Annotated in this window: 52 protein-coding genes and 1 pseudogene (1 of these 53 running past the window's edge); 31 read left to right on the forward strand and 22 right to left on the reverse strand. The window is 59.7% G+C overall.

From position 1 onward, the window contains the following. The first annotated feature begins 254 nt into the window (after positions 1-254). The 6 genes from QD409_RS06060 to QD409_RS06085 all read left to right on the forward strand — a co-directional run bounded on the left by QD409_RS06060 (position 255) and on the right by QD409_RS06085 (position 6,456). Positions 255-881, forward strand: coding sequence for a flavodoxin family protein (locus QD409_RS06060; RefSeq protein WP_092855295.1), 627 nt, complete (start codon positions 255-257; stop codon positions 879-881). Next, complete coding sequence (locus tag QD409_RS06065) at positions 878-1,750, forward strand: sigma-70 family RNA polymerase sigma factor (RefSeq protein WP_092855293.1); 873 nt, start codon at positions 878-880, stop codon at positions 1,748-1,750. The genes QD409_RS06060 and QD409_RS06065 overlap by 4 nt, the downstream gene beginning before the upstream one ends. 393 nt (positions 1,751-2,143) lie before the next feature. Then, positions 2,144-3,310 carry a septal ring lytic transglycosylase RlpA family protein gene (locus tag QD409_RS06070; protein WP_430762087.1) on the forward strand — a complete coding sequence of 389 codons (1,167 nt, stop codon included), beginning with the start codon at positions 2,144-2,146 and terminating at the stop codon, positions 3,308-3,310. 70 nt (positions 3,311-3,380) lie between these two features. Next, on the forward strand, positions 3,381-4,592 hold the full coding sequence (locus tag QD409_RS06075; protein WP_092855289.1) for a D-alanyl-D-alanine carboxypeptidase family protein: 1,212 nt from the start codon (positions 3,381-3,383) through the stop codon (positions 4,590-4,592). A 152-nt stretch (positions 4,593-4,744) separates the two neighbouring features. Further along, the gene (tmk, locus tag QD409_RS06080; protein WP_092855287.1) at positions 4,745-5,428 is read left to right on the forward strand and encodes a dTMP kinase; all 684 of its coding nucleotides are present in this window, start codon (positions 4,745-4,747) and stop codon (positions 5,426-5,428) included. Further along, on the forward strand, positions 5,425-6,456 hold the full coding sequence (locus tag QD409_RS06085; protein WP_092855285.1) for a DNA polymerase III subunit delta': 1,032 nt from the start codon (positions 5,425-5,427) through the stop codon (positions 6,454-6,456). The genes tmk and QD409_RS06085 overlap by 4 nt, the downstream gene beginning before the upstream one ends. A gap of 53 nt (positions 6,457-6,509) precedes the next feature. Here QD409_RS06085 and QD409_RS06090 read toward each other — a convergent pair whose 3' ends face one another. After that, positions 6,510-7,310, reverse strand: a complete 801-nt coding sequence (locus QD409_RS06090; protein ID WP_092855283.1) for a sulfite exporter TauE/SafE family protein — start codon at positions 7,308-7,310, stop codon at positions 6,510-6,512. 250 nt (positions 7,311-7,560) lie between these two features. Between QD409_RS06090 and metG the strand changes: the two genes are divergently transcribed. The 5 genes from metG (at position 7,561) to QD409_RS06115 (ending at position 11,768) form a co-directional block, all read left to right on the forward strand. Beyond that, positions 7,561-9,114, forward strand: coding sequence for a methionine--tRNA ligase (gene metG / locus QD409_RS06095; protein WP_092855281.1), 1,554 nt, complete (start codon positions 7,561-7,563; stop codon positions 9,112-9,114). Positions 9,115-9,122: 8 nt separating this feature from the next. After that, on the forward strand, positions 9,123-9,905 hold the full coding sequence (locus tag QD409_RS06100; protein ID WP_092855280.1) for a TatD family hydrolase: 783 nt from the start codon (positions 9,123-9,125) through the stop codon (positions 9,903-9,905). 4 nt (positions 9,906-9,909) lie between these two features. Further along, a complete protein-coding gene (locus QD409_RS06105) occupies positions 9,910-10,737 on the forward strand; it encodes an MBL fold metallo-hydrolase (RefSeq protein WP_430762088.1) in 828 nt (275 codons plus the stop codon). Beyond that, complete coding sequence (locus tag QD409_RS06110; protein WP_092855277.1) at positions 10,734-11,225, forward strand: YbaK/EbsC family protein; 492 nt, start codon at positions 10,734-10,736, stop codon at positions 11,223-11,225. Before QD409_RS06105 ends, QD409_RS06110 begins: the two co-directional genes overlap by 4 nt. A gap of 63 nt (positions 11,226-11,288) precedes the next feature. After that, the gene (locus QD409_RS06115; RefSeq protein ID WP_430762089.1) at positions 11,289-11,768 is read left to right on the forward strand and encodes an SRPBCC family protein; all 480 of its coding nucleotides are present in this window, start codon (positions 11,289-11,291) and stop codon (positions 11,766-11,768) included. Positions 11,769-11,942: 174 nt separating this feature from the next. Here the strand turns inward: QD409_RS06115 and QD409_RS06120 are convergent, their stop codons facing one another. After that, complete coding sequence (locus tag QD409_RS06120; RefSeq protein WP_430762090.1) at positions 11,943-12,797, reverse strand: D-alanyl-D-alanine carboxypeptidase family protein; 855 nt, start codon at positions 12,795-12,797, stop codon at positions 11,943-11,945. Between the two features lie 271 nt (positions 12,798-13,068). Beyond that, a complete protein-coding gene (locus QD409_RS06125) occupies positions 13,069-13,293 on the reverse strand; it encodes a DUF1127 domain-containing protein (RefSeq protein WP_430762091.1) in 225 nt (74 codons plus the stop codon). Between the two features lie 206 nt (positions 13,294-13,499). Here QD409_RS06125 and QD409_RS06130 point away from each other — a divergent pair, with 206 nt between their 5' ends. Then, positions 13,500-14,393: a LysR family transcriptional regulator gene (locus QD409_RS06130; RefSeq protein WP_430762092.1), complete on the forward strand. Its 894-nt coding sequence runs from the start codon at positions 13,500-13,502 to the stop codon at positions 14,391-14,393. Between the two features lie 38 nt (positions 14,394-14,431). On the opposite strand, the gene QD409_RS06135 is transcribed toward QD409_RS06130, so the two are convergent. Further along, positions 14,432-15,088 (reverse strand): dihydrofolate reductase family protein, encoded by a 657-nt coding sequence (locus QD409_RS06135; RefSeq protein ID WP_430762093.1) that lies wholly within the window; start codon positions 15,086-15,088, stop codon positions 14,432-14,434. A gap of 227 nt (positions 15,089-15,315) precedes the next feature. Between QD409_RS06135 and QD409_RS06140 the strand changes: the two genes are divergently transcribed. From QD409_RS06140 to QD409_RS06160, 5 genes are all read left to right on the forward strand, one after another. Next, positions 15,316-17,205 (forward strand): ABC transporter ATP-binding protein, encoded by a 1,890-nt coding sequence (locus tag QD409_RS06140; RefSeq protein WP_430762094.1) that lies wholly within the window; start codon positions 15,316-15,318, stop codon positions 17,203-17,205. A gap of 2 nt (positions 17,206-17,207) precedes the next feature. Next, on the forward strand, positions 17,208-19,109 hold the full coding sequence (locus QD409_RS06145; RefSeq protein WP_430762095.1) for an ABC transporter ATP-binding protein: 1,902 nt from the start codon (positions 17,208-17,210) through the stop codon (positions 19,107-19,109). Between the two features lie 143 nt (positions 19,110-19,252). Further along, a complete protein-coding gene (locus QD409_RS06150; RefSeq protein WP_430762314.1) occupies positions 19,253-19,759 on the forward strand; it encodes a winged helix-turn-helix transcriptional regulator in 507 nt (168 codons plus the stop codon). A 17-nt stretch (positions 19,760-19,776) separates the two neighbouring features. Beyond that, entirely contained in the window at positions 19,777-21,042 is a 1,266-nt protein-coding gene (fabF, locus tag QD409_RS06155; protein WP_430762096.1) for a beta-ketoacyl-ACP synthase II, read from the forward strand. Between the two features lie 59 nt (positions 21,043-21,101). After that, positions 21,102-21,521, forward strand: a complete 420-nt coding sequence (locus tag QD409_RS06160) for a DUF4864 domain-containing protein (protein ID WP_430762097.1) — start codon at positions 21,102-21,104, stop codon at positions 21,519-21,521. A gap of 179 nt (positions 21,522-21,700) precedes the next feature. Here QD409_RS06160 and QD409_RS06165 read toward each other — a convergent pair whose 3' ends face one another. The 7 genes from QD409_RS06165 to coaD form a co-directional block, all read right to left on the reverse strand. Then, positions 21,701-22,606, reverse strand: a complete 906-nt coding sequence (locus QD409_RS06165; protein ID WP_092855260.1) for a cell wall hydrolase — start codon at positions 22,604-22,606, stop codon at positions 21,701-21,703. A 297-nt stretch (positions 22,607-22,903) separates the two neighbouring features. Then, on the reverse strand, positions 22,904-23,287 hold the full coding sequence (locus tag QD409_RS06170; protein WP_092855259.1) for a VOC family protein: 384 nt from the start codon (positions 23,285-23,287) through the stop codon (positions 22,904-22,906). Between the two features lie 244 nt (positions 23,288-23,531). Then, the gene (tgt, locus tag QD409_RS06175) at positions 23,532-24,662 is read right to left on the reverse strand and encodes a tRNA guanosine(34) transglycosylase Tgt (RefSeq protein ID WP_430762098.1); all 1,131 of its coding nucleotides are present in this window, start codon (positions 24,660-24,662) and stop codon (positions 23,532-23,534) included. A gap of 6 nt (positions 24,663-24,668) precedes the next feature. Next, the gene (gene queA, locus QD409_RS06180; RefSeq protein ID WP_430762099.1) at positions 24,669-25,754 is read right to left on the reverse strand and encodes a tRNA preQ1(34) S-adenosylmethionine ribosyltransferase-isomerase QueA; all 1,086 of its coding nucleotides are present in this window, start codon (positions 25,752-25,754) and stop codon (positions 24,669-24,671) included. Between the two features lie 74 nt (positions 25,755-25,828). Further along, on the reverse strand, positions 25,829-26,329 hold the full coding sequence (locus QD409_RS06185; protein WP_092855253.1) for a peptidylprolyl isomerase: 501 nt from the start codon (positions 26,327-26,329) through the stop codon (positions 25,829-25,831). A gap of 132 nt (positions 26,330-26,461) precedes the next feature. Continuing rightward, positions 26,462-27,034: a peptidylprolyl isomerase gene (locus tag QD409_RS06190; protein ID WP_092855252.1), complete on the reverse strand. Its 573-nt coding sequence runs from the start codon at positions 27,032-27,034 to the stop codon at positions 26,462-26,464. 29 nt (positions 27,035-27,063) lie between these two features. Next, positions 27,064-27,576, reverse strand: coding sequence for a pantetheine-phosphate adenylyltransferase (coaD, locus tag QD409_RS06195; protein ID WP_092855250.1), 513 nt, complete (start codon positions 27,574-27,576; stop codon positions 27,064-27,066). A 201-nt stretch (positions 27,577-27,777) separates the two neighbouring features. Here coaD and QD409_RS06200 point away from each other — a divergent pair, with 201 nt between their 5' ends. The 4 genes from QD409_RS06200 (at position 27,778) to QD409_RS06215 (ending at position 28,826) form a co-directional block, all read left to right on the forward strand. Next, a complete protein-coding gene (locus tag QD409_RS06200) occupies positions 27,778-28,002 on the forward strand; it encodes a hypothetical protein (RefSeq protein WP_430762100.1) in 225 nt (74 codons plus the stop codon). A gap of 91 nt (positions 28,003-28,093) precedes the next feature. After that, positions 28,094-28,252, forward strand: a complete 159-nt coding sequence (locus QD409_RS06205; RefSeq protein ID WP_430762101.1) for a hypothetical protein — start codon at positions 28,094-28,096, stop codon at positions 28,250-28,252. A gap of 39 nt (positions 28,253-28,291) precedes the next feature. Then, positions 28,292-28,426: a hypothetical protein gene (locus tag QD409_RS06210; RefSeq protein ID WP_276307824.1), complete on the forward strand. Its 135-nt coding sequence runs from the start codon at positions 28,292-28,294 to the stop codon at positions 28,424-28,426. A 133-nt stretch (positions 28,427-28,559) separates the two neighbouring features. Beyond that, on the forward strand, positions 28,560-28,826 hold the full coding sequence (locus QD409_RS06215; protein WP_430762102.1) for a hypothetical protein: 267 nt from the start codon (positions 28,560-28,562) through the stop codon (positions 28,824-28,826). A 224-nt stretch (positions 28,827-29,050) separates the two neighbouring features. Here QD409_RS06215 and gyrA read toward each other — a convergent pair whose 3' ends face one another. After that, positions 29,051-31,837, reverse strand: coding sequence for a DNA gyrase subunit A (gene gyrA / locus QD409_RS06220; RefSeq protein ID WP_092855247.1), 2,787 nt, complete (start codon positions 31,835-31,837; stop codon positions 29,051-29,053). Positions 31,838-32,062: 225 nt separating this feature from the next. Between gyrA and QD409_RS06225 the strand changes: the two genes are divergently transcribed. Continuing rightward, positions 32,063-32,695, forward strand: a complete 633-nt coding sequence (locus QD409_RS06225) for a MarC family protein (protein ID WP_092855245.1) — start codon at positions 32,063-32,065, stop codon at positions 32,693-32,695. Between the two features lie 73 nt (positions 32,696-32,768). On the opposite strand, the gene QD409_RS06230 is transcribed toward QD409_RS06225, so the two are convergent. After that, positions 32,769-33,338, reverse strand: coding sequence for a single-stranded DNA-binding protein (locus QD409_RS06230; protein WP_430762103.1), 570 nt, complete (start codon positions 33,336-33,338; stop codon positions 32,769-32,771). 272 nt (positions 33,339-33,610) lie between these two features. On the opposite strand from QD409_RS06230, the gene uvrA reads away from it, so the two are divergent. Continuing rightward, positions 33,611-36,532, forward strand: a complete 2,922-nt coding sequence (uvrA, locus tag QD409_RS06235) for an excinuclease ABC subunit UvrA (protein ID WP_430762104.1) — start codon at positions 33,611-33,613, stop codon at positions 36,530-36,532. Between the two features lie 33 nt (positions 36,533-36,565). Beyond that, positions 36,566-37,372 (forward strand): DUF72 domain-containing protein, encoded by an 807-nt coding sequence (locus QD409_RS06240; RefSeq protein WP_430762105.1) that lies wholly within the window; start codon positions 36,566-36,568, stop codon positions 37,370-37,372. Between the two features lie 4 nt (positions 37,373-37,376). On the opposite strand, the gene QD409_RS06245 is transcribed toward QD409_RS06240, so the two are convergent. Beyond that, complete coding sequence (locus QD409_RS06245) at positions 37,377-38,852, reverse strand: NAD(P)H-hydrate dehydratase (RefSeq protein WP_430762106.1); 1,476 nt, start codon at positions 38,850-38,852, stop codon at positions 37,377-37,379. 348 nt (positions 38,853-39,200) lie between these two features. On the opposite strand from QD409_RS06245, the gene QD409_RS06250 reads away from it, so the two are divergent. The 3 genes from QD409_RS06250 (at position 39,201) to hspQ (ending at position 41,554) form a co-directional block, all read left to right on the forward strand. After that, positions 39,201-39,539 carry a P-II family nitrogen regulator gene (locus QD409_RS06250; RefSeq protein WP_003539626.1) on the forward strand — a complete coding sequence of 113 codons (339 nt, stop codon included), beginning with the start codon at positions 39,201-39,203 and terminating at the stop codon, positions 39,537-39,539. 60 nt (positions 39,540-39,599) lie between these two features. Then, complete coding sequence (gene glnA / locus QD409_RS06255; protein ID WP_430762107.1) at positions 39,600-41,009, forward strand: type I glutamate--ammonia ligase; 1,410 nt, start codon at positions 39,600-39,602, stop codon at positions 41,007-41,009. 215 nt (positions 41,010-41,224) lie between these two features. Next, complete coding sequence (gene hspQ, locus QD409_RS06260) at positions 41,225-41,554, forward strand: heat shock protein HspQ (RefSeq protein WP_092855739.1); 330 nt, start codon at positions 41,225-41,227, stop codon at positions 41,552-41,554. Between the two features lie 156 nt (positions 41,555-41,710). Here the strand turns inward: hspQ and QD409_RS06265 are convergent, their stop codons facing one another. Further along, complete coding sequence (locus QD409_RS06265; RefSeq protein WP_430762108.1) at positions 41,711-42,373, reverse strand: invasion associated locus B family protein; 663 nt, start codon at positions 42,371-42,373, stop codon at positions 41,711-41,713. A gap of 265 nt (positions 42,374-42,638) precedes the next feature. On the opposite strand from QD409_RS06265, the gene QD409_RS06270 reads away from it, so the two are divergent. Both QD409_RS06270 and QD409_RS06275 read left to right on the forward strand, forming a co-directional pair. After that, positions 42,639-44,450 (forward strand): extracellular solute-binding protein, encoded by a 1,812-nt coding sequence (locus QD409_RS06270; protein ID WP_430762109.1) that lies wholly within the window; start codon positions 42,639-42,641, stop codon positions 44,448-44,450. Positions 44,451-44,552: 102 nt separating this feature from the next. Continuing rightward, positions 44,553-45,224 (forward strand): DsbA family oxidoreductase, encoded by a 672-nt coding sequence (locus QD409_RS06275; protein ID WP_430762110.1) that lies wholly within the window; start codon positions 44,553-44,555, stop codon positions 45,222-45,224. A gap of 227 nt (positions 45,225-45,451) precedes the next feature. Here QD409_RS06275 and QD409_RS06280 read toward each other — a convergent pair whose 3' ends face one another. Continuing rightward, positions 45,452-45,733: a GYD domain-containing protein gene (locus QD409_RS06280; RefSeq protein ID WP_430762111.1), complete on the reverse strand. Its 282-nt coding sequence runs from the start codon at positions 45,731-45,733 to the stop codon at positions 45,452-45,454. A 160-nt stretch (positions 45,734-45,893) separates the two neighbouring features. On the opposite strand from QD409_RS06280, the pseudogene QD409_RS06285 reads away from it, so the two are divergent. Then, positions 45,894-46,246 (forward strand): annotated as a pseudogene (locus QD409_RS06285) (chromate transporter); the annotation flags it as partial. Positions 46,247-46,300: 54 nt separating this feature from the next. On the opposite strand, the gene mfd reads toward QD409_RS06285, so the two are convergent. Beyond that, positions 46,301-49,801 carry a transcription-repair coupling factor gene (gene mfd / locus QD409_RS06290; protein ID WP_430762112.1) on the reverse strand — a complete coding sequence of 1,167 codons (3,501 nt, stop codon included), beginning with the start codon at positions 49,799-49,801 and terminating at the stop codon, positions 46,301-46,303. Next, positions 49,798-50,112, reverse strand: a complete 315-nt coding sequence (locus tag QD409_RS06295; RefSeq protein WP_430762113.1) for a succinate dehydrogenase assembly factor 2 — start codon at positions 50,110-50,112, stop codon at positions 49,798-49,800. Before QD409_RS06295 ends, mfd begins: the two co-directional genes overlap by 4 nt. Positions 50,113-50,285: 173 nt before the next feature. Here QD409_RS06295 and recG point away from each other — a divergent pair, with 173 nt between their 5' ends. Beyond that, on the forward strand, positions 50,286-52,391 hold the full coding sequence (gene recG / locus QD409_RS06300; RefSeq protein WP_430762114.1) for an ATP-dependent DNA helicase RecG: 2,106 nt from the start codon (positions 50,286-50,288) through the stop codon (positions 52,389-52,391). 42 nt (positions 52,392-52,433) lie between these two features. Here the strand turns inward: recG and QD409_RS06305 are convergent, their stop codons facing one another. From QD409_RS06305 to glmU, 4 genes are all read right to left on the reverse strand, one after another. Further along, positions 52,434-53,921, reverse strand: a complete 1,488-nt coding sequence (locus tag QD409_RS06305) for an esterase-like activity of phytase family protein (RefSeq protein WP_430762315.1) — start codon at positions 53,919-53,921, stop codon at positions 52,434-52,436. A 241-nt stretch (positions 53,922-54,162) separates the two neighbouring features. Then, complete coding sequence (locus QD409_RS06310; RefSeq protein ID WP_092855749.1) at positions 54,163-54,864, reverse strand: DUF502 domain-containing protein; 702 nt, start codon at positions 54,862-54,864, stop codon at positions 54,163-54,165. 175 nt (positions 54,865-55,039) lie between these two features. Then, entirely contained in the window at positions 55,040-56,866 is a 1,827-nt protein-coding gene (glmS, locus tag QD409_RS06315; protein ID WP_430762115.1) for a glutamine--fructose-6-phosphate transaminase (isomerizing), read from the reverse strand. 116 nt (positions 56,867-56,982) lie between these two features. Beyond that, on the reverse strand, positions 56,983-57,671 hold the 3' portion of the coding sequence (gene glmU / locus QD409_RS06320) for a bifunctional UDP-N-acetylglucosamine diphosphorylase/glucosamine-1-phosphate N-acetyltransferase GlmU (protein WP_430762116.1). 679 nt of this gene lie beyond the right edge of the window; the window shows 689 of its 1,368 coding nt (coding positions 680-1,368); its start codon lies beyond the right edge, outside the window; its stop codon occupies positions 56,983-56,985.

The raw sequence follows: 57,671 nt of genomic DNA on the forward strand, positions 1-57,671 counted from the left end.
GCCCGGCAGGACTGGGCTGCGCTCATCAAGGAGAATGGGAAGCCGGGAGCCGAACGTCACTCTGTGACCGAAGCTAACGCATTAGGTCACGTATTGGAGATTGGTTCGAGAACCGCAGGACGGCAACACGCTGTCCAGCGGAAGGAAGAGAGTTAGCCGATCGGCGCCAATGCCGATCAAACCATAACCGAACCCAAGGAAAAGCCGCCACTTGAAGGTGTTTTACCCCTTGTGTTCTTTCATTGGAGACAACAATGATCCGCCAACGCATCGCAATCGTCTATCATACGGGTTATGGACACACCGGTCGCCAGGCCGAAGCCGTCAGGGCAGGGGTCGAGCAGGTCGAGAGCGTCGAGGCCATGCTGCTATCCATCGATAAAGTCGAGCGGCATTGGGACGATCTTCATGCAGCCGAGGCGATCATCTTTGGCTCGCCGACCTATATGGGCGCGGTCTCAGCGTCCTTCAAAGCATTCCAGGAGATGACGTCGAGCGCCGTCCTCGCCAAGGGCTTTCTCTGGAAGGACAAGATCGCCGCCGGCTTCACCACGTCGGGGTCTCGATCCGGTGACAAGCTTTCTACCCTTATCCAACTGGCGATCTTCGCTGCACAGCACGGAATGCACTGGGTCGGCCTCGATCTGCCGCCGGCGAACTGCTCGTCAACGGGCTCGGAAGAAGATATGAACCGGCTTGGCTTCTGGCTTGGCGCCGGCGCCCAGGCGAATACCGATGAAGGCCCGGAGACCGCGCCGCCCGAATCCGATCTTGCCACGGCGCGTTATCTGGGGCGACGCGTCGCGCTGACGACGCTACAATTCGTTCGCGGCCGCGAAGCCATCGCCGCTCCTTCTCAATTTGCTCTTGCAACCCCATGACCGAAGAAACTGCCGATCCGATCTTCTCAGACATGCGCCCGCGTCTTGTCCGGCTTGCCTACCGGATGCTCGGATCGGTGGCGGATGCGGAAGATATCGTGCAGGAGGCATGGCTGCGTTGGCTTGCGACCGATTATACGTCGGTTCGCGAACCAGCCGCGTTCCTGCGAACCATCGTCACGAGGCTTTGCCTGAACGAGCTGAAATCGGCACGACGCCGGCGCGAAACCTATGTAGGCCCCTGGCTGCCCGAGCCGATTTTCGATCCGCAAGACGATGACGCTGTCGACGACGTAACGCTGCCGCTGATGATGGCGCTGGAGCGCCTGTCGCCGCTGGAGCGCGCGGCTTTCCTGCTGCACGACGTCTTCGGCATGGATTTCGAGGACGTAGCGCTGGCGATCGATCGCGAGGCAGCTGCCTGCCGCAAGCTGGCGAGCCGGGCGAGAGCGCATATCGCCGATGCCCGCCCTCGCTTTGCGATCGGACGGGAGCAGGGGCTCAAATTCGCCGCCGCCTTCTTCACCGCCTCAAGGACCGGCGATATGGCCGCGCTGCGCGCCATGCTCTCGGAAGAGGTCGTCGCCTATGCCGATGGCGGCGGCAAGGTACCGGCTTCGCGGAGGCCGCTTATCGGGCTTGAAGCCGTCATGCGACGTCATGAGCAGATGGCGCGCGATTTCCAGGTGCAGCCCTCGCAACTGATCCGCTATGCCCTCATCGATGGTTTGCCGGGTTTTCTCACGATGGAGGGCGGCAATGTCGTGCAGACCACCGCGCTGCATATCGAGCAGGAAAAGGTGGTTGCCATCTATTGCACGCGCAACCCGGACAAACTCCGGCACGTAGCAAGTGCCCTGGCTCACTGATCGTCGACCAGGCAAAGCGCTGGGATGTCTATCAGATGAAATACTGATGCGCCTTGATACAAGGGGCTGACCGCTTGTTCGATTCCCGTTCGTCCGCATACCGGCAACGACAAGAGTTCGTTCTTATCTGTCCCGACATGAGACCCGTGATGACGATCGAAAGATGGCAGCTAGTGCTATTCTAGGCAACGCGGGAGATGGTTGGCACATTACTATTCATTAACCACGATCTTCAGAATTTCTGCTGTGCGCTCAATTTGCATCGCAAAATCGCCAAACTACAATCATGATTAAAGTACCGTTAGGTGGTTGAGGCGTAGCAGGATACCGGAAAGAGGGATGTACCGGTTACAGCAGACCTCCGTCAGAGTAGTGAGTAGCGGCGTGGGACAGATGAAATTCGAAAATCGTGCGATGACATACGCAACGGGTATGCGTTGGTTTGCTCTCTCGCTGATGTGCGCAACCATCACGGCCTGCGGAACAACTCAGAAAGCGCCCACCAAGCGTCAGCACGGCAAGGAATATTTCTCCGAAAAAGAATATGGCGTGAAGGCCAGCCCGCGCGTCGTTGCCAACGGCCCGGTGCCGAAGGGCGGCGGTCGCTTCATGGTGGGCAATCCCTACCAGGTGAAGGGCAAGTGGTATTATCCCAAGGAAGATTTCGGCTATAGCAAGGTCGGTATCGCTTCCTGGTACGGATCCGCCTTTCACGGCCGTTTGACCGCCAATGGTGAAGTGTACGATCAGCAGTCGCTGACTGCCGCGCATCCGACGTTCCCGCTCCCGAGCTATGCTCGCGTCACGAATGTCGAAACCGGCTCCTCCATCATCGTGCGCGTCAACGATCGCGGCCCATACCATCCCGGCCGCATCATCGACCTTTCCAACAAGACGGCGCAGATGCTCGATCTGCAGCACAGCGGCACGGGTGACGTGCGCGTGCAATATGTCGGCCGCGCCCGCATGGACGGCCATGACGATCCTTATCTGATGGCCTCCTACATTCCGAAGGGCTCGCGCCTGCCCAGCATCAATCCGGGCGGCCAGATCGCTAGCGGCGTGATGGTTGCTTCGGCTGGCCGCATCACTGCGGATCAATTGCCCGACTCCAGCACGCCCTTACGGGCAAGCCGTCAGCAGCGCAGCTTCGAAGCCACGCCCGCGATTGCGCCCATTCCGCGCCAGTCTCCCTATTCTGCCACGGCTTTCTCCGGTTCGACGCCGGATGCCGGCTATAGCCGCGGCAAAAGCAACAACCCGCCTCCGATGATGTGGAATGGCGGCGCTATGCCGGCTGTCGAGTCGGCTGCGCCTGGAATGATTGTTCTGCCGCAGATCGGACCGATCCCCTATGAGCGGCCGGATTTCACGCATCGCCTGGCAAGCCATGGCGATCAATCGCTAGGCTCTGCCGCCGCCTATCAGAATACTCCGGTCAAGACCGTCTATGTCGATCTGGCTTTCGATGCCGTCATGGTTCGTAACGATGGCCTGACGCAGGAGTCGATCCTCTCGGCATATCGTCGCCAACACCAGGGCATGACGCAGACTGACTGATCAGCGTCATTGCCTGAATCTTAACCCGTCACTAAAATAATCGTGCCGGTGTTCGGATTGAGAGGACGATATGCCAAAGCGCTTGATTCTTTTGCTCCTCTTTCTCCTCGGGATCGGCAACGTGGCCGCCGAAGCGCAGCCGGCCACGCCGGGCACTTTCGAGACGAAAGCCGCGCAGGCATTCATGATCGAGGCCTCCACAGGAACCATCCTCCTGGCGAAAAGCGAGGATCAACCGATCTCGCCCGCTTCGCTTGCCAAGCTCATGACGCTGGACGTCGTCTTCAATGCCGTTGGGCGAGGGGAGATTTCGCTCGATACGGAATATCCCGTCTCTGAAAACGCATGGCGCACCGGCGGCGCACCATCGCGCGCGTCGACGATGTTTGCCGCGCTGAAGTCGCGCGTGCGAGTCGGCGATCTGATCCAAGGGGTCGCCGTGCAGCAGGCCAATGACGGCTGCATTGTGCTGGCTGAGGGCATGTCGGTCAGCGAGCGTGAATTTGCCCGACGCATGACGGCGCGAGCGCGCGAGATCGGTATGGCGCGGGCTACTTTTACCAATTCCACGGGCCTGCCTGATGCCGAGAATCCCACCGGCGGCGGGAAGGTTTCGATGCGGGAGCTGGTGACCCTGGCGCAAGACCTGCAGCAGAAGCATCAGGATCTTTACAAATATTTCGGCCAGGCGGATTTCACCTGGAACAAGATTTATCAGCGCAACAAGAATCCCTTGCTCCTCCTCAATATCGGCATTGATGGCCTTGGGCTGGGCTTTGCCGACGGCGAGGGGTTTTCGATCGTCGCTTCCGTGGAGCGCGACGGACGCCGGCTGTTTCTGGCACTCGGCGGCCTGAAGAGCGACAAGGACCGGACCGAGGAAACGCGGCGCGTGCTTGAATGGGGTCTCAGCAACTTCAAGAGCCAGCGAATTTTCGCTGCAGGCGAGGTGATCGGCGATGCCAGCGTCTATGGCGGCGCGCGATCCACGGTGGGATTGCTGGCCAAGACCCCGGTCGATGTCTATGTTCCCGCCGATACTCCCGACCGACTGTCGGCACGAATCGTCTATCGCTGGCCGCTGACGGCGCCCGTGGCCGAAGGTTATGCGGCCGGCACGCTTCGCGTATTCCTGGGTGCTCGTCTGGTTCGCGAGCTGCCACTTTATACAAAGGAATCGGTCGCTCAAGGCACGCTCGGCCGTCGCGCCCTCGACGCCTTCATGGAATTGACCGAATCCCTCTTGTTCTCCTGGCTCTGGGACAAACCCTTGCCGAGCTGAGAGAACGCGCGGCTCGCGAAATCCCTGTTTACACCCCATATAGAATATGATGCGCCGATATATGCACGGTTCCACGCCGGCATATCTTGGGTTAAACAGGATAGGTATCGCTTGCCAAACCGCAGGCAGGCGACAAGTGCAGGACATGATCATTGGCTGATGCAAACGGATTATTCGTAAGCTTCGAAGGCGGGGAAGGGGCCGGCAAATCCACGCAGATCCGCCGGCTGGCTGAACGCTTGCGGGCCCGCGGCCATGACGTGCTGGTGACACGCGAGCCGGGCGGATCCCCTGGTGCCGAAGCTGTCCGCCACGTACTGCTTTCTGGAGCTGCGGAGGTATTCGGCACGCGGATGGAGGCCATTCTATTCGCCGCTGCGCGCAATGACCATGTCGAGGAAGTCATTCGTCCGGCGCTGGCGCGCGGCATCATCGTCCTTTGCGATCGTTTCATGGATTCGTCGCGTGTCTACCAGGGCGTGACCGGCAACCTCGAGCCCGACTACATCGAGGCTCTGCAAAGGGTTGCCGTCAACGGCGTCATCCCCGATTGCACACTCATTCTAGACATTCCCGCCGAGGTCGGGCTTGAACGGGCGCGCAAGCGCGCCTCTGCCGTCGCCGTACCGGATCGTTTCGAGAAAGAAGAGATGCAGACCCACGAGAAGCGCCGGGAGGCCTTTCTCGATATCGCCGCGCGCGAACCGGGACGCTGTCACGTCATCGACGCGCAACGCTCGGAAGATGAGATTGCCGGCGAAATCGCTGGGATCGTCGACCAGCGGCTCGGGCCTTCAGCAAATATTGCTACCGAGACACCGGAAGCGGCGCAATGAGCGAGGAACGACCCGGCGTTCTCGACGGCGCAATTCCGCCGCAGGATAATCCCAGGCTCTTCGGCCATGAGGAGGCGGAAGCCTTCCTCGCCCAGTCCTATCGCTCCGGCAAGGGCCATCATGCTGTTCTGATCGAAGGGCCGGAAGGAATCGGCAAGGCGACGCTCGCCTTTCGTTTCGCCAATTACGTCCTTTCGCACCCGGATCCATCGTCTGCGCCCAAGATCATGCCGGATCCAGACCTGGCATCCGCCACCAGTCGGCAGATTTCCAGCGGGGCATCCCACAATCTGCTGCATCTGTCCCGTCCCGTCGACGACAAGACCGGCAAGGTGAAGTCTGCGATTACCGTCGACGAAGTGCGTCGTGCCGGAAAGTTCTTTTCGCAGACCTCGGGGACCGGCAATTGGCGCATCGTCATCATCGATCCGGCTGACGATCTCAACCGCAACGCCGCCAATGCCATCCTGAAAATTCTCGAGGAACCGCCGAAACGTGCTCTGTTCCTCGTCCTGTCGCATGCACCGGGCCGACTGTTGCCGACGATCCGCTCGCGGTGCCTGCCTTTGAAGCTCGCGCCGCTCGGAGACGAGGCCTTGCACATGGCGCTCGAAAATCTAGGCGTGCCTGCCGGGCAGGGGAGCGAACTGCTTCCGGCAGCAAAGGGCAGCGTCAGCGAGGCGCTCAAACTTCTGAACTATGGCGGCGGTGAAATCATCGACGCCTATCGGCAGGTGCTTTCGGCGGATGGGCCTGCCGCACGCAAGGCGATGCACCGCCTAGCCGACGCGCTTTCCAGCAAGGACAGCGATACCATCTTCGGTTTCTTTCTGTCGCATATCGGCGACGATATCATCGAGCGTGCAAGGGCGGCAGCGCTTGGCGGATCCATTGCCACGGCCGAAAGGCTGGCCCGTCTCCACTCGGAGACCACCGAGCGCCTCAATATATCGCAAGCCTACAATCTCGATCGCAAGCAGACGCTCATCACCATTCTCGGCGAACTCAAGCAACAGCTTTCAGCATAGATCGACTACGCAGGTCCGAGCAGTAGCCACAATGCCAATTTCCTAGGGTTGGATCAGGGAAGAATCAGCTTCCAGGCGACGACAGTGAGCGTAACGGCAAGGATGAGGCGCACGGACCGCTCATGCAGGCGCGGCGCCAGCAGGCTGCCGGCGACGATGCCGGGAATGGATCCCACAAGCAGAGCAAACAACATCGACCATTTGATCTCGCCGATGAACCAGTAGCCCATGCCGCCGATCAGGGTCAGCGGCACAGCGTGGACTATATCCGAGCCGACGATCTCGCGGACATCCGTTTGCGGATAAAGAACGAGCAGCACCGTGACGCCGAGCGCACCGGCTCCGACCGAGGTCATGGTCACGAGAGTGCCGAGCACAAGTCCAAGAATAACAGTCATCACGGCGATAGTGCGCGGTGCCAGCTTGCCGCGTTCACCCCGCCATTTCCGTATGGCCTCGAGGATCTGCCCGCGGAAGATCAGCATGAGCGCCGTCAGCAGCAGAAGACAGCCAAGGGAGAAGGTGATGGTATGGGCGACCGCCGGGCTTTCGCGATTGACGCCCGCCATGATCCAGAGCATCACCAATGCCGCCGGCACGCTGCCGGAGGCCAGCAGCCCGACCACTCTCCAGTTGACGCGTCCGTGCATGCCATGGACGGCAGTTCCCGCTGTCTTGGTGATCGCGGCATAGAGCAGGTCGGTGCCGACCGCGGTCGCCGGATGCACGCCGAACAGCAGCACCAGCAAAGGCGTCATCAGCGAGCCGCCGCCAACGCCGGTAATGCCGACCAGCATGCCGACAAAGAAGCCGGAAAAGGAATAAAGCGGCTGATAGGAACCGAACAAACTCAAAGTAACGGCCCCTCGAAGCCGTCGGACAGGCTTATAAAAAATTCTTTCAAATTCACGGCCATCCCTGTCCCGCATTCCGATCTTTCGAAGGGGTAAAGGTGAGGCGAGAGTGAGTCAAGCAACGCCCGCTTCCCGACATCGGAATGTTGCACCCGCCAAACTTGGTGTTTCGCTCCCGGCAAACATGCGCTAAAGCGAGCGGAGCACGCATCACAAAGACGCAACCGTAAAAAACGGACCCTTGCCCGATATGACCGAAAAGACCCCGTTCTACATCACCACCGCAATCGCCTATCCCAACGGCAAGCCGCATATCGGCCATGCCTACGAGCTGATTGCCACCGATGCCATGGCGCGTTTCCAGCGTCTGGATGGGCTCGATGTCTTCTTCCTGACGGGTACGGACGAACATGGCCAGAAGATGCAGCAGACAGCGCGCGCCGAGGGAATGACCCCACAAGAGCTCGCCAACCGCAACTCCGACGAATTTCAAGCTATGGGCAAGCTGCTGAACGCGTCCAACGACGACTTCATCCGCACGACCCAGCCGCGTCATCACGAAACCTCGCAGAACATATGGAACCTGATGGCCGATGCCGGCGACATCTACAAGGATTCCTATGCCGGCTGGTATTCCGTGCGCGACGAAGCCTATTACCAGGAAAACGAAACCGAGCTGCGCGCCGACGGCGTGCGCTATGGACCTCAGGGCACGCCGGTCGAATGGGTGCAGGAGGAAAGCTATTTCTTCAAGCTCTCGGAATACCAGGACCGCTTGCTGAAGCACTACGAGGAGAACCCGGATTTCATCGGCCCGGCCGAACGCCGCAACGAAGTGATCTCCTTCGTCAAGTCGGGTCTGAAGGATCTGTCGATCTCGCGTACGACGTTCGACTGGGGCATCAAGGTGCCGAACGATCCGGCTCACGTCATGTATGTCTGGGTCGACGCGTTGACGAACTACATCACGGCGACCGGCTATATCGAGGACCGCAACAATCCGCTTGCGAAATACTGGCCGGCTGACGTGCACATCATCGGTAAGGACATCATCCGCTTCCACGCCGTCTATTGGCCGGCCTTCCTGATGTCGGCGAAGCTGCCGCTGCCGAAGCGCGTCTATGCCCACGGCTTCCTGCTCAACAAGGGCGAGAAGATGTCGAAGTCGCTCGGCAACGTCGTCGATCCGGTCAATCTCGTGAACCACTTTGGTCTCGACCAGGTGCGCTACTTCTTCCTGCGCGAAGTCTCTTTCGGCCAGGACGGAAGCTACAGCGAAGAAGCGATCGGCACGCGCATCAACTCCGACCTCGCCAACGGCATCGGCAATCTCGCCAGCCGCTCGCTGTCGATGATCGTCAAGAATTGCGACGGCCAGATCCCCGAATGCGGTCCGCTGACCGACGAGGACAAGGCGCTTCTGGCGCAAGCCGATGCGCTGCTAGCCTCGACCCGTGAAGATATGGGCAAGCAGCTCATTCATCGCGCCTTGGCCTCGATCATCGCCGTCGTTTCCGAGACCGACCGCTATTTCGCAAGCCAGGAGCCCTGGGCGCTGAAGAAGACCGACCCGGCTCGCATGGCGACCGTGCTCTATGTGACGGCCGATGTCGTGCGCCAGATTGGCATTCTGCTGCAGCCTTTCATGCCGGAATCCTCGGCGAAGCTACTGGATCTCATCGCCATCCCCGCCGACAAGCGCGATTTCGCGGCGCTCGGCGAAGCAGGTCGCCTCGTTGCCGGAACGCCGCTGGAAGCACCGAAGCCGGTCTTCCCACGCTATGTCGCACCGACTGCCGAATAAGGTTTTCCATGCTGATCGACACGCATTGCCATCTGGATTTTGCCGATTTTGAAGAGGAGCGCGACGCGATCGTCGCGCGCGCCCACGAAGTTGGCGTCAAGCAGATGGTCACCATCTCGACCAAGGTCAGGAATCTCGATGGATTGCTTGCGCTTACCGAGCGCTATCCGTCGGTTTTCTGCTCGGTCGGCACGCATCCGAACAGCGCTGATCAGGAGCTGGACATCCAGACCGAGGATCTCGTGCGGCTGGCAAATCAGCACGAGAAAATCGTCGCGATCGGCGAGGCGGGTCTCGATTACTTCTACGATACAGTCAATCCCGTGGACCAGAAGACCGGCTTCCTGCGCCATATCGCAGCCGCGCGCGAAACGAGGCTGCCGCTGGTCATCCATAGCCGCAGCGCCGACGAGGACATGGCCGCGATCCTCACGGAAGAAACAGGGAAGGGGGCTTTCCCCTTCATCCTCCATTGCTTTTCCGCCGGCCCTGCCCTTGCCCGTACGGGCGTGGAACTGGGCGGCTATATCTCCTTTTCCGGCATCCTGACCTTCCCGAAGTCGGAGGAACTGCGCGACATCGCCAAAACGATCCCGCATGATCGGCTGCTGGTCGAGACGGATGCGCCATATCTGGCGCCGAAGCGCTGGCGCGGCAAGCGCAATGAACCGTCCTACGTCGTCAATACCGCGGAGGTGCTGGCCGATACGATCGGTGTCACCATGGCGGAGATCGCGGAGATCACCACAGCCAATGCCTTCCGCTGCTTCTCCAAGATGACAAGGGTCTGACGGCGTGACACATCGGCGGCGCTTCACCATATTGGGCTGTTCCTCGTCGCCAGGCGTGCCGCGCATCACCGGCGATTGGGGTGCCTGCGATCCCAGGAATGCGAAGAACCGCCGCACGCGCGCGGCTTTCCTAATCGAGCAGATCGCGCCGAACGGCGGCATCACCACCGTCGTGGTCGATACGGGGCCGGATTTTCGCGAACAAATGATCCATGCCGGCGTCAGCTCGATCGACGCCGTACTCTATACCCATGCGCATGCCGACCATATTCACGGCATCGACGACCTGCGCGGTTATTTCCACATATCGAATGAGCGCATCCCGATCTATGCCGACCCGCAGACCATGGAGCGCATCCGCGAAGGCTTCCGCTACTGCCTGGAAACGCCGCCGGGAAGCAGCTATCCGCCGATCGTCCGGCCGGTGCTGATAGAAAGCATGCAAGAAAGTTTCACCGTCGACGGGGCAGGCGGGCCGATCCGCTTCTGGCCGCACAAGCAGGTCCATGGCGATATCCATTCGCTCGGCTTCCGCATCGGCAAACTCGCTTATTGCAGCGATATCAGCGACTTCCCGCCGGAATCGATTGAAAGAGTTGAAAATCTTGACGTCCTGATCATCGACGCTTTGCAATATCGGCCGCATCCCAGCCACCTGTCTCTGGAGCAATCGCTCGGCTGGATCGAACGGTTGAAGCCGAAGCATGCCATCTTGACCCATATGCACACGCCGCTCGATTATGAAACCGTGCTGGCGGAGACGCCCGATCATGTCGAGCCGGCCTATGATCAGATGCAGATCGAGCTCGACGTGGAGGATGACGATCTATGAGCGAAGACAGCAGGAAGCTTTCGAGCCTGGAACGCGTCGAACTTGCGGCGCGCAATATGGGTCTCGACATCTCGATCAAGCGCATGGAGCAATCGACGCGGACGGCGGAAGAGGCCGCCAAAGCGGCCGGATGCGTCGTCGGCCAGATCGTCAAGTCGCTGGTCTTCGTCAATGCCGATACTTACCAACTAACGCTGCTTCTCGTCTCCGGCGCGCACAATGCCGATACGGCCTATATTGCGGCGACCTATGGAATCCGCCTGAAACGCGCAGATATCGACCGCGTGCGCGATGAAACCGGCTTTGCGATTGGCGGCGTCGGCCCGATCGGCCATCTCGTCGAGCTGCCGGTCTTTATCGATGAAAGCCTTCTGGCTTACGATAAGGTCTGGTGCGCCGCCGGACGGCCGGACAGCATTTTTGCCTGCAATCCGACGCTGCTGGCGGAAAAGATCGCGGCAAAGGTGATCCGCATCAAGGCAAGCTGAAGACGGCAATCGGCGCCGGCTGCATCCTTTGGATTGTCGTGGGACGCTACAAAGGAGGATGCGATGAGCAGAACTTCTGGGTCGAGACGGACCGATACGGCGTCCAGAGTGATCCGCGCAAAGCCGCAGGCAATCTTCGTAGCCTTCGTCGATCCGGAGGCATTGATTTCCTGGCTTCCGCCCAAGGGCATGACGGGCCGTATCCTTGCCTTTGAGCCACGCCAAGGCGGCAGCTATCGACTGGCGCTGACCTACAACGCACCGGACCATTCAACACCCGGAAAATCGTCCGAGCATACGGATATCGTTTCCGGCCGGTTCCTGGAAATCGTTCCCGACGAACGTATCGTTCAAGCGGTGGATTTCGAATCCGACGACGCAGCTTTCGGCGGAACGATGGTCATGACATGGTCGCTGACGGAAGTGCCATCAGGCACAAAGGTCACCATAATTTGCGAGGACGTGCCGTACGGCATCAGCAAGGAAGATCATGACGAGGGTCTGACGTCGACGCTGGACAACCTCGCCAACTATCTGGAATGACAGCGGAAAGTCATGGGGGTTGCGGGATGGTGGCGCTTGGGATAGTTCCATAATCTATCTTATCTGATATTTATTTGTAGAATGGTACATTCTATTTCCAAGGATGAAGTGCCCTCTTATGGTCGAAGCCAAACGTCGGAAATGAGCCTCGTGCTTCCGCTGCAGACCTAACGATCAGTTCGCCAAGGTTTGCTTGGGAGCGCCGGTCGATACCGTGGCGGTCTTTGCTGCCGGAGCCAGATAGGTATCCAGGAGGCTCGCCATCTTGTCGTCGCGAATCTGGGCGGTCTTTTCGCCCATGACAACGCCGACGACGCGGCGGCCGTTCTTCGAGGCCGATGTGACGAGATTGTAGCCGGAAGCATCGGTATAGCCGGTCTTGATGCCATCGGCGCCAGCATAGCGATACATCAGATTATTATGTCCGCGCAGTTTCATGCCGCGGAACTTCATGCCGCGCAGCGAGAAGAGCTTGAACTCCTCCGGAAAGTCCCGCATCAGCGCGACGCCGAGCGTCGCCATGTCATGGGCAGTCGTCACTTGCTCCGGATCCGGCAGGCCGGAGGCATTCTTGAAAACCGTCCTGCTCATGCCGAGCTGATGCGCCTTTGCGGTCATCGTCTTGCCGAAGTTCTCCTCGGAGCCGCCGAGCTGCTCACTGACGGCAACAGCCGCATCATTGGCCGACAGGACGACGATGCCTTCGACGGCTTCGCGCACCGTCACCTTGCGGCCGGCACCGATCGCGAATTTGAAGGGTTCCTTGCTCTCGGCATTCTCCGACATAGTCAGTTTCTGATCCCATTTCAGGCGTCCCTCGTGCAAAGCTTCGAAGGCGAGATAGAGCGTCATCATCTTCGTGAGCGACGCCGGATAGTTCAGCTCGTCCTGGTTCGATGCCTCAAGCACCTGGCCGCTATGCGCATCCACCAGATAGCTAGCCTGCCCTGCTGATGCCGTCGAAACGATGCCAAAAAAGGATATGGTCGAAATGGCTGAGGCAAGGAGCAAGGATGTTGTCTTGAGCATGAATTTTCGCGGTCTCTTTGATTGAAATTCTGGAGGGAGCGGTGGCCGGACGATGCCAAGCGGCAGCGGGTTTTCGATGGAGATGGATTAGTCAAATCTATGGCGGAAAGAAGAACGATGCCATTAAAAAGAGGTGGGGTGGAAAGAACCCACTGCTCTTTTTGACATCGGCTCGCCAGGGCCAGGCGGCCTCGCCGAAATTTACCGGGAGTCCCTACCCCGCCACGCTGCTATCCAAGGCACCCGGCCATTAGCTCAGCACCTTAAGCTTTCAGCTCCAGAACCATGACTTGCTGACTTCCGCGTGCGCTTCCCGGCGTGTCACGCCAATGTCCCGAAGCTGGTCGTCGGTCAGATCGAGCAGATCGCGCCGAGTATTCCGTTTTTCGTAGTAAGACCAGAGGATCGCGAATGCGAGACGTAGAAATCCCGATCTGTGCCTGCCCCGACCAGCACCAGGCACCGCCACCGTCAATCTTTCCGTATCAATTGCCATTTGCGTACTCCTGGAGCGGTTTAGTTCTTCACGGAATCTGAGAACCGCTATAACTTATTGTTTTTACTCAATTCCGGACGGAAAACCGCTGCGCACGTTCCTGGAATTGCTCTAAGCCCGCCACATCGGACATGGCTCAAGGATGCGCTAGCGCTCACTGCGAAGGAAGCTTATGATCTTAATACGTCCTATAAGGAATTCTTCTGATGCTCAGTCTGGATCAGCTGGCCGCTTTCGTCAGCGTCGTCGATCTCGGTAGTTTCACCGCGGCAGCCGACAAGATCGGCCTGACGCAACCTGCCATCAGCCTGCAGGTAAAGCTTCTGGAGCGGCGCCTCGGCGTGCGGCTGATCGAGCGCGTGGGGCGGCGGGCGCAACCGTCCCCTGCCGGGATCGAGTTGCTTCCACATGCTCGCCGGATACTCGATGACTGCGCGATGGCGGAAGAGGTGATGACGCCCTATCGCGAAGGATCGGCCGGACGCGTGCGGATCGGCACTGGCGGTACCGCGTCGATCCATCTGCTGCCTCGTGCGATTGCCGCGGCAAAGAAACGAATGCCGGAACTCGAGATCATCGTGCGCATCGGAAATACCGACGACATGCTGCGCGATATCGAAGCGAACAGGTTGGATCTGGCGGTCGTCACCCTGCCCGCCTCCGGCCGCTCGCTGGAGATCGAACCGTTCCATGACGACGAGATTCTCGCCGTGGCGCCAAAGGACAGCTCGATACCATCAGGCGGTCCGGATGCGGAGTTCATGAGAGACAAGACGCTGATGCTTTACGAGGGCGGCAATACGCGACGCATGACCAATGAATGGTTCATCAATGCAGGGATCCGGCCGGAACCATCCATGGAATTTGGCAGCGTCGAAGCCATCAAGGAACTCGTCGCCGCCGGCCTTGGCTGGTCGCTGTTGCCGGCCATGGCCTTGAAGAGCGGAAATCTGGATGATTTGGCGACATCGCCTGTCAGGCCGCGACTTGCGCGTCAGCTCGGCATGGTGCTACGCCGCGACAAGCATCTGACGAAGGGGCTCCGCGAAGTTATAAAATGCCTCCGCGAATTCCGCGGCAATCGGGAGCAGGAAGCCTAGTCTCGAGCGGAGACGCCTCTTCGAGCTCTCCCCCGCGGCTATTGCAGCCGATTGCGCCGCTCGATCTCCTCGTCAGATGGGTCAGGCAAAGCGAAGGACCCCGTCTTGACTGGGCCATCCGGCTGATAGGTCGCCATGATCACACCGGTTGGAGAGGTCTGAACGCGCAGGAGCCTCATCGCGGCAGGCACCGCTCCATCGCCGAAGAGCTTCTTGCCGGTGCCCAACACGAGCGGAAAGGTCAGCAGGTTGAATTCGTCGATCAGCCCGTTGCGAAGCAGGGTTTGGATAAGATTGCTGCTGCCCTGGATGAGGAGATCCGGCCCCTCGCCCGCCTTCAGCTCCTTGATCGCGGCAACGACATCGCTTCCGAGCGAACGGCTGTTGTTCCAGTCGAACTTGCCGTTTCCGCGCGTGGCGACGTACTTGGTGATGCTGTTGAACTGCTTGGCGATCGGATCGTCGTCACCGGCATAGGGCCAATGCGCCGCGAATATGTCGTATGTCTTCCGCCCCAGCAGCAAGTCGAACGGCTTTTCGAAGACCTCGAAGAGCGCTTTGCCCGTCGCTTCATCAAAATAGTGGAATGTCCACCCGCCATGCTCGAAACCGCCTGTCGGATCCTCCTGCGGGCCGCCTGGTGCTTGCATGACGCCGTCGAGGCTGACGAATGTGGCTGCTATGACCTTGCGCATGATGTCCTCCTTGTTTTCGCTGGTGCCCGAAGGACGTCGAACCGGTTTCGATGCCGACACCTCCTCGATAATTTTTCGAACACGCAATCTAACATTCGCGTGGGACTTGTGACCGATTGACTCTTGAACGTCGCCACGGAATCGGCAAAATTCATAGTATCAATACTTCTCCTGAGATACGAACCCGACACCGGGCCCGCCTCGTTTGAAATTACCTGGATAAGAGCGTGAGCAGCGATTCATCAAGAAGCGCGGCGAAGTCTTTGGCTTCGCGCGCGCATGTCAATGCGGCCGGTTGGGGGCAAGGTCTCTCAACGATCGTACGGATCACCCATATGACGCTGCGCCATCCCTGGCAGACCAGCTTCGCCATTGGGGCAACTTTTGTGGCTGCAACGTTGCAGTTGATGATCCCGCGCATGCTTGGGCGCGCGGTCGACCAGACGCAGACGGCGGTCGCCGGCGGCGCGGCGGGCCAGATCGCCGAGAGTGCTTTGTTGACGACGGCCCTGCTGCTGCTTGTCATCAGCATCCTGCGCGGCCTGTTCACGATGGTGCAGAACTATTACAGCGAGTCCGTCGGCCATCACATGGGCTACGAACTCAGGCTCGCCTGCTACGAAAAGATCCAGCAGCTCTCTTTCAGCTTTCACGACAAGGTGCATTCCGGCGATCTCATCACCGTCGGCCTGCTCGATCTGGAAGGCGTGCGCATGTATTTCTCCACTGCGCTGGTACGCATGTTGCTGTTGACCATGCTGATCGGCGTCGGTGCATACATGCTGCTGTCGACGGATGTGGTGCTTGGCCTCCTCGCCCTGAGCTTCGTGCCGTTCGTGGCATGGCGTTCTTCCGTGACGCAGTTGCGGCTCCGCGCGACCTGGCTCGACCTGCAGGAGCGCCTTTCGGTGCTGACGCGCGTGATGGAGGAAAATCTCGGCGGCATCCGTGTCGTTCGCGCCTTCGCCGCGCAGGTGCACGAGATCATGAAATTCGATCGCGCCTCGCAAAGCGCGCTGGCGCTGGCTCATCGGCGCGTGGGTATCCGCGTCATCAATACCAGCGCGATGAACCTTTCCTTTTTCATCGCCATGGGCCTCGTGCTCTGGATGGGCGGCCTCAAGGTGATCGCGGGTGAGATCAGCGTCGGTATCCTCGCCTCCTTCCTCACCTTCATGACCATCCTGCAGATGCCGGTCCGTCAGCTCGGGCTGATGGTCAATGCCTTCGCACGCGCCTCGACCTGCGGCTCGCGCCTGTTTGCCCTGCTCGATCTCGATATTCCGATCAAGGACGCTCCGGACGCCAAGCCGCTTGTCGTGACCGAAGGTACGCTGCGCTTCGAGAATGTCGGCTTCAGCTATCCCGGACCGGAAAAGCGGCCGGTGCTGACCAATATCTCTTTCGAGGCAAGACGCGGCGAAACGATCGGCATCGTCGGACCACCCGGCAGCGGCAAGTCCACCATCGCTCATCTCATCCCGCGCTTCTATGACGTCACGGGTGGCCGCGTGACCATCGACGGCCAGGATATCCGCAAGGCGACGCTGCAATCGCTGCGGCAGAACGTTGCCGTCGTGCAGCAGGACTCCTTCCTGTTCACGACGAGCATCGAGAACAACATCGCCTATGGTGACCCCTGGGCGAAAGAAACCCGCATCGAACGCGCCGCCGAGTCGGCGCAGCTGCACAATTACATTCTTGGCCTGCCGGCTGGCTACACAACGGTCGTCGGTGAGCGCGGCGTGTCGCTGTCCGGCGGCCAGCGTCAGCGCATGACGATCGCGCGGACGCTGATGCTGAAGCCGGCCGTCATGGTCTTCGACGATTCCACCGCCGCGATCGACGCGGCGACGGAGCAGCGCATCCGCAGCGCCATGAAGCGCTTTGCCCGAGACCGGGTGACGCTGATCGTCGCCCACCGGCTGAGTTCGCTGATGCATGCCGACCAGATCCTGTTCATCGAGGATGGCGAGATCGTCGAGCGTGGAACCCATGAGCAGCTTTTGGCCGCTGGAGGGCGGTACAAGACGCTTTACGATCTGCAGGTTCGCCCGGAGGACGATGTCGGCAAGACATCCGGCGGCAGGCTCGAAAGAGCGAAAAGGGAGGTCTGACGATGTCGGAAATTACTGAAACCGAGCGCAACGATGTGCGCGAGGATGGGCGTCGCCCTCCCCGTGCTGTAGTCGGTTCGCATCGCGTCGAAGAGGAAATCTTCGGCAAGGTCTTCGACAGCAAGATCATTCGCCGCATCTGGGCCTTCGTCAGCCCCTATCGCAGCCAGGTCTATATTTCCGTGGTTGCGGTACTGCTGTTCACGGCGTCGCAGATCGTCATTCCGCTAGTCATCCGTCACGCGATCGACAATGCCATGGCGCCTGGCGCCATCGATTATTCGGCACTCTGGGTTTCATTGGCGATCTTCTCGGCGGCGATCCTCGTCAATTACGGCGCAAGCTACGTGCAGGAGACCTATGTTGGCCAGGTCGCCGAAGAAGTGTTGTTCGACATACGCCGGGCGATGTTCGCGCATCTGCAGCGCGTCTCGCTCTCCTTCATGGACAAGACGGAAGTCGGCCGGTTGATGTCTCGCCTGCAAGGCGACGTCAACTCCATGCAGGAATTCCTTGAAACGTCTGTGCTTTCTGTCGGCGACATTGCCCTGCTCTTCGGCATCGTCGTCGTCATGCTGTCGCTCGATTTCCGGCTCGGCCTGCTGACGCTTTCCGTCATGCCGATCCTCTTCATCGTCCGGCTGTTCTGGCTGCCGAAGGCGCGTGTCGCCTTTATGAACGCGCATGAGACGAATTCCGTCACCAATGGCGCGCTGGCGGAAGCGATCCACGGCGTGCGCGCAGTCCAGGGCATGCATCGGCAAGACGTCAATTTTGCTCTTTTCGACGACAAGGCGCATGCCAATCTGCAATCGCATCTGACCGCGGCACGCTATGCCCAGGTCATGGTCCCAATCGTCGATACCCTGACCGGCATGGCGATGGCGATCGTCATCATCGTCGGCGGCTCGATGGTTCTGAACCACAAGCTCGATGTCGGCATCATGGTCGCCTTCCTGTTTTACATTCAGCGCTTCTTCGATCCGATCCGTTCCCTGACCATGCAGTATTCGGTCATGCAGCGCGCCATGGCTTCGGGCCAGCGCTTGACGGAGGTGCTGGATGTTCCGATCGACATCAAGGATGCGCCCGACGCCAAGGAGCTTTCGCGCGATATGGATGGCTCCGTCGAGTTCCGCGATGTCGTCTTCGGCTACAATCCCAAGCATCCGGTGCTGAAGAATGTCAGCTTCAAGGTCAATCCCGGGGAGACCGTGGCGCTGATCGGCCCGACCGGTTCGGGCAAGTCCAGCTCCATGGCGCTCATCCATCGCTTCTACGACGTGCAGCAGGGCCAGGTGCTGGTCGGCGGCCATGATGTGCGGTCCCTCACCCAGGATTCGCTCGGCCGACAGATCGCCATGGTGCTGCAGGAACCATTCCTCTTCACTGGCTCGGTGCTGGAAAACATTCGCTACAACAAGGAAGAGGCGACGCGCGAGGAAGTCATCGAGGCCGCCAAGGCGGTCGGCGCGCATGAGTTCATCATGAAGCTGCCTGATGGCTACGACACCGTTCTCGGCGAACGCGGCGGCGGCCTTTCACTCGGGCAGCGCCAGCTCGTCAGCTTCGCCCGCGCACTTGTCGCCGATGCCAAGATCCTCGTGCTCGACGAAGCGACCGCGAATATCGACAGCTACACCGAAATGCTGATCCAGAAGGCGCTGGTGAAGCTGCTGGAAGGCCGCACGGGCCTTGTCATTGCACACCGTCTGGCCACCATCCGCGAAGCCGATCGCATCATCGTGTTGCAAAACGGCCAGCTTCTCGAAAGCGGCAACCACAACCAGCTGATGGCCAACGGCAAGCTCTATTCGAAGCTTTACAACCTCAATTACGCATCCTTCGACGATATTCCGGAGGAAGAGGTGACGACCTCCGTACCGGCGGAATCGCAGACCTAGGCTGCTCTCAGCCACAAACCAATCCACGGCGGGGCTCGCCTTTCCAGGGGAAGGCGAGCTTTTTTGTCATCGTGGGTTACTTGATCTAAGCTTCCATATAGTAACTTGCATCATGATAGTTACTCATGCTATCTGCCCTACCCATGCAAAGAACGAGCTTCAGCACCTTCAAATGCCCCGCTGCCCGTGCGCTCGAAAGCGTCGGTGACTGGTGGAGCATTCTGATCCTGCGCGATGCGCTTCAGGGATTGAGCCGGTTCGATGAATTCCAGAAAAGTCTCGGCGTCGCGCCGAACATATTGACGCGTCGGCTCAAGCATCTGACGGACGAAGGCCTGTTCGAACGGCGTCTCTATCATGAGCGGCCGCCGCGCTACGAATATGTGCTGACCGACAAGGGCCGCGACTTCTTCCCCGTTCTGATGGCGCTTTTCACCTGGGGTAATCGGCATCTGCCGCCCGAAGAGATCGCCGTGCGGCTCGCCGACGCCAATACCGGCGAAGACCGCGAGCCGCTTCTCATAGACCGAGTCACCGGCCGCCCCTTTCAGCCCGAGGACACGATCCTCGTGCCGGGGCCGGCGGCCGATGACGCCGTTCATAAGCGCATCGCCGAGATGAAAGCATGGTTTATGGGCTTCGACGCCTGACCAAATAGGAGCAAAATATGGATCGTATCGTCGTCACCGGCATGGGACTGGTTTCGCCCTTGGGCGTGAGTGTCAACGCAAGCTGGAAACGGCTGATCGAGGGGCGCTCCGGCCTCAAGCTTCTACCTGAGAAGATGGTGGGCGATCTCGCCGCCAAGGTTGGCGGCGTTGTCCCCGATATAGCAGAGGACGCCGAAGCCGGCTTCGATGTCGATCGTTACGTGCCGGTCAAGGACCAGAAGAAGATGGATCGCTTCATCCTCTTCGCCATGGCGGCTGCCGAGGAAGCCATCCTCCAGGCCGGGTGGCAGCCGACTGATGTTGGCGAACTGGAGCGGACCGCAACGGTGATCGCATCGGGTGTCGGCGGCTTTCCGGCCATCGCCGATGCGGTGCGCACGGCTGAAACACGCGGTGTCAGACGGCTGTCGCCCTTCACCGTTCCCTCCTTCCTCGTCAATCTCGCCGCCGGCCAGGTCAGCATCCGCTATGGATATAAGGGGCCGCTTGGGGCGCCGGTTACGGCCTGTGCTGCCAGTGTCCAGGCCATCGGTGACGCTGCGCGGCTGATCCGCGCCGGCGAGGCCGATGTTGCCATTTGCGGAGGAGCGGAAGCCTGCATCGACAAGGTGAGCCTCGGAGGCTTTGCCGCCGCGCGTGCACTTTCCACCGGCTTCAGTAATCGGCCGGAGGAAGCTTCTCGCCCGTTCGACAGCGCTCGCGATGGCTTCGTCATGGGCGAAGGCGCCGGCATGCTCGTCATCGAGACACTGGAACATGCGTTGGCCCGTGGCGCGACGCCGCTTGCCGAACTTGTGGGGTACGGCACAGCGGCGGACGCCTATCACATGACAGCCGGTCCCGAAGATGGCGACGGCGCTCGGCGGGCCATGCTTGCGGCCCTGTCTCAGGCCCGGATTTCCCCCGCCGAGGTCAAGCATCTGAACGCGCATGCTACGTCGACACCGGTCGGTGACCGCGGCGAGATGGAGGCCATAAAGACCGTCTTCGGCCGAAATGGCGCGATCGCCGTCAGCGGCACGAAGGCGGCGACCGGCCACCTCCTAGGTGCTGCCGGCGGCATGGAAGCGATCTTCACCATCATGGCGCTGCGCGATCAGATTGTCCCGCCAACCCGCAATTTGCAGGACCCGGATGCAGCGGCTGAGGGCATCGATATCGTCGGCGCAACAGCCCGGCCGATGACCATGGACTATGCGATCTCCAACGGCTTCGGTTTTGGCGGCGTCAATGCCAGCGCCCTCTTCCGCCGCTGGCAGTAACCACTGTCGCGGTGACGGGAAGCGCGCTATTCTGACCTCCACATAGCTGGAGGTCACCCATGCGTGCATTTCCCTTAGCTGCCATTCTATGTCTCGCCCTTGCTTCGACAACGCATGCCGAGGATCCTGTGCAAACAGCCCAGACCTTGATTCAGGCGCAGATAGGCGCCTTCCTGCATGATGATGCCGCTACCGCCTATTCCTTCGCGGCACCCGGCATCAAGGCGCTCTTCCCCGACAAGGACAGCTTCTTTGCCATGGTGAAGAAGGCCTATCAGCCGGTCTATCATCCCGGTAACTACGCCTTCGGCAAGAGCCGCGCGATCGACAACGGCGCCGTCGTCTATCAGGAGGTGATGATCACCGGCACAGACGGGAAAGATTGGACGGCAATTTATCAGATAACCCGCCAACCGGATGGCGGCTACAAGATCAACGGCGTGCAGATTCTTCGCAACACGGCGAGCCAAGGCATCTGAACAGCTTGAAGTGCCGGGACGCCGCGCGTTCGTCGCTGAAGACGATACGCGCTGGCTACTCGTTTGCGACCGCTTTGCTAGAGCGGTTCAGTTTTTCACGGAATCTGAGAGCCGCTCTAACTTCTTGTTTTTACGCAATTCCGGACGGAAAACCGCTGCGCACTTTTCCTCGAATTGCCCTAGCCGCGAATTCTAGGCGAAGTAGTCGAAAAATTGGCGCCAGTGCCCTGGAATTCCGGGCGCGGCTGCGGAATGACGACTGTCGAGACCGGCATCGGTGTCGCAGTCGGAGCCACGAAGGCATTCGCATCCGTGATCGGTCCTGAAATCGACATCGACGTGGGCGCCGGCGTCGGGATAGGAACCGCTGCCGGAATAGTCGCCGGCGCGGCCGATATGCTCACGGTCGGGTTCGAGACCGGCGTAAAGGTCGCAACGGACGGGGCCTGCTGCTGCAGCGGCTGCATTTCCGGCAGAACGAACGGAGACTGTGAGCCGCCTTGATTGGATACGTAATTCATCGCGACTTCGTAAGCAGGAAGCGGTGCCGGCGTCTGCAATTCGCCATCTCGACCGCGCTTCTCATAGAAGGCGTTTCCGCCGGCTATCGCGACATAGTGCATGTTATCGTAGGGGAACCGCAGGCCCTGGGTATGAAAAAACATCGCGTCCTTCACCTGGGGGTGCCGCTCACCGCGCAGGATCGCCGAAGCGGCGACGTCCAGATCCGGCTTTGCCTGATCCTTGACTTCCTTGGTCATCAAGCCTGGGGCAAACTGCCTTTCCTGAGAAACGACACCGCAGATCGTGGGCGGATAGGCACCGGAAGTCAGTCGGTTCATCACGACCGTTCCGACGGCCATGTAACCGCCCGGGTCGGAATGTTGCGATTCGAAATACATCACGCGTTCAAGACAATCCTTGTCTTTAGCGGTGTAGTTATACGTTACTTTCGCTGCACGAATGGGCTTCGTGGTATTGCGAGGGGTGGGTGTTGTCTTCTGTGTCGTCGTGCAGCTGGTGGCGGCCAGACCGACAACCAATAGCCCCGAAAGACATGTCCCGAATTTGCGTTGCGCCCTCAACGGCAAGTGCCTCCTATTTTCGGTAGTACAGCCCTTATCGATCAAGAAAATGCGTTTTAGCTGGATTTTTTTGAAATTCCAAGCGGCAACGCAATCAAATCAGCCAATGATATTTCTCAAAGGCGGATGGACCGTTTATTCCGATTCGCTATTTTTCCCAATGCTTTATTGTAACCAATGCCATTTCGAGACATGGCTGAAGACAGAGAATGCCTGGGGCAAGCCTGTTCCAGCTGGCTCAAAAGGATGTGCGTTAAAGATAGCGATCAATCGATAATAAAGGATTTACCAAACGCCTTAAGAGGTTTGACGCCATCCGATTTCGATGAGGATTCGTCCGGGCGCGAAGCAGTAGAACAGCCATCCGCCACGCACGGCGGCAGGCGGCTGCCAGACCTCGCCACCCGCCAGCCTGACCCTCTCATATTGCGCATCCACCGCCTCGCGGGACGGCAAGATGAAGCCGATGTGATAGGTATTGCGCCCGACCGCCACCGTATCGGCGCCGCCGAATTTCTCGATGGGATGGCTGATGACCAGTTCAAGCCCGGCATCGTCGCGCAGGATGGCGAGACCATTTGCACCGCGCGTCTCGACCTCGGTCAGGCCGAAGGCAGCAACAAGAAAATCCCGGGTCGCGGCAACATCGGGAACATGCAAATCCAAGTGGTTCAATCTCATGACAGCTCCAAGGGTTTTCCCGCGGAGACATGTCGGTCAAAAGCCCACGTCAACGCGGGACACTCGGCCAGAATGGCCAAGTTCCGCGTCGTGGGTTCTCACGCCAATGGCGTGGAGCAGAGCTTCCGAATGGAAGGGGTCGGGCTTACCGAAACCGACCCTGCCTTTTCCGACGGTTCGTCGATAGCGCGAAATCGCCTGACAGACAAGCGAACGCAAACTGTCAACTCGCCAGTGTCGGCGATTAGACTGGCTCGAGATCGCCTCTCGCCCAGTTCTCCTGCGTTTCGGCCATGAAATCAGCGAAGCGGCCTTCGGCGATCGCCTGGCGGATGCCCTGCACCAGTTCCTGGTAATAGGCGAGATTGTGCCAGGAGAGCAGCATGCCGCCGAGCGCTTCGTTCGCACGGACGAGATGATGCAGATAAGCGCGCGAATAATCACGCGAAGCCGGGCAGTTCGACTGTTCGTCCAGCGGGCGCATGTCTTCGGCATGGCGAGCATTGCGGATATTCACCTTGCCGCGCCGGGTGAAGGCCAATCCATGACGGCCCGAGCGGGTCGGCATCACGCAATCGAACATGTCGATGCCGCGTGCGACGGACTTCAGGATGTCGTCCGGCGTGCCGACGCCCATCAGGTAACGCGGCTTCTCCGTCGGCAGCTCAGGAAGAGTGATCTCGAGCATGCGCAGCATGACTTCCTGCGGCTCGCCAACGGCAAGGCCGCCGACCGCATAGCCCTTCAAGTCCATGCTGCTCAGCGCCTGCGCGGACCGGACACGAAGCTCCGGAACATCGCCGCCCTGCACGATGCCGAACATCGCCTTGCCGGGCTGGTTGCCGAAAGCCACCTTGCAGCGCTCCGCCCAACGAAGCGACATTTCCATGGCGCGCTCGATGTCCTTCGGCGTCGCCGGCAAGGCGACGCACTCATCGAGCTGCATCTGGATGTCGGAATCGAGCAGTCCTTGGATCTCGATCGATCGCTCCGGCGACATGTGATGCAGGCTGCCATCGACATGCGATTTGAAGGTGACGCCCTGCTCGTCCAGTTTGCGCAGACCTGAGAGCGACATCACCTGAAAACCGCCGGAATCGGTGAGGATCGGATGCGGCCAGCGGATCAGCTGATGCAGGCCACCCAAGCGGGCGACACGCTCGGCGGTCGGGCGCAGCATCAGGTGATAGGTATTACCGAGGATGATATCGGCACCCGTCTCGCGCACCTGATCGAGGTACATGGCCTTGACGGTGCCGACCGTGCCGACAGGCATGAAGGCCGGCGTGCGGATCGTCCCGCGCGGCATTGAGACTTCGCCGAGGCGCGCGCCGCCATCGGTTTTCTTCAATTGAAACTGAAAGCTCTCGCTCATTTCGTCCTAGTCTTTCCGGTAGAGCAGGCTGCCATCGCCATAGGAATAGAAGCGATAGCCCGTCTCGATAGCGTGGGTATAGGCCGCGCGCATCGTATCGAGGCCGGCAAAGGCCGATACGAGCATGAACAGGGTCGAGCGCGGCAGGTGGAAATTGGTCATCAGTATGTCGACGGCCTTGAAGCGGTAGCCGGGCGTGATGAAAATGCCCGTGGCAGCCTGCCAGGGCTTGATCGTGCCATCATCGGCGGCGGCACTTTCGATCAATCTCAGCGACGTGGTTCCGACGCAGACGATGCGCCCGCCCCTCGCCTTGACGGCATTCAGCTTTGCAGCGGTGGCGGCATCGACATAACCGATCTCGAAATGCATCTTGTGATCGTCGGTATCGTCGGCCTTGACGGGCAGGAAGGTACCGGCGCCGACATGTAGCGTCACAAAATGTCGCTCGATACCCATGGCATCGAGCGCGGCAAATAGCGACGGCGTGAAATGCAGGCCTGCTGTGGGTGCCGCAACGGCGCCCTCTTCACGCGCATAGATCGTCTGATAATCGGCGCGATCACGCTCGTCTTCCGGGCGCTTCGCCGCGATATAGGGCGGCAGCGGAATATGCCCTACGGTGGCGATCGCCTCATCGAGAGCAGGACCGGATAGATCGAACCGCAGAGTGATCTCGCCGCCCTCGCCCTTATCCTCGACCGTTGCGTCGAGCGTGCCGAGTGCGCAGACATTCTCGCCGTGGCCAAACTGGATGCGATCGCCGATCTTGATGCGCTTGCCGGGCTTGGCGAAAGCCTTCCAGCGATCAGGTGCAACACGCATATGCAAGGTTGCCGAAACCTGCTGGCCGGGAGCACCCTCGCGATGGCGAATGCCTTCCAGTTGCGCCGGGATGACCCTGGTATCGTTGAAGACCATGGCATCGCCAGGACGCAGGAAGGACGGCAGATCCCGCACCTGATGGTCGCTCAGCGTGTTTGCTTCGTTGTTCGGATCGACGACGAGCAGGCGCGCGCTGTCGCGCGGCTCGGCAGGCCTGAGCGCAATACGCTCGTCCGGCAAATCGAAATCGAAAAGGTCAACACGCATTCAACTCATCCAGGCAAAGCGAAACCCGCCCCTCACGCCGAGGCGCAAGAGGCGGGTTTCAGGAATAATCACGATCAGACGTCGGCGGCAACCCGCGCGGATACGATCGAATCCGGGTCCTTCACCGGCTCGCCGCGCTTGATCTTGTCGACATTGTCCATACCGGAGATCACCTGGCCCCAAACGGAGTACTGCTTATTCAGCCAAGGTGCGTCGGCAAAGCAGATGAAGAACTGCGAGTTTGCCGAGTTCGGGTTCTGCGAACGCGCCATCGAGCAGGTGCCACGAATATGCGAGGTCGCGGAGAATTCCGCCTTCAGGTCCGGCTTGGACGAGCCGCCCGTGCCGGCGCGAGCGGTGTTGCCGCCGACCTTGCCATGTTCGACATCGCCGGTCTGGGCCATGAAGCCATCGATGACGCGATGGAACACGACATTGTCGTAAGCCTTTTCGCGTGCCAGTTCCTTGATGCGGGCAACATGCTCGGGAGCGACCTGCGGCAGAAGCTGAATGACAACCTGGCCCTTGGTGGTTTCCAGGATGAGGGTGTTTTCTGGATCCTTGATCTCAGCCATGTTCGTTTCCTCTTTTCTCTTCTTGATTGCGCATGCCCCGAGCGCCGCGCGGCACTTTTGGGGTCATGTCGCCTGATTCAGCATGACCTTGCCCAAAGCCACAGAGGCATTCTGGGGATCATGCCTGTGAAATTACTTCTTGGTGACAGTGACCTTGATCATCTTGTCCGGGTTGCTCACTTCGCCGTTCTGGCCCTCGCCGCGCTTGATCTTGTCGACGAGTTCCATGCCGGAGACGACCTTGCCGACGACCGTATACTGGCCGTTCAGGAAATCGCCATTGGCAAACATGATGAAGAACTGCGAGTTGGCAGAATTCGGATCCTGAGCGCGCGCCATGCCGACAGTGCCGCGCGTGAAGGGTGTCTTGGAGAATTCGGCCGGAAGGTTCGGCAAATCGGAACCGCCGGTGCCGGCCTTGCCCGCATTATAACCCTTCGTCGTATTGCCGTACTGGACATCGCCGGTCTGGGCCATAAAGCCATCGATAACGCGGTGGAATACGACGTTATCATACGCCCCCTTCTTGGCCAGCGCCTCGATCTGCGCGACATGCTTCGGAGCAACCTCTGGCATCAGCTGGATGACGACCGGGCCGTCCTTGAGCTGGATCGTCAGAAGGTCCGCAGCAGCAGCCGAGATTGTGCTACCTGCGAAGGCGGCAAGGCTCAAAGCGCCTGCCATTGCGATATGAAAGAGTTTCATGGGTGCTCCGTTCGGAAATGGATTTCGGCTCAGCTTTTGGCGCTGGTCTTGTCTTTGAGTTTGGCGGTCAGGGCTTCCAGAACCGCCGGCGGCACGAAGGTGCTGACGTCACCGCCCATGGATGCGATCTGCCGCACCAATGTGGCGGTTATGGGCCGCGAAGCCGTACCAGCCGGCAGAAACAACGTCTGGATATCGGGCGCCATCTGCCTGTTCATGCCGGCCATCTGCATCTCATAGTCGAGATCGGTACCATCGCGTAGGCCGCGAACCAGCAAGGTGGCGCCATGGGCCCGGGCGGCGTCGACCACCAGATTTTCGAAGGCGACGACGGAAATGTCACCCGCCTTATGCGGCAAAGCGTCCGTAAGCGATCTGCGGATCAGTTCCGCTCTCTCCTCGAAAGAGAAAAGCGGCTTCTTGCCGGGATGAACGCCAATCGCCACAATGACTCTGGAGGCGACATTCAACGCCTGCACGAGGACATCCAGATGTCCGTTGGTCATCGGGTCGAAGGATCCGGGATAAAAGGCTGTCGTCATACCAGGCCGGCTCGTTGTTTCGACGCCTTTTGTCACGGATGGGGCAACATCGCAAGTTATTTGCAACCCGCAGGCTGCCTCTGAACCGCAGATGAATGCGGCATTCAAGCCTGTTTCAGATCGACAATGCATTACTGCCGCCAACATCAAGGCGGGCTGGTTTCAACGGCTCGCCGACCTCGGCTCTGGGAATGTCACGCCATGTTGGTCTTCATTATTACGGTCGCCATCGTCTGTTCATTTTTCGTCGAATACGTCGTTCATCTTTTCTGCGAAAAATACGAGATCGAATGGGCTGCTACGCCAGAAGCCGCGGAAAACGTGGATTCTGCCCAAGAAATCGTCATTGCCATGCGCAAAACGCATCGCGAATCTGAACGCCAGATGAACAAGGCATTCAAAGTCGCTTCAGGCACGCATTGCTAGATACCTCTCAACATCGGCGGAACCATTTGCAAACCGCTGCGTTTAAACTTCGAAACTCAGACTGCACATTGCGGCAAGAAGGAAGATGAGTATGTCCCACAAGATCACCCTTATTAACGCTGTTTGGATGACCATGATTACGGGAATGCTCGCGGCCACCATCGCACTTTACGATCAAAAACCCGACCAGTCGAAGATCTATGGTCCCTTTGCTTCGGCTCGTAACTTCATTGCCGTAAGCCAGTACTAAGGGATCTGAACGCTAGTCCCACCAAAGGAGGGAGCGATCATGTTCACGATTTTGACGATGCTTACACTGTTCATCAGCATCATGTTTGTCGTCTCCGTTGCATCCACTATTTCGGCGCTCCATCGCGAGAGCGAAGAGAGCAAGAGGCTGCATAAGCGTCACAAGACGCTCTGATCTCCTTATATCATTCACATCTCCCAAGTGCTTGACTGACCAAAAACCGGACGCCTCCAGCGTCCGGTTTTTTCATTCCAGCGACCGCTGCCAGCGCGAACCCATAAGCATCTACCATCGCACGAAGCTCGAGTTGGAGCGGATCCTGCAAGCGATGGCTTGTTCGGATTTGGAGGTGCGCGTTTTGCGCATGGCTCGCAGCTTTCCTGAGCCCAGCAATGTGATGGCTGCCTATCGCTTGCGTCGCGGGGCCGACGTCCGTGACGTCGCCGATGCCCATGCGGCGGCTTTGACGAATAGCGGCGATCAATTTCAACGGCACATTATTTCGGCCACCACGCCCTCCGAGCCGGAGGTTGGCGCTTTCGTTTCGGCTATGAGCAGGTATTGGCGCAATTAGACCGGGCTAGCCTCGACCTATTGCCGGCTTTTTCCGCCGACAAAAGGCGACTCGAATAAAGGGCACCGGACATCTTTGAAATTTCAGGCGCCTGATATTCGGCACTGATCCAAAAGAAATCGCCTAAGACTGCTTTTCACGGCAGACTTAGGCGATTGTAACGACTTTATTCTTTCATCACGGCGAACCGATTGTCCGCCGGTCGCCATTCGACGCTGCGATCCCTATTCCCCGCTTGCGCCCTCGACATCACCGCCGGCCTCACCGTTGGTCGCTTCATCGTCGGCGCCCGCATCGTCTTCGCCTTCCGGCTCGCTGATGCGCTCGACGGATACCACCTTCTCATCCTTGGCGGTCGAGAAGATGGTAACGCCCTTGGTGGCACGGCTGGCGACGCGGATGCCGCCAACGGGAACGCGGATCAACTGACCGCCATCCGAGACCAGCATGATCTGATCGCCGTCTTCAACCGGGAAGGCGGCAACGAGTTCGCCGATCTCGCCAGTCTTCGACGTGTCGGTGGCGCGAATACCTTTGCCGCCGCGACCGGAGATACGGAAGTCGTAGGAGGAGGAGCGCTTGCCGAAGCCCTTTTCCGAAACCGTCAGAACGAATTGCTCCAGCGCCTTCAGCTCTTCGTAGCGCTCATCGTTCAGCTGTCCCTCTTCGGTGACTTCTTCGCCGACCAGCGCGATTTCCTCGTCCTCGCCCGTTGCGGAGCGGCGCTCGCCGACGGAGCGCTTGAGATAGGCGGCGCGCTCCCAAGGTTCTGCATCCACATGGCGGACGATCGTCATGGAGATAATGCGGTCGCCAGCTGCCAGGTTGATGCCGCGAACGCCGATCGAATTGCGGCCGGCAAAGACACGCACGTCCGAAACCGAGAAGCGGATGCACTGGCCAAGCGCCGTCGTCATCAGCACGTCGTCTTGCTCGGTGCAGGTCTCGACGGAGAGGATTTCGTCGCCCTCTTCCTCGAGCTTCATGGCGATCTTGCCGTTGCGGTTCACCTGCACGAAGTCCGACAGCTTATTACGGCGCACCGTTCCGCGCGTCGTGGTGAACATGACGTCGAGATTATCCCAGCTATCCTCATCCTCGGGCAGCGGCATGATTGTCGTGATACGTTCGCCGGGCTCCAGCGGCAGCATGTTGATCAGCGCCTTGCCGCGCGAGGTCGGCGTGCCGATCGGCAGGCGCCAGACTTTCTCCTTGTAGACGATACCATGGGACGAGAAGAACAGGACCGGCGTATGCGTATTGAGAACAAATAGCCGGGTAACGAAATCTTCGTCACGGGTCGTCATGCCCGAGCGGCCCTTGCCGCCGCGGCGCTGCGCACGATAGGTCGTCAGCGGCACGCGCTTGATGTAACCAAGGTGCGAAACGGTGACGACCATGTCTTCGCGAGCGATCAGATCCTCGTCGTCCATTTCGAGACCGCCATCGACGATCTCGGTGCGGCGCGGCGTTCCAAACTCGTCTCGAACGGCCGCAAGCTCTTCTTTTACAATGGTTTGGATACGCAGGCGCGAAGACAGAATATCAAGGTAATCCTTGATCTCGGCGCCGATCTGATTGAGTTCCTCGTCGATTTCGTCACGGCCGAGGGCGGTCAGGCGAGCCAGTCGCAGTTCGAGAATGGCGCGTGCCTGCTCTTCCGAGAGGTTGTAGGTGCCATCCTCGTTGATGCGGTGACGCGGATCGTCGATTAGCCGGATAAGCGATTCGACATCAGCAGCGTTCCAGCGGCGCGTCATCAGCTCTTCGCGGGCCGATTGCGGATCCGGCGCTTGACGAATGACGCGGATGACCTCGTCGATATTGGCAACCGCAATCGCGAGACCCACCAAGACGTGGGCACGATCGCGCGCCTTGCGCAGCAGATACTTGGTGCGGCGGCTGATGACTTCCTCACGGAAAGCCACAAAAGCGCGCAGCATGTCCATCAGGTTCATTAGTTCGGGCTTGCCACCGTTCAGCGCCACCATGTTGCAGCCGAACGAGGTCTGCAGCGGCGTATAACGATAGAGCTGGTTCAGAATGACATCGGCGTTGGCATCTCGCTTCAACTCGACGACGACGCGATAGCCCTGACGGTCGGATTCGTCGCGAAGGTCCGAGATACCCTCGATGCGCTTTTCGCGCACGAGCTCGGCCATCTTCTCGATCATCGACGCCTTGTTCACCTGGAAAGGGACTTCTGTGATGATGATCTGCTCGCGATCGCCGCGCATCGGCTCGATCGTCGCAACGCCACGCATGACGACGGAGCCGCGGCCCGTCTCATAGGCGGAACGGATACCGGCACGGCCGAGAATCTTCGCGCCGGTCGGGAAATCCGGACCGGGGATGATCTGCATCATCTCGGGCAGCTCGATTGCCGGATTGTCGATCAGCGCAATACAGCCGTCGACCACTTCCGACAGATTGTGCGGCGGAATATTCGTCGCCATGCCGACGGCGATGCCGCCGGAGCCGTTGACGAGCAGATTGGGGAAGCGCGCAGGCAGAACCTTCGGCTCTTCCGAAGTCGCATCGTAGTTTTCCTGGAAATCGACCGTTTCCTTGTCGATATCCTCGATCAGCTCATGGGCGACCTTGGTCAGGCGCGATTCCGTGTAACGCATCGCCGCCGGCGGGTCGCCGTCGATCGAGCCGAAATTGCCCTGCCCGTCGATGAGCGGCACACGCATCGACCAGTTCTGCGCCATGCGGACCAAGGCATCGTAGATCGAAGCGTCGCCGTGGGGATGGTATTTACCCATGACGTCGGCGACGGGACGAGCTGACTTCACATATTTGCGGTTCCAGTGATAGCCGCTTTCATGGGCGGCATAGAGGATGCGCCGATGAACTGGCTTGAGACCATCGCGGACATCGGGAAGCGCACGGCTGACGATTACGCTCATGGCGTAATCGAGATACGACCGCTGCATTTCCTCCATGATGGAAATCGGCTCGATGCCTGGCGGGAGCTTCCCGCCGCCGGGTGGTGTTTGCTCAGTCAAAACAGATCACGATCTCTTTTAGAATCACTGCGAAATTTATAGCCGAAAGGCCCGGCGAGCGCCAATTTGGGCCGACGTTTGTGAACAGGCTTTTGCCTCTTTAAGCCATGAAATCGAACATTTCCGTGGCGCAACCCGCCTATAGCGATGCATTACGCTTTGCGAAAGCACATTCCTCGCATAACAATGGCTGATAACAACGATAGAACAGTCTCCGGGGAACATATGGCAAGTGCGGATACGCTGATCAATGCCTTCACGACTCTCCTTGTCACAGTCGATCCGCCGGGGCTAGCGCCGCTGTTCATCGGTCTCACGGCTGGCATGAACCGCTCCGAGCGCAAGCAGGTGGCCTTGCGCGGCTCGCTGATCGCCTTCTTCATTCTGGCGGCTTTTGCCCTGTTCGGCGCGAGCGTCCTCGGCGTTCTCGGCATCTCCATCGGTGCCTTCCGTATCGCCGGCGGCCTGCTGCTTTTCTGGATCGCTTTCGAGATGGTGTTCGAGCGGCGGCAGGACCGGAAGGAAAAGACGACCGAGGTGGCGATCACGCAGGATCATATCCGCAATATCGCAGTCTTTCCGCTCGCCCTGCCCCTGATCGCCGGTCCGGGCGCAATCTCGGCCACGATCCTGCTGGCGGGCTCGCTGCAGACGACGCTCGACCGCGCGCAACTGATCGGCGTCATCGCCGTCAATCTTGCCCTCGTCTTTGCCGCACTTGCCATTTCCGACAGGCTCGACCGCATGCTCGGAGCGACCGGCCGCGCCATCCTGACCCGCCTGCTAGGGGTCATTCTCGCCGCGCTTGCCGCGCAATTCGTCGTGGACGGTGCAAGGGCGGCGCTGACTCTTCCCTGAAAATTGGCCTCGTCATGCAAAAGCCCGCCGATAAGGCGGGCTTCGAGAAAATCCTTCGGCTATGCCGCTAGGCTCAGAACGGGATATCGTCGTCCAGATCGCGCGAAAAGTTGCCGCCACTAGCGCCTGCCGGGCTGCCACCGCCGCGGTTACCGCCTCCGCCACCACGGGAGGAGCCCTGCGAAGACGGCTGGCCGTAATCGTCGCCACCATAATCACCGCCATAGCCGCCACCAAAGTCACCGCCGCCGCGACCACCACGACTGCCGCCTTCCGTGCCGCCGCCTTCTCCGCGGCCATCCAGCATCGTCAGGGTCGAATTGAAGCCCTGCAGCACGATTTCCGTCGAATATTTGTCCTGGCCGTTCTGATCCTGCCATTTGCGTGTCTGGAGTGCGCCTTCGATATAAACCTTGGCGCCCTTCTTCAAATATTGCTCGGCGACCTTGCAGAGGCCTTCATTGAAGATGACAACGCGATGCCATTCCGTCTTTTCCTTGCGCTCGCCGGAATTACGGTCGCGCCAAGTTTCCGAGGTGGCGATGTTGAGATTGGCGATCGGCCGGCCGTCCTGCGTGCGGCGGATTTCCGGGTCCGCTCCGAGATTTCCAATCAGAATTACCTTGTTCACACTACCGGCCATGACATCACCCTATTTGCCGCCCATCGACGGCCCCTAAATTTCATTGGCACACCTTAGACCATTGCCATCATCAGGTGTTGTTCCAGCACTGCCAGAGGCATCTTCATCCACAAAGAAATATCCAAAGGCAATTTTGTTCTTTCTTTGTTCTAATTTGTCTTTATGATCGTGTCAACGGAATCGAAAACCCGGCTCCAACCTTTCATTTCAGCCTCGACTCGCGAGCTGACATCACTAAATAAAGGCAGACTCCAAGGGACCTGCATACGACGATGAGCGAACTGAAGACTATTTCCATACGTGGTGCGCGCGAGCACAATCTCAAGGGCATCGACCTCGACCTGCCGCGCAACAAGCTGATTGTCATGACCGGTCTTTCCGGCTCTGGCAAGTCGTCGCTTGCCTTCGACACCATCTACGCCGAGGGACAGCGACGCTATGTCGAAAGCCTTTCGGCCTATGCGCGCCAGTTCCTCGAAATGATGCAGAAGCCGGATGTCGACCAGATCGACGGTCTGTCGCCCGCCATTTCGATCGAGCAGAAGACGACCTCGCGCAATCCGCGCTCGACGGTCGGCACTGTCACCGAAATATACGACTATATGCGCCTGTTGTTCGCGCGCGTCGGCGTGCCCTATTCGCCTGTTACCGGCCTGCCGATCGAGAGCCAGACGGTCAGCCAGATGGTGGATCGGGTGCTCGCCTACGAGGAAGGCACCAGGCTCTATATTCTGGCGCCGCTCGTGCGCGGGCGTAAGGGCGAATACAAGAAGGAACTGGCGGAGCTCATGAAAAAGGGCTTCCAGCGCGTCAAGGTCGACGGGCAGTTCTACGAGATCGCCGATGTGCCGGCGCTCGACAAAAAGTACAAGCACGACATCGACGTGGTGGTCGACCGTATCGTCGTCAGGCCCGATATGGCGTCTCGCCTGGCCGACAGCTTCGAAACATCGCTGCGCCTTGCCGACGGCCTTGCCGTTGCTGAATTCGCCGACAAGCCATTGCCGCCCGAAGAAACCGCCGCCGGCGGCTCGGCCAACAAGTCACTGAACGAGACGCATGAGCGCGTTTTGTTCTCGGAGAAGTTTGCCTGCCCGGTTTCCGGCTTCACCATTCCGGAAATCGAACCACGCCTGTTCTCGTTCAACAATCCCTTCGGCGCCTGCCCTTCCTGCGACGGCCTCGGCTCGCAGCAGAAGATCGATCGGGATCTGATCGTGCCGGAGCCGGAGCGTACGCTGCGCGACGGGGCGATCGCTCCCTGGGCCAAGTCCAGCTCGCCCTATTACAACCAGACGCTGGAAGCCCTCGGCAAGCATTACGGCTTCAAGCTCGGCAGCCGCTGGAACGAACTGTCGGAAAAGGCTCAGGACGTCATTCTGAACGGCACGGAAGACAAGATCGAGTTCCATTATGCCGATGGCGCCCGTTCCTACACGACGCACAAGAATTTCGAAGGCATCGTGCCGAACCTTGAGCGCCGCTGGAAGGAAACCGATTCCGCCTGGGCGCGCGAAGAGATCGAGCGTTACATGTCGGCGGCGCCCTGCCCGGCCTGCAACGGCTATCGCCTGAAGCCGGAAGCCCTCGCGGTCAAGATCAACAAGCTGCACATCAGTCAGGTAGCGGAAATGTCGATCCGCGTCGCCCGCGACTGGTTCAACGAGCTGCCGGAGACCTTCACCGACAAGCAGAACGAAATTGCTGTGCGTATCTTGAAGGAGATCCGCGATCGCCTGCGCTTCCTGAACGATGTCGGCCTCGAATATCTGAGCCTGTCGCGCAATTCCGGCACGCTTTCGGGCGGCGAAAGTCAGCGCATCCGGCTGGCATCGCAGATCGGTTCGGGACTGACGGGCGTGCTCTATGTGCTCGACGAACCGTCGATCGGCCTGCATCAGCGCGACAATGCCCGCCTTCTGGAAACGTTGAAGCACCTGCGCGATATCGGCAACACGGTTATTGTCGTCGAGCATGACGAGGATGCGATCCTGACGGCGGACGACGTGGTCGATATCGGCCCTGCGGCCGGCGTGCATGGCGGCCAGGTCATTGCGCATGGCACACCGCAGGACATCATGGCGAACCCGAAGTCGCTGACGGGAAAATATCTCTCCGGCGAACTTGGCGTGCCCGTTCCCGAAGAGCGTCGCAAGCCCAAGAAGGGCAAGGAAATCAAGGTCGTCGGCGCAAGAGGCAACAACCTCAAGGATGTCACGGCCTCCATTCCGCTCGGCGTCTTCACGGCGGTCACCGGCGTGTCCGGCGGCGGCAAGTCCACCTTCCTGATCGAGACGCTGTACAAGTCGGCTGCGCGGCGCGTCATGGGCGCGCGTGAAATCCCGGCCGATCATGATCGCATCGATGGCTTCGAACATATCGACAAGGTGATCGACATCGACCAATCGCCGATCGGCCGCACGCCGCGGTCGAACCCGGCGACCTATACCGGCGCCTTCACACCGATCCGCGACTGGTTTGCCGGACTGCCTGAGGCCAAGGCGCGCGGCTATCAGCCGGGCCGCTTCTCCTTCAACGTCAAAGGTGGCCGCTGCGAGGCCTGCCAGGGCGACGGCGTTATCAAGATCGAGATGCACTTTTTGCCCGACGTCTACGTGACTTGCGACGTCTGCCACGGCAAGCGCTACAACAGGGAGACGCTGAACGTCACCTTCAAGACCAAGTCGATCGCCGATGTGCTCGACATGACGGTCGAAGAAGGGGTCGATTTCTTTGCCGCGGTCCCTGCCGTGCGCGACAAGTTGCAGAGCCTGAAGGATGTCGGCCTCGGCTATATCAAGGTGGGACAGCAGGCCAATACGCTTTCGGGTGGCGAGGCGCAGCGCGTCAAGCTAGCCAAGGAACTGTCGAAGCGATCGACGGGCCGCACGCTCTACATTCTCGACGAACCGACCACCGGGCTCCATTTCCACGACGTCGCCAAGCTTCTGGAAATGCTGCATGAGCTGGTCAATCAGGGCAATTCGGTCGTGGTCATCGAGCACAATCTCGAAGTCATCAAGACAGCAGACTGGATTCTTGATTTCGGTCCCGAGGGCGGTGATGGCGGCGGCGAGATCGTGGCGGTGGGCACGCCGGAGACCATCGTCAAGGAGAAGCGCTCCTATACGGGCCAGTTCCTTAGAGAATTGCTGGAGCGGCGGCCGATGAAGAAAGTTGCAGCGGCGGAGTGAAATTTCACCCGATGAACGTCCATGGAGGAGAGAATGACCAAAGCGGGCGAAATCCGCACAGGCATCGGCGGCTGGACTTTTGAGCCTTGGCGCGGGACCTTCTATCCCGATACGCTGAAGCAGAAGGACGAACTCAATTACGCCAGCCGTCAGCTGAAGGTGATCGAGGTCAACGGCACCTATTACAGCACGCAGAAGCCCGAAGTCTTCGCTAAATGGGCTGCGGATGTGCCTGATGGGTTCATCTTCTCCCTGAAGGCCACGCGCTTCGTCACCAATCGCCGGGTTCTGTCCGAAGCCGGTGAATCGATGCAGAAGTTTCTGGAGTCCGGCATCAGCGAGCTTGGAGATCATCTCGGTCCGCTGCTCTGGCAGTTTGCCCCGACGAAGAAATTCGACCCGGATGATTTCGAGGCGTTCCTGAAGCTGCTGCCGACCAAGCAGGATGGTCTTGCCCTGAAGCACGTTGTCGAAGTCAGGCACGATTCCTTTAAGGTGCCGGAGTTCATCGCATTGCTCGAGAAATACAATGTCGCGCCGGTCTGCGCAGAACATTTCGAATATCCGATGATTGCGGATGTTACGGCCGATTTCGTCTATGCCCGCCTTCAGAAAGGCTCGGATGACATCAAGACCTGCTATCCGCCGAAGGATCTGAAGGCCTGGGCCGATCGCCTGAAAACTTGGGCAGACGGCAAAGTGCCGGACGATCTGCCGCTGATCGATGCTGGCCGCAAGGTCAAGGTCGAACCTCGCGATGTCTTTGCCTTCATGATCCACGAGGGCAAGGTAAACGCGCCTCCGGGCGCGATTGCCTTGCAGCAAGAGGTCGCAAAGTAGCGGCTCAAAGCGGCTTGACGTTGGCGACGAGATCTTCGGCCGTCAGCCCTTTTCCGGCATGCTGACCCGCCAGCCCATGCAGCCAGACCCCGGCGGCGGCGGCTTCGAAAGCCGGCGCGCCTTGCGCCATGAGCCCGCCGACGATGCCGGCCAGCACATCGCCGGAGCCGGCTGTGGCAAGCCACGGCGGCGCGTTGGCATTGATCAGCGCCCTTCCGTCCGGCGCGGCGATGACGCTATCGGCACCCTTGTAGATGATGGCGGCATGGGCTCTCGCAGCTGCCGCTCTCGCCTTGTCGACTTTACTCAAGACCGTATCGGCGGCGATATCAGGGAAGAGCCGCGCGAACTCGCCTTCGTGCGGCGTCAGCACCAATCGTGTCGGCCCCTCGGTAAAGGCGTCAAAAAGCCTTTTCGGGTCGTCGCGAAACGAGGTGATGCCATCGGCATCCAGTACCAGATGGCGATCGGCGAGCGCGAGGCAGAATTGTCGAGCCTTCTCGCCGGTGCCAAAACCAGGTCCGAGAATGAAGGTCGAAAGGCGTTGATCGGCAAGCCATTCCCGCAACGACGCTTCATCCTCGACGGCATGCAGCATGATTGCCGTGAGCAGGCCCGCGTTGACGCTCATTGCCTCTGCTGGTGAAGCAATGGTGACAAGCCCTGCTCCAGCCTTCAGCCCGGCCATGGCAGACATGCGCGCCGCGCCCGTCGCATTGGGGCCGCCGGAAAAAACGACAAGATGACCACGCTTGTACTTGTGAGTATCGGCACCTGCCGACGGTATCTTTGCCTGCCATTGCGCCGGGGTATTTTCTCCGATCAGGCTATCGGCATGGGCGCGGACGATCCGGTCGGGAATGCCGATGTCGAAGACTTCCAGTCGGCCGCAAAGATCGCGGCCAGGCAGCAGGAGATGACCCGGCTTGCGCGTCATGAAGGTCACGGTGCGCGTCGCGCGAAAGGCTGCGCCAAGGATCTGACCGCTCGACCCGTCAAGACCGGAGGGCAAATCAACGGCGATAACGGGAACGTCCACCTCGACAACGCGCGCAATGACAGCCTCCACTTCATCCGGAACCGGACGAGACAAGCCCGCACCAAAGATCGCGTCGATGACGACATCGCCGGGGCGCGGCGCGTAGCTTGCAATCGCCTCTCCTTCAACCGGGCAGTCGGCAAAGGCGCGTGCCGCATCGCCTTTCAGCCGTCCCGGGTCACCCAAATGGAAAAGCGGCACCATGGCTCCCGTCTGCTGCAGCGCGCGAGCCGCCACATAGCCATCGCCGCCATTGTTGCCCGGTCCGCAAAGCACGACGAAACGCAGCGCCTCGGGAAAGTACCGAAGCGCGCTTGCGGTGACGGCTTGCCCCGCTTTTTCCATTAGCCCGTAGGAATCGATGCCGGAAGCCGCAGCGTCCCTATCGACTGCGGCCATATCGTCGGGAGAGAGGAGCAGATCGGCGAGCGGTAACATCATGAGGCAACATTATAGATGCGAAATCTGCCTGAAAAACAACCGCAATTCCGACACCCATTTTGATCAAAATATGTGCATTTGCATATCGATTAAACAAGTTCATTCAAGGTCTTGTGAGAGCGGGAATATGACGTGCATGGCACTTTTTTGCGAAATTTTACTTATCCGACCCATTTCGGCGCGAAATCGCTTCCATTTTTCCGAAAAATCCTCATCAATTCATCGTCTCGGTGCGAATTCGCCGGGATTTTTTACAGAGGCCGTTTCCCATTTGGCATGATACGTGCATACGTTGGTCGAGCGGGGAGTAGTCCTGCTGTAACAGGAGAAGCGGAGAGACATTTTCTCATGAAAAAGATCGAAGCGATCATCAAGCCCTTCAAGCTCGACGAAGTGAAGGAAGCCCTTCAGGAAGTCGGGCTGCAGGGCATCACCGTCACGGAAGCGAAGGGCTTCGGTCGTCAAAAGGGCCACACGGAGCTTTACCGCGGCGCCGAATACGTCGTCGACTTCCTGCCGAAGGTGAAGGTCGAAGTCGTATTGGCAGACGAAAATGCGGAGGCGGTGATCGACGCCATCCGCAAGGCCGCCCAAACCGGCCGTATCGGCGACGGAAAGATTTTCGTCTCCAATGTGGAGGAAGTCATCCGAATCCGCACCGGTGAAACGGGCATCGACGCCATCTAACCCGCCCGGCCCTCACAGCCGAGGCTCGTAATCGTCATCTAAGTCAAGGGAAGCAGTTTAATGACGACCGCAAGCGATATTCTGAAGCAAATCAAGGACAACGACGTCAAGTTCGTTGACTTGCGTTTCACCGACCCGAAGGGCAAGCTTCAGCACGTTACCATGGACGTGATCTGCGTCGACGAAGACATGTTCGCCGACGGCGTCATGTTCGACGGCTCCTCGATTGGGGGCTGGAAGGCCATCAACGAATCCGACATGGTGCTGATGCCCGATCCGGACACGGTCCACATGGATCCGTTCTTCGCACAGTCCACCATGGTCATTCTCTGCGATATTCTCGATCCGGTTTCGGGCGAAGCTTACAATCGCGATCCGCGCGGCACCGCCAAAAAGGCCGAAGCCTATCTGAAGGCCTCCGGCATCGGCGACACCGCCTTCTTCGGCCCGGAAGCCGAATTCTTCGTCTTCGACGACGTCAAGTACAAGGCCGACCCCTACAATACCGGCTTCAAGCTCGATTCCAGCGAACTGCCGTCCAACGACGACACGGATTACGAGACCGGCAACCTCGGTCACCGTCCGCGCGTCAAGGGTGGCTACTTCCCGGTTCCGCCGATCGACAGCTGCCAGGACATGCGTTCAGAGATGCTGACGGTTCTCACCGAGATGGGTGTCGTCGTCGAAAAGCATCACCACGAAGTCGCCGCCGCCCAGCACGAACTCGGCATCAAGTTCGACACGCTGATTCGCAGCGCCGACGGCATGCAGATCTACAAATACGTCGTGCATCAGGTCGCCAATGCCTACGGCAAGACGGCAACCTTCATGCCGAAGCCGATCTTCGGCGACAACGGCTCGGGCATGCACGTTCACCAGTCGATCTGGAAGGGCGGCAAGCCGACCTTCGCCGGTGACGAATATGCAGGCCTCTCCGAGAGCTGCCTCTACTACATCGGCGGCATCATCAAGCATGCCAAGGCGATCAATGCCTTCACCAACCCGTCGACGAACTCCTACAAGCGTCTCGTCCCGGGCTACGAAGCTCCGGTTCTGCTCGCCTACTCGGCCCGCAACCGCTCCGCCTCCTGCCGTATCCCGTTCGGCTCGAACCCGAAGGCAAAGCGCGTCGAAGTCCGCTTCCCTGACCCGACCGCCAACCCATATCTGGGCTTCGCAGCCATGCTGATGGCCGGCCTCGACGGCATCAAGAACAAGATCCATCCCGGCAAGGCCATGGACAAGGATCTCTACGACCTGCCGCCGAAGGAACTGAAGAAGATCCCGACAGTCTGCGGCTCGCTGCGCGAAGCTCTGGAAAGCCTCGACAAGGATCGCAAGTTCCTGACCGCCGGCGGCGTCTTCGACGACGACCAGATCGATTCCTTCATCGAACTGAAGATGCAGGAAGTCATGCGCTACGAAATGACCCCGCATCCGGTCGAATACGACATGTACTATTCGGTCTGATATAAGATACGAAAGCCCCGGCCTGCCGGGGCTTTCTCCATAATGGGCAGCAGGTGGCAGGCGTCCCATCGCATGGAGTTTTCACTACCGGCTCCCTTGTTTGGCATTCGAAGTAGAACCGAGCCGAATGTGACAGTTCGATAACAGAACGGGGGCAAAATCCTTGATATCAGTGGTAAAAGTCACCACATGATGAATTGAAAGGAAGTCGTGCCATGAAACAACGAAACGCAAAATTCAATATTGGCGACGTGGTTCGACACCGGATGTTCCCCTTCCGCGGTGTCATCTTCGATGTCGATCCGGAATTCGCAAATACCGAGGAATGGTGGAATTCCATCCCGGCCGAAGTGCGTCCCAGTAAGGACCAGCCCTTCTACCACCTTCTCGCCGAGAATGACGAGACGGAATATGTCGCATACGTATCGGAACAGAATCTGGTCAACGACGAGAGCGGCGTTCCGCTCCGTAATCCGCATGTCGCCCAGATTTTTGACCAGGCGCCGACCGGCCAGCTCAAACCCAAGATGAGCCTCGCCCACTAAGCGTCTCCAAATCCAAGCATTTCCGAGGGAAGGTGCCCCAACGCCTTCCCTTTTCGTTTGCGTGGCACAGTGCGCTGGGATTGGCGATAGACAAAGAAAAAGCCCGGATCGCTCCGGGCTTTTCCTTTCGTAAGATGAATGAAGCTCTCGGTCAGCTTACTGCTGCTTGGCAGCCTTCTGGGCGTCTTCCAGCTTCTTGCGTGCTTCCTCGGCCTTCTTCTGCATGCTGTCCTGCAGGCTCTTCTGGCTTTCGGCAAGCTTGCTGTCGGAGATCGCCGGGCCGTCAAAGGCAGCGCCAAAGCCGGACAGCGAGATCTTGATCGGGTTCGGCGCGCGACGGAAGTTGATCGAGGTGAAGGTGACGTCGGTGCCCTTCTTCAGCGAAGCGATCATAGCGTCGGTGACAGGAACTTCCGCGGTGCACTTGTCGGGAAGGCAGACTGCGTAGTCGAGCTTCTGGCCCTTGCCGCCATCAACCTGCATGGTGATGCCAGGCGGGATCAGACGAGCCGTCGGAACCGAAATCTGCAGGATCTTGCGGTTAACCTTGCCGTCGACGGAGATAAGGCCGACTGCCGTAACGAGCTGGCCGTTGTTGGCCATGATCAGGTTCTGAACGATGCAGATATCCGCATCGTCCTGCTTGGCGCAGGTCTTGTACCAGCCGAGACGCGGCTGGTTGGGATCGCTACCACCACCCTCGGCAGGAGCTGCGTTGGACGCATCCTGAGCAAAGGCAGCTGCCGGCATTGCCGCACCGATCATGAGAGCCAGAGCAGAGAGACCTGCCCGCATTTTGTTGTCAGTCTTGAACATCATAGCGAAACCGCCTCCTGAAATCCGCTGCGGGACGACAGCGCGCCGTCCCATGCAATTCGGGTCAAACCGTCGTCCACCTGTCGAATGAATAAGGCAAATACATGACCCGAGAAACCCGGCACCCCTGTTACATCGCACCGGCGCGGATATCCAGCGTTTCTTTGGTCTTTTCTATCCAGACCTAAGAATTCCACGGTCGCGTGTTGAATTCGGCACGCTCATGATAAGGTTCGGCCGAATCGTACCCCTTACCGGAAAGGATGCCATGCAAGCGCTCCGGATCGCTGTTCTCCTGTTCTTCGCAACATTGTGCAATGCCGCAGCGGCGCAACCGCTCTATGGCATCGCGATGCATGGCGAGCCGGCGCTGCCGGCGGATTTCAAGCATTTGCCCTACGTCAATCCGGACGTCAAAAAAGGCGGCCGCATCAGCTATGGCGTCGTCGGCACCTTCGACAATCTCAACCCCTTCATTCTGAAGAGCATGCGCACGACGGCGCGCGGCATGTGGGACCCTGAGTACGGCAATCTCATATTCGAACCACTCATGGTGCGCTCGCGCGACGAGCCATTCACGCTCTACGGGCTGCTGGCGCAGACGGTCGAATGGGACGACAGCCGGAGCTACATTCAGTTCAATCTCAATCCCGATGCCAAATGGTCGGACGGGCAGCCGGTGACGCCGGACGACGTGATCTTCACCTTTCAGCTCCTGCGCGACAAGGGACGTGTGGTCTTCTCCTATCCGCTGCAAACGGTCAGCAAGATGGACAAGGTCGGTGAGCATGGCGTGCTGATTCATTTCAATGAGAAAGCGAATCGCGAGACGCCACTGATCATTGCCTCGTCACTGCCGATCCTGCCGAAACATGCCACCGATATCGACGGTTTTGAGCGCACGACGCTTAGCATCCCAATCGGCTCCGGCCCGTACCGGGTGAAGAGCGTCGATCCCGGTCAGCGAATCGTTTTCGAGCGCAACCCCGACTACTGGGGCAAAAATATTCCGATAAAGATTGGTGTCGACAACTACGATCAGATCGCGGTGAACTACTTCCTGCAGGATACGACGGTGTTCGAGTCCTTGAAAAAGGGGGATATTGATATTTATCCCGATGGTAGCCCGGCCCATTGGCAAAAGGCCTATGATTTTCCGGGCGTGACCTCCGGAGCTGTCGTCAAGGAGGTCTTCATCCCGAAGCTGCCAAGTGGCATGTTGGGCTTCGTCTTCAATACTCGCCGGCCCATCTTTGCAAACAAGAATGTCCGCAAGGGCCTGACGCTTGCCTTCGATTTCGAATGGTTCAACCGCAGCCTGGCGTCCAGCGCCTATACCCGCACAGAGAGCTATTGGCAGAACTCCGATCTTTCCTCCTTCGGAGTTCCGGCTGATGCCAGCGAGCTTGCCATGCTCGGCCCGATCAAGGACAAAATCGACGCTGACGTGCTCGATGGCACTTATAAGCTGCCGGTCAGCGATGGTTCCGGCCGAGATCGCTCGATCCTCCGCAACGCCGTCAATTTTCTCAAGCAGGGCGGCTATACGATCAAGGGCGAGCGTATGGTCGACAGCGCCGGGCGGCAGCTCAGCTTCGAGATCATGACACAGAATGCGGATCAGGAACGAATCGCCATCGCCTACCGCCGCTCGCTGACCCTACTCGGCATTGCCGTCACCATCCGCACCGTCGATGATTCTCAATATCAACTGCGGACGACCAATTACGACTATGATGTCATCATCAAATCCTACCCGTCGTCGCTGTCGCCGGGTATCGAGCAGGTGGGCCGGTGGAGTTCCGCAGCTGCGCAGACGCCGGGCAGCCTGAATTTCGCCGGCGTCCAGGATCCCGATGTCGATAGGTTGATCGATCATTTCCTGACGGCACATTCGATTGAAGATTTCCGCGACGCGGTGCGCTCCTTCGATCGCATCCTGATATCAGGCTATTACGTCGTGCCGCTCTATCATATCGCGCAGCAATGGGTAGCGCGGCGCAGCCATATCGCCCATCCCGACATATTGCCGCTCTACGGTTATTACCTACCCGTCTGGTGGGATGCAGCCGCCCAATAATGTGCAGTGCATTCCGCCTGGTTCCCTTTCGGTAACTGGTTGAAGCCATCGGCGCAAAGGCCTAGATGGTGAAGACAAGTCAAGAACCGAAAGGAAAGAACCATGGAACGCATCACGATCGACATCGTCTCGGACGTCGTCTGCCCATGGTGCTATCTCGGCAAGGCCCGGCTGGAGCTGGCGATTGCCGAGGTGCAGGATGAAGTGGGAGTCGACCTCAACTGGCGGCCCTACCGCCTGAACCCGGACTATCCGCCCGAAGGCGTCGACCAGAAGAAGGCGCTCGAGCAGAAGCTTGGCGGCGCGGAGCGTGTTGCGCAGGGGCACAAGATGCTGACGGATCTCGGCCGCGAAGTGGGAATCAAGTTCGATTTCGACGCCATCAAGATCGGCCCCAACACGCTCGACGCGCACCGCCTCATCCATTGGGCCGTCACCGAAAGCCGCGAAAAACAGGACAAGGTCGTCGACGCGCTGTTTAAGGCTAATTTCGAAGAGGGCCGCAACGTCGGGGATCACGCAGTACTGCTCGATATCGCCGAAAAGGCGGGCCTCGATCGCTCCGTCATCGCGACACTTCTCGCCTCCGACGCCGATCGCGACCTGATCGTCGGCGAGATCGAAGCCGCCCAGAAGATCGGCGTCACCGGCGTCCCCTTCTTCATCTTCGACCAGCAATATGCGGTTAGCGGCGCTCAGACGCCGGATGTGCTGGCAGGCGCACTGCGTGATATTGCCAAGATGAAGGCCGAGGCGCGGGCCGGGATGAATTGAGCGGCGGCCACGGATTTTAGCCGTTGCATCATGGATGTCACGGGCGTCGTCTCCAAAGAGTTGGAGACCGCACGGCCTCTGTTACGCGAACCGGATGGCCGTTCTCGCGGGGCATGCCGCGATCGAACTGACCGCGCGCTCGAATGCAGCCTCATTGCGCGCCGACACATCGTTTCTGGCAGCGGAGGTTCGATCCGCTGCCAGAGATGTTTCAACCAGTGGTCTGCTTATTTTGCCGGGGGCTTGTAGGAAGATGCGATTGTGCCCGCCTTCTGTTGCGCAGCCTTGAATTCCGTGCCCGTGTAGGCTCGCACGGTTTTGACATTCGATACGGCTCCCGATGCGCTGATGACGAGAAGTGCGGGGATCAGGTCAGCACCATCGTCGAATTCCGTGATTGCCATCCAGTCGGTTTCGCCGGTCGTGAGATAGAAAGAATGCAGTTTCCCGCCCGCTGCTTCCATGACGCCACGGGCCGCCTTTTCTCGGTTCGATGGATTGTCAATCATTCCCTTCGCTGAAGTGGCTGTATAGCACCCTGTTGTTACGAAAAGTGGCATAGGACATCCTCCCTCGACAATTGAGCAGATCGGGTGATCTGCGGAATACTTATTATCTCAAAAAACTTGGCATTAGACGAGCGTCGGACCGTAGAGCGCTAGATTGGTCGCCGCCTGTCTTGGCGCTGTCATGGGGGCCTGCCCCCGATGGCCTGTTTGGCGCAGCGATCTGCCTAGTCGCGATCCTTCTGCCTGAATTCTTGCTGCTCTTGGGCGCGTTGCCGTTATGGGACAATCTACAGAAGCGCCCGATGGCTCAAGCCGCCATGCGTGGCGCGAACGATGCCGTAGTCGGCATTCTCGGCGCGGCTCTTTATAGCCCCGTGTGGGCCAGCGCGGTGCCCAAATTCAGACGATTTTGCGCTCGCATTGACAGGGTTCATCGTGTCGGCTGCCTGGAAGGCTCGGCCGTGGGTTATTGTGCTCTCAATGGCTATGGGTGACATCGTGCTTCCACGTTGACCGCAACGGGCCGAAAACGGTCGCCAATATCACAGGGCTGCCAATTGCCCGTCCCTACTTTGCCAATTCCGCCAGCTGCGTCATCACCACAGCCGCGCCCTGTAGCCTTTTCTCCGGCGTCGGCAGGTCGCGGGTGAGGAACACGCTGTGGTCGGGGCGGATCTTTGCCATCGTGCCCTGCTTGGCGATATAGCCGACCAGGTTGGCCGGGTTCGGGAATTCCTTGTTGCGGAATTGCACGACGACGCCCTTCGGGCCGGCATCGAGTTTCTCGACATTGGCGATGCGGCAGAGCGACTTGATGTAGACGATCTTCAGCAGATGCTGGACCTCGATCGGCATCGGCCCGAACCGATCGATCATTTCGGCACCGAAACTGTCGATTTCCTTGATCTCGGTGATTTCACCGAGACGGCGATAGAGCGCCATGCGCAGATGCAGATCCGGTACATAAGCGTCAGGGATCATGACTGGCGTGCCGACGGAGATCTGTGGCGACCAGCCGGTATCCTGGATCTCGTCGACGCCCTTCACCTCAGCGACAGCTTCCTCAAGCATTTGCTGGTAGAGTTCGAAGCCGACTTCCTTGATATGGCCGGACTGTTCCTCGCCGAGCAGATTGCCGGCGCCTCGGATGTCGAGATCGTGGCTGGCAAGCTGGAAGCCTGCGCCAAGCGTATCCAGCGATTGCAGCACTTTCAGCCGGCGCTCCGCCGTCGTCGTCAGCACCTTGTTGACCGGCAGCGTGAAGAGCGCGAAGGCGCGAACCTTGGAGCGGCCGACGCGGCCGCGGAGCTGATAGAGCTGGGCAAGGCCGAACATGTCGGCGCGGTGAACGATCAATGTGTTGGCCGTCGGTACATCGAGACCGGATTCGACGATGGTGGTCGACAGCAGCACGTCATAACGGCCCTCGTAGAAGGCGTTCATGATGTCTTCCAGCTCGCCGGCCGGCATCTGGCCGTGGGCGACAGCCACCTTCAGCTCCGGCACATCCGATTGCAGGAAGGCATGGATATCGGCAAGATCGGCGAGGCGCGGGCAGACATAGAAGCTCTGGCCGCCACGGTAATGCTCGCGCATTAGCGTTTCGCGGATGACGAGCGAATCGAAGGGCGAGATGAAGGTGCGCACCGCCATGCGGTCGACTGGCGGGGTGGTGATAAGCGACAGCTCGCGCACCCCGGTCATGGCAAGCTGCAGTGTGCGCGGGATCGGCGTTGCCGACAGCGTCAGCACATGCACGTCGCTCTTCAGCTCCTTCAAGCGTTCCTTGTGCTTGACGCCAAAATGCTGCTCCTCGTCGATGACGAGAAGGCCGAGATTGGCGAACTGGATGCCGGAGCCGAGCAGTGCATGCGTGCCGACGACGATATCGGTCTTGCCTTCGGCCACTTCCTTCTTGGTGAGCGCCAAATCCTTGGCGCCGACCAGACGTGACGCCTGCTGGATGCGGATCGGCAGGCCGCGGAAGCGCTCCGAGAAGGTCTTGAAGTGCTGGCGGGAGAGCAAGGTTGTGGGAACGACGACGGCGACCTGAGCGCCGTTCATCGCGGCGACGAATGCGGCACGCAGCGCCACTTCCGTCTTGCCGAAGCCGACGTCGCCGCAGACGAGGCGGTCCATCGGCCGGCCAGCGCCGAGATCCTCGCGCACGGCCTCGATGGCGCTCATCTGGTCGTCGGTTTCGTCATAGGGGAAGCGGGCGGCAAACTCGTCATAGAGGCCGTCCGGCGTCGCCAGCACAGGCGCATGACGTGTCAGGCGTTCGGCCGCGACTCGGATCAAGGCACCCGCCATATCGAGCAAGCGCTTCTTGAGCTTGGCCTTGCGCATCTGCCAGGCGCCGCCGCCGAGCTTGTCGAGCTGCGCTTCCGTGCCCTCGCCGCCATAGCGTGACAGGAGATCGATGTTTTCGACCGGCAGGAAGAGCTTGGCGTCGTCGGCATAGAGCAATTCGAGACAGGCGTGCGGAGCGCCCGCCGCCTCGATGGTCCTCAGACCGACGAAACGGCCGATGCCATGCTCGGCGTGAACGACGATCGAGCCTTCGTCGAGACCGGCCACTTCCGAGATGAAATCGGCGGCCCGCTTGCGGCGCTTGGAGCGGCGCACCATGCGGTCGCCAAGAATGTCCTGTTCGCCGATGATGACGAGATCGCCGGCCTCGAAACCGGCCTCCAGGCTAAGCACGGCGGCGGCCGCCTCGCCTTTCGCCAAGCCACCAAGGTCCTTGAAAGCCTCGATCGTCTTGACACGTGCCAGCCCATGCTCGGCCAGCACCTGCAGCAGGCGGTCGAGCGAGCCTTCGGTCCAGGCTGTGATCAGCACCTTGCTGCCAGTGGCACGCTTGTCGGCAATATGTTTGACGACGGCATCGAACACGTTGACGCGCTCGCTATCGGCGCTGTCAGTCGCAGATCGCGCCCAGCGCGGTCCCTGACGGGCTTCGAGGCTGATAACGCGGCGCGCCTCACCCTCGTGTTCGTTGAAAGGCGATATGCGGACGGCGCCGAACGCATCGAGCGCATGTCCGAAGGCCTTGCCATCGAGATAGAGCTGGCCCGGCGTCACTGGCTTATAGGGCGTACCCTGCGCCATCTGGCCCTTGCCCTGCTGACCGGAGTTCAGGCGGGCGTCGTAGTAGTCAAAAACGAGCTTGGAGCGCTCCTCGGCGGCCTCGCGTACCGTGTGATCGCTCACCAGCCGGAAGCCCCTGAGATAGTCGAACACCGTCTCCAGATTCTCGTAGAACAGCGGCAGCCAGTGTTCCATGCCGGCATAGCGGCGGCCCTCGGAAACGGCGACGTAGAGCGCGTCGTCGCGCGTGGCCGCGCCGAAGGCCGAGAGATAGCTCTTGCGGAAACGGCTGATCGTATCCGGCGTCAGCGTCACCTCGCTCATCGGATTGAGATCGAGCGAGCGGACCTGCCCCGTCGTGCGCTGGCTGGCGGGATCGAAGCTGCGGATGCTTTCCAGCGTATCGCCGAAGAAATCGAGGCGCACCGGCTCTTCCGTGCCCGGAACGAAGACGTCGAGGATGCCGCCGCGCACGGCAAATTCGCCGACTTCACGCACCGTCGCGACGCGATCGAAACCGTTGCGCTCCAGGCGGCTGGCGATATCGTCCATACGTACCTGATTGCCTGGTCGCGCCGAGAACGCCAGGCTCTCGATGACATCCTGCGGTGCCACCTTTTGAAGCATCGCATTGACGGTCACCAGGACGATCGCAGCATGCGGTTTGCGGTGATAGGCGATTAGCCCGGAGAGTGCAGCCAGGCGGCGGGCCGAAGTATCGGAGCTTGGCGAGACGCGATCGTAGGGAAGGCAATCCCAGGCTGGAAGAGTGAGAACCGGTATTTCGGGCGCAATGAAGCTGAGCATCTGCTCGACATCAGCCATATGCTGACCGTCGGACATGACATAGGCGACCGGCTGGCCGGCTCTTGCCAGATCCGCAAGCAGGAACGGCTCCATGCCGGCAGGAACATGACCGACCGTCAGCGGCTCGCTTGCGGCGAGCACCTTCTTCGCGTCGAAACCGGGGATCATTTCGTTAATCCAAACCTTTCGGCGATCTCTTCGAAATCGGGCTTGTAGGAAGCCAGGCGCTCAAACATCGGCGTCTGCATATGCTGCGGCGTCGGCTCGGTTCCGAGGATCCACTTGACGAGGTCATTGTCTTCCTCGGCCATGATGCGCTCGAGCTCGTCGAGCTCCGCCACGCTCAAGCCCGGCAACTCGTTATCGGCAAACTGGCCGAAGACCAGATCCATCTCGCGAATACCGCGATGCCAACAGCGGAAAAGGATGCGGCGACGGCGAGGATCGAGATCGGCACTGCTGAGGGTCAGCCCAGTCATCAAAAACACCTTTATGTTGATGCGTCTCTATAAAACCAGCGTCGTAAGGTGGGAACCGGTTTTTCAGAAAAAAGCGCCTGCGATGCAATTTTCCGGGGAGTGTTGTGCTCAATGGAGCCGAGTTCTCCGCCGCCCCTTGCCAAATGCGCCCTGCCCGTCGCATTTTGCCGGCCATGCGTCCCGCCATCCTTGATCCGTTGTTTGCCTCCATCTCTTCGCTGCCCGGCGTCGGGCCGAAGGTATCCGAACTGCTGGTGAAGCTGCTCGACCGCGAGACGATCGACGATTGCCGCGTCATCGACCTTATTTTCCATGCGCCGCATTCGATCATTGACCGGCGCGAGCAGCCTGGCATCGCCCGAGCGCCGCAGGGGGCCATCGTCACCATTACCGGCCGTGTCGACCGGCACCAGCCGCCGCCCAATGCGCGCAGCAACGTGCCCTATCGCGTCTATCTGCATGACGAAACCGGCGAACTGGCGCTGGTCTTCTTCCGCGGCAAGGCACAATGGCTGGAAAAGCAGCTGCCGCTCGACGAGACCGTCACCGTCAGCGGCAAGGTCGATTGGTTCAACGGCCGCCCGTCCATGGTGCATCCGGACTACATCATGCGCGAGAGCGAGGCGGAAAACCTGCCGCTGGTCGAGCCGGTCTACCCGCTAACCGCAGGCCTCACGCCGAAATTCCTGCGCAAGACCATCGAGGCGGCGCTGCCGCGCATTCCGCAATTGCCCGAATGGGATGACATCGCCCTCGCCCAGAAGCAGGGCTTTCCCTCGATATCCGACAGCTTCCATATGCTGCACGCGCCGCGAGACGCAGCCGATATCGATCCGCAAGCGCCGGCCCGCCGCCGGCTGGCCTATGACGAATTCCTGGCGGGGCAATTGTCGCTCTCCCTGGTGCGCCAGAGGCTGCGCAAGGTTGCAGGGCAGCCAGTGCATGCAACTGGAGAAATCAGCGGCAAGATATTGGAATCTTTACCCTTCTCGATGACGAACAGTCAGCGTGACGCGGTTGCCGATATTCTCAAGGACATGGCGGGCACCGAGCGCATGCTTCGGTTGCTGCAGGGCGATGTCGGCGCGGGAAAGACACTCGTAGCCTTGATGGCGATCGCTGCCGTCATCGAAAGCCGCGGCCAGGCCGTACTGATGGCGCCGACCGAAATTCTCGCCCGGCAGCATCATACAACGATTTCGAAATTTGCTGCGAATGCAAACCTTTCCGTCGAAGTTCTGACAGGTCGCACGAAGGGGCGTGAGCGGGATGCGATCCTGGAGCGCATTGCCTCCGGCGAAGCGCAGATCATCATCGGCACCCACGCCTTGTTTCAGGATAGCGTCGCCTATGCCAATCTCATGCTGGCTGTCGTCGACGAGCAGCATCGCTTCGGCGTTCACCAGCGCTTGCGCCTCACCGCCAAGGGCATCTCGCCGCATATGCTCGTCATGACCGCAACGCCGATACCGCGAACACTGGTGCTCGCCGCCTTTGGCGATATGGATGTCTCCAAGCTCACCGAGAAGCCGGCGGGGCGCAAGCCGATCCAGACGATCACCATCCCGAACGAGCGAACCGGCGACATCGTCGGTCGACTAAAAAGCGCGCTAGCGGAAGGCAAGAAAGCCTATTGGATATGTCCACTTGTGGAGGAATCCGAAGAATCTGATTTAATGTCGGCCGAAGAGCGCCATGAGACGCTGACGAAGGCGCTCGGCCCAGGCATCGGCCTCATCCATGGTCGGATGAGCGGGCCGGAAAAAGACGCCGTCATGATGGCCTTCAAGAATGGCGAGATCCGCCTCTTGGTCGCTACGACCGTCGTCGAAGTCGGTGTCGACGTCCCGGATGCGACCATCATGGTCATAGAGCATGCCGAGCGTTTCGGGCTTGCGCAATTGCATCAGCTGCGCGGGCGCGTTGGTCGCGGCGACGAAGCTTCCACCTGCATCCTGCTCTACAAGGGACCACTTGGCGAAACTGGCCATGCGCGGCTGTCGATCATGCGCGAGACCGAAGACGGCTTCCGTATTGCCGAGGAAGATCTGAAACTGCGTGGCGAAGGCGAGCTTCTCGGGACGCGTCAGTCCGGCACGCCCGGCTTCCGCATCGCCAGCCTGGAAGCCCATGCCGATCTTCTGGAAATTGCCCGCAAGGATGCCGCCTATCTCATCGAGCGTGATCCGGAGCTCACTGGCGAGCGCGGCGTAGCGGTGCGCACCCTGCTCTATCTCTTCCGCCGCGACGAGGCTATCCGCTTCCTGCGGGCCGGATAATTGGATGGACGCAGTGACCGCGCCCATCCGTGTCTTATGAGATTACTTGGCGGATAGGCCTGGAATGGTGACCTGGAACACCTGGAACATGGTGTCGACATCGGCGCCACTATCATCCTTGTAGGCGGCGCCGACTTGGAAGCCGTCCTGGGTGATGAAGTCGTTATCGTTGGCAACGAACAAAAAGTAATCGTCCGGCAGCTTCGGGTCCTGGACGCTGGCAAGCGACATGGCTTCCCATTTTTCCGAGAGATTGTTGCGATCGTTCGGAGCGCCATTGTGAAGGCCGAAGCGGGCGAGATCGGCGCCGTCGTTGATGTCGATGAACTGGCTGACCGTGGCCGGCTTTACCGACGGATCGAGAACGCCCTTGGGAGCGACCGGTTTGTCGCCGTCGAACTTGCCGCCGGCAATGTCGGTGGCGGCGGAAACGTCGACAATGTCGATGCTCCGGTAAAGCGACTTCTCGCCCTTCTGACCGTAGCCGTTGCCGCTATCGCGCGCCAGCATCAGGAAGCTCGTCGGCGAGAGAGCCACGATTTCGCTCTGGGCGGCGACCGCCGTCTTGCCCTTGTCATTGGTGAAGACTGGCAAAGGCACGGCATATTCATGCACCAGTTTCAGATGGTCGAGATCAACAGCATCGTAAACCAGAGCGCGCGTGTTCTGTCGCGTCGAGCTGGAATCGCCGCCATCCTGGCGAGTGGCAGACTGGAGCACGACGATCAGGAACTTGCCGTCCGGGGTCAAGGACATGCCCTCGAAGCCCTGGTTGTTCTGACGGCCGCTGGTCGGATCCTTCGGATCGGGAGCGGTTTCACCGGGGCCTGGATTGTTCGACGAGAAGTTCACAGCGCCACGGCGCATGGGCAAAAACGCAGCCGGCGGCGGCGTGGCCGACAGCATGCGGCCATCCGCCGAGAAGCGGTAGATATAGGGGCCGTATTCGTCGCTGACGAACATGGTGCCATCGGGCAGCCGCGCGATAGCTTCGTTGTCGAGCGAGATCCTGCCGTTCGGCGCTTGCGGCAGCAATGGCATGGCGCCATCCGGATGGCGGATGCCATCTGCCGGGTCGAGGCCGGTCGTATCGGCGCCCTTGTTGTCCTTCAGCAGCAACGTCTCCGCGAGCTTGGCATCGACACCCGCCTGTTCCTTGCCGGTCGGCGGCGTTGCGCCGGGAGCGACCGGCGTCAGCTTGATATCGATGGTATTGAGACGCGCGCGATAGTCGGTGGTACCGGCGACATTGTAACCACGGTCCGGCAGCAGCCAGAGCGAACCCTTGTACGTGCCGTCGGCATTGCGGGTCCAGCTCTTGGTGTCGATCGACATGCCTGAGCCCGAACCGAAGGTCTCGCCGAACTTGTCGCGCTGATTGGCCGGAATGCGGCCGACGGCCACGCGCCCCTTGTTGACGAGCGTCACACCCTGAACGGTTACGGATGTGTCGGCGAATGCTGCGACCGGAGCGGTGAAAACGAATGTGGCAAGGGCAGCCGACAGCAACGGCAAACTCTTCGAACGCATATATTTCAAAACAGTATCCTCCTGATGAAAACCCTTGAGGAGACAACGGCATCCATCTTCGGCCTGGTCGAAAACCCCGCGTCGAAGAACAATTGCCCGGCGCTCAAGCTCCGAGCATTCGATGATGAAATGCAACCAACTGCATGCCCCCAAGTATGATCTAAGGTGTCAACATGATAGGCACATGACAGTTCGCGCTGTACGCGAAGGACCCGATGAACGATAGGAGCGGGAGCATTCCCTAGGTCAGGGAATCCATCGGAACGGGCTTGGGCAGGCCCTTCGCCGCGATCAGCTCTTGCTTGAATTCGGGCGAAACCAGGCCGCCGGAAATCAGAAGCTTGGCGCCGTCCTCGGGGCTCATATCGAGAATGGTGATCTTTTCGCGCGGCACGAAAACCAGAAAACCAGCGGTAGGCACCGGCGTCGGCGGCAGGAAAACCGCGACCATATCGTGCCCCATGGCATCGAATTTGGAGGCAATTTCACCCTTGGCATCGGTCGAGATGAATACCATGGACCACAGGCCGGGGCTGGGATATTCGATAAGCCCGACCTTCTTGAACGACGTGCCCTGCTCCTTCAGCACCGTTTCGAAGATCTGCTTGACGCTCTTGTAGATCGTTCGCACGAGAGGCACACGATTGACGAGCGACTCTCCCAACCGGACGATACTCTGGCCGATCAGGTTCTTGGCCAGGAAGCCGATCAGCGTGATGAAGATCATCGCGATGACCAGCCCGGTGCCCGGAACGGCGAAATTCAGATAGTTCTCGGGATCGTAACGCGCCGGAATATAGGGGCGGACCCAGCTGTCTGCCCAATGAACGACGGACCAGGTCAGCCAGAGCGTAATGGCGATGGGTGCGCAAATAATCAGGCCGGCCAGGAAGTTGTTTCTAATCCGCGTCGGCACGGATATTTTGATGAGCTTCTCAGTCATTTGCCGTTCGAAAACTCCGTTCCGTCGCCTACCGCTAACCGGCAAATCCCCCCACCTCTCCTATAAGGAAATTGCCAGAAATCGATGCGGCATACAACCCGGCAGTCATGCCGCCGGGCCTAACAGAGACGCTACTCACGACGACGTGATGCCGAGCGACGACAGGAGAAGAATCCTACTCCACGGTCACGGATTTGGCGAGGTTTCGCGGCTGGTCAACGTCCGTGCCCATAAAGACAGCTGTGTGATAGGCAAGCAGCTGAATCGGCAGCGAAAAGATGATCGGGGCGATGATCTCGTCCACAACAGGCAGAATGATGGTCGCCATCGTCGGCAGCGTCGATGCGGCGGCACCTGCTTCGTCGGTGATGAAGATGATCCGACCGCCGCGTGCCGCCACTTCCTGCATGTTGGAAACCGTCTTGTCGAAGAAGCGGTCATGAGGAGCGATGACGATAACGGGCATATTCTCGTCGATCAGCGCGATGGGACCGTGCTTCAGCTCGCCGGCCGCATAGCCTTCAGCATGGATATAAGAGATTTCCTTGAGCTTGAGCGCGCCTTCCATGGCAAGCGGGAAGCTGGTGCCTCGGCCGAGATAGAGTACGTCCTTGTATTTCGAGATCTCGCGCGAGAGGCTTTCCATCTGCGGCTGGATGATGTTCAGCACCCGCGCCATGATGCGCGGCATCTCGACGAGGTGATGCACCAGCTCCTTTTCATCCTCGGCGCTGACCGTACCGCGGGCGACGCCGGCTCCGATCGCCAGAGATGCCAGAACGGCTAGCTGACAGGTGAAGGCCTTCGTCGAGGCAACGCCGATCTCAGGACCGGCCATGATCGGAAACACCGCATCGGATTCACGCGCAATGGTCGATTCCTTGACGTTGACCACGGCACCGATCTTCAGGCCGTTGTCCCGGCAGTAGCGCAGCGATGCCAGCGTATCAGCCGTCTCGCCGGACTGAGAAATGAACAGCGCCGCCTGCGACGGCGACAATGGCATTTCGCGATAGCGGAATTCGGATGCGACGTCGATTTCGACCGGGAGACGCGCATAGCGCTCGAACCAGTACTTGCCGATCAGGCCGGCAAGATAGGCGGTACCGCAGGCGGAAATTGCCAGACCGGAAACCTTCCCGAAGTCGATAGCCGAAACGCCGGGGTGCACGCGATGGCTGGCGAAATCGACATAATGGCTAAGCGCATGAGAGATGACCTCCGGCTGCTCGTAGATTTCCTTTTCCATGAAATGGCGATGGTTGCCCTTGTCGACGACATAGGCGGTCGCATGGGAAATCTGCCGCGGCCTGTTCACTTCCTTGCCGCTGTAGTCGAGGATCGTGGCGCCGCTATGGGTGACGATCGCGCAATCGCCGTCGACGAGATAGGTGATCTCATTGGTGAACGGCGCAAGCGCGATGGCGTCCGAGCCGAGGAACATCTCGCCCTTACCATGACCCACGGCGAGCGGCGGGCCGGAGCGTGCCGCCATCAGCGTGCCGGGATCGTTTTGGAACATGACAGCCAATGCGTAGGCGCCCGTCACGCGGTTCAGCATCTTGAGCATGGCAGCGCGGGGATCCAGCCCATCGCGGACATAGTTCGCAAGCAGATGCGCCACGACTTCCGTATCCGTCTGCGAAGAGAATACCCTGCCCTCAGCCTTCAACTCCTCGCGCAATTCGGAAAAGTTTTCGATGATACCGTTATGGACGACGGCAACGCCTTCTACGAAATGCGGGTGAGCATTGGTTTCATTCGGAACGCCGTGGGTTGCCCAGCGCGTATGCGCGATGCCTGTCGTGCCCGGCAGCGGATCCGTCTCCAGCCGCTTCTCCAGATTGAACAGCTTTCCTTCCGCACGGCGACGATCCATCACGCCGTTATGGATCGTCGCAACGCCGGCCGAATCATAGCCGCGATATTCGAGGCGCCGCAGCGCATCCACCAAGCGATCCGCCACCGGTGCCGTTCCGACGATCCCAACAATACCGCACATATAACTCTCCGTCTGACCTCAGATGTGAGGGCAAGTCCTACTCATTCTCAGGATTTTCTCAATTGCCATAACGGTCACTTTCGATTTCGGACCGTTACGCGAAACGTCCAAGGGTTTTAGTGGCTGCCAGTGCCCTTCTTTGCCGCCTTGATGGCCAGAGCGCGTTCGCGAACGAGCTTGGCCCGCTCCGGCTTCACTTCCTGGCGTGCACGGCCGAAGGCCAGGGCATCAGCCGGAACATCATCGGTGATGACGCTGCCGGACGCGATATAAGCACCGTCACCGATGCGCAAGGGAGCCACAAGCGAAGAATTGGAGCCGACGAAGGTGTTGGCGCCGATGTGGGTCTCATGCTTGTTGACCCCATCATAGTTGCAGGTGATGGTGCCCGCACCGATATTACTGCCGGCTCCGATCGTCGCATCGCCGATATAGGCCAGATGATTGACCTTGGCGCCCTCGGCGATCTTGCCGTTCTTCACCTCGCAGAAATTACCAACCTTGGCACCGCTGGCGAGATCGGCACCGGGGCGCAGCCGAGCAAACGGGCCAACCGTCGCGCTGGCGCTGACATGCGCGCCCTCGATATGAGAGAAGGCATGGATGACCGCACCGCCTTCGATAACAGCCCCCGGGCCGAACACGACATTCGGTTCGATCAGCGCGTCCTGACCGATGACGGTATCATAAGCAAGAAACACAGTCTCGGGCGCAATCATGGTAACGCCCGACAGCATCAACTCATGGCGCCGCCGTTCTTGCCAAAGGCGTTCGATGAAGGCGAGCTCGGCGCGATTGTTGCAGC

The organism is Rhizobium sp. BR 315 (genome assembly GCF_050577975.1).
Taxonomy (GTDB): domain Bacteria; phylum Pseudomonadota; class Alphaproteobacteria; order Rhizobiales; family Rhizobiaceae; genus Rhizobium; species Rhizobium miluonense.

Coding starts and splice junctions, on each gene's coding strand:
- QD409_RS06110 (WP_092855277.1), top strand. CDS start 10,734: ATGAGCGAAGACAGCAGGAAGCTTTCGAGCCTGGAACGCGTCGAACTT.
- fabF (WP_430762096.1), top strand. CDS start 19,777: ATGGATCGTATCGTCGTCACCGGCATGGGACTGGTTTCGCCCTTGGGC.
- glmS (WP_430762115.1), bottom strand. CDS start 56,866: ATGTGCGGTATTGTTGGGATCGTCGGAACGGCACCGGTGGCGGATCGC.
- QD409_RS06065 (WP_092855293.1), top strand. CDS start 878: ATGACCGAAGAAACTGCCGATCCGATCTTCTCAGACATGCGCCCGCGT.
- QD409_RS06185 (WP_092855253.1), bottom strand. CDS start 26,329: ATGGCTGAGATCAAGGATCCAGAAAACACCCTCATCCTGGAAACCACC.
- QD409_RS06085 (WP_092855285.1), top strand. CDS start 5,425: ATGAGCGAGGAACGACCCGGCGTTCTCGACGGCGCAATTCCGCCGCAG.
- QD409_RS06310 (WP_092855749.1), bottom strand. CDS start 54,864: ATGACTGAGAAGCTCATCAAAATATCCGTGCCGACGCGGATTAGAAAC.
- uvrA (WP_430762104.1), top strand. CDS start 33,611: ATGAGCGAACTGAAGACTATTTCCATACGTGGTGCGCGCGAGCACAAT.
- recG (WP_430762114.1), top strand. CDS start 50,286: ATGCGTCCCGCCATCCTTGATCCGTTGTTTGCCTCCATCTCTTCGCTG.
- QD409_RS06200 (WP_430762100.1), top strand. CDS start 27,778: ATGTTGGTCTTCATTATTACGGTCGCCATCGTCTGTTCATTTTTCGTC.
- QD409_RS06230 (WP_430762103.1), bottom strand. CDS start 33,338: ATGGCCGGTAGTGTGAACAAGGTAATTCTGATTGGAAATCTCGGAGCG.
- QD409_RS06060 (WP_092855295.1), top strand. CDS start 255: ATGATCCGCCAACGCATCGCAATCGTCTATCATACGGGTTATGGACAC.
- QD409_RS06265 (WP_430762108.1), bottom strand. CDS start 42,373: ATGATGTTCAAGACTGACAACAAAATGCGGGCAGGTCTCTCTGCTCTG.
- QD409_RS06225 (WP_092855245.1), top strand. CDS start 32,063: ATGGCAAGTGCGGATACGCTGATCAATGCCTTCACGACTCTCCTTGTC.
- QD409_RS06075 (WP_092855289.1), top strand. CDS start 3,381: ATGCCAAAGCGCTTGATTCTTTTGCTCCTCTTTCTCCTCGGGATCGGC.
- QD409_RS06280 (WP_430762111.1), bottom strand. CDS start 45,733: ATGATTGACAATCCATCGAACCGAGAAAAGGCGGCCCGTGGCGTCATG.
- QD409_RS06305 (WP_430762315.1), bottom strand. CDS start 53,921: ATGCGTTCGAAGAGTTTGCCGTTGCTGTCGGCTGCCCTTGCCACATTC.
- QD409_RS06130 (WP_430762092.1), top strand. CDS start 13,500: ATGCTCAGTCTGGATCAGCTGGCCGCTTTCGTCAGCGTCGTCGATCTC.
- QD409_RS06190 (WP_092855252.1), bottom strand. CDS start 27,034: ATGAAACTCTTTCATATCGCAATGGCAGGCGCTTTGAGCCTTGCCGCC.
- hspQ (WP_092855739.1), top strand. CDS start 41,225: ATGAAACAACGAAACGCAAAATTCAATATTGGCGACGTGGTTCGACAC.
- QD409_RS06205 (WP_430762101.1), top strand. CDS start 28,094: ATGTCCCACAAGATCACCCTTATTAACGCTGTTTGGATGACCATGATT.
- QD409_RS06295 (WP_430762113.1), bottom strand. CDS start 50,112: ATGACTGGGCTGACCCTCAGCAGTGCCGATCTCGATCCTCGCCGTCGC.
- glnA (WP_430762107.1), top strand. CDS start 39,600: ATGACGACCGCAAGCGATATTCTGAAGCAAATCAAGGACAACGACGTC.
- mfd (WP_430762112.1), bottom strand. CDS start 49,801: ATGATCCCCGGTTTCGACGCGAAGAAGGTGCTCGCCGCAAGCGAGCCG.
- metG (WP_092855281.1), top strand. CDS start 7,561: ATGACCGAAAAGACCCCGTTCTACATCACCACCGCAATCGCCTATCCC.
- tgt (WP_430762098.1), bottom strand. CDS start 24,662: ATGAGCGAGAGCTTTCAGTTTCAATTGAAGAAAACCGATGGCGGCGCG.
- QD409_RS06100 (WP_092855280.1), top strand. CDS start 9,123: ATGCTGATCGACACGCATTGCCATCTGGATTTTGCCGATTTTGAAGAG.
- QD409_RS06125 (WP_430762091.1), bottom strand. CDS start 13,293: ATGGCAATTGATACGGAAAGATTGACGGTGGCGGTGCCTGGTGCTGGT.
- QD409_RS06120 (WP_430762090.1), bottom strand. CDS start 12,797: ATGCTCAAGACAACATCCTTGCTCCTTGCCTCAGCCATTTCGACCATA.
- QD409_RS06150 (WP_430762314.1), top strand. CDS start 19,253: ATGCAAAGAACGAGCTTCAGCACCTTCAAATGCCCCGCTGCCCGTGCG.
- QD409_RS06135 (WP_430762093.1), bottom strand. CDS start 15,088: ATGCGCAAGGTCATAGCAGCCACATTCGTCAGCCTCGACGGCGTCATG.
- QD409_RS06070 (WP_430762087.1), top strand. CDS start 2,144: ATGAAATTCGAAAATCGTGCGATGACATACGCAACGGGTATGCGTTGG.
- QD409_RS06250 (WP_003539626.1), top strand. CDS start 39,201: ATGAAAAAGATCGAAGCGATCATCAAGCCCTTCAAGCTCGACGAAGTG.
- QD409_RS06170 (WP_092855259.1), bottom strand. CDS start 23,287: ATGAGATTGAACCACTTGGATTTGCATGTTCCCGATGTTGCCGCGACC.
- QD409_RS06270 (WP_430762109.1), top strand. CDS start 42,639: ATGCAAGCGCTCCGGATCGCTGTTCTCCTGTTCTTCGCAACATTGTGC.
- QD409_RS06160 (WP_430762097.1), top strand. CDS start 21,102: ATGCGTGCATTTCCCTTAGCTGCCATTCTATGTCTCGCCCTTGCTTCG.
- QD409_RS06115 (WP_430762089.1), top strand. CDS start 11,289: ATGAGCAGAACTTCTGGGTCGAGACGGACCGATACGGCGTCCAGAGTG.
- QD409_RS06275 (WP_430762110.1), top strand. CDS start 44,553: ATGGAACGCATCACGATCGACATCGTCTCGGACGTCGTCTGCCCATGG.
- QD409_RS06245 (WP_430762106.1), bottom strand. CDS start 38,852: ATGATGTTACCGCTCGCCGATCTGCTCCTCTCTCCCGACGATATGGCC.
- QD409_RS06210 (WP_276307824.1), top strand. CDS start 28,292: ATGTTCACGATTTTGACGATGCTTACACTGTTCATCAGCATCATGTTT.
- queA (WP_430762099.1), bottom strand. CDS start 25,754: ATGCGTGTTGACCTTTTCGATTTCGATTTGCCGGACGAGCGTATTGCG.
- QD409_RS06240 (WP_430762105.1), top strand. CDS start 36,566: ATGACCAAAGCGGGCGAAATCCGCACAGGCATCGGCGGCTGGACTTTT.
- coaD (WP_092855250.1), bottom strand. CDS start 27,576: ATGACGACAGCCTTTTATCCCGGATCCTTCGACCCGATGACCAACGGA.
- QD409_RS06145 (WP_430762095.1), top strand. CDS start 17,208: ATGTCGGAAATTACTGAAACCGAGCGCAACGATGTGCGCGAGGATGGG.